This window comes from Streptomyces sp. NPDC020958, assembly GCF_055562175.1.
The window spans coordinates 146,009-202,151 of the sequence record NZ_JBVHFU010000005.1 but is presented as its reverse complement, the minus strand read 5'-3'; the positions used below and the strand labels follow the sequence as shown (position 1 = coordinate 202,151).

The 56,143-nt window shown below is 71.2% G+C and carries 49 protein-coding genes (1 of these 49 only partly in view); 30 read left to right on the top strand and 19 right to left on the bottom strand.

Features of this window, described 5'->3' with window-relative positions:
* The 3 genes in view from ACZ3KP_RS17880 to ACZ3KP_RS17870 are tightly spaced (each overlapping or abutting the next) and all read left to right on the top strand, a layout consistent with a single transcriptional unit that may run on beyond the window.
* On the top strand, window positions 1-782 hold the 3' portion of the coding sequence (locus ACZ3KP_RS17880) for a DUF5819 family protein (protein WP_467500588.1). 52 nt of this gene lie to the left of the window's left edge; only the last 782 of its 834 coding nucleotides appear in the window; its start codon lies beyond the left edge, outside the window; the stop codon is at window positions 780-782.
* Entirely contained in the window at window positions 779-1,975 is a 1,197-nt protein-coding gene (locus ACZ3KP_RS17875) for an HTTM domain-containing protein (RefSeq protein ID WP_467500586.1), read from the top strand. Before ACZ3KP_RS17880 ends, ACZ3KP_RS17875 begins: the two co-directional genes overlap by 4 nt.
* Window positions 1,972-2,706 carry a TrmH family RNA methyltransferase gene (locus ACZ3KP_RS17870; protein WP_467500584.1) on the top strand — a complete coding sequence of 245 codons (735 nt, stop codon included), beginning with the start codon at window positions 1,972-1,974 and terminating at the stop codon, window positions 2,704-2,706. Before ACZ3KP_RS17875 ends, ACZ3KP_RS17870 begins: the two co-directional genes overlap by 4 nt.
* A gap of 127 nt (window positions 2,707-2,833) precedes the next feature.
* Here the strand turns inward: ACZ3KP_RS17870 and paaN are convergent, their stop codons facing one another.
* Complete coding sequence (gene paaN, locus ACZ3KP_RS17865; protein ID WP_467500582.1) at window positions 2,834-4,525, bottom strand: phenylacetic acid degradation protein PaaN; 1,692 nt, start codon at window positions 4,523-4,525, stop codon at window positions 2,834-2,836.
* A 148-nt stretch (window positions 4,526-4,673) separates the two neighbouring features.
* Here paaN and ACZ3KP_RS17860 point away from each other — a divergent pair, with 148 nt between their 5' ends.
* Window positions 4,674-6,188: a 3-hydroxyacyl-CoA dehydrogenase gene (locus tag ACZ3KP_RS17860; RefSeq protein ID WP_467500580.1), complete on the top strand. Its 1,515-nt coding sequence runs from the start codon at window positions 4,674-4,676 to the stop codon at window positions 6,186-6,188.
* A complete protein-coding gene (locus ACZ3KP_RS17855) occupies window positions 6,185-6,772 on the top strand; it encodes a TetR/AcrR family transcriptional regulator (RefSeq protein ID WP_467500578.1) in 588 nt (195 codons plus the stop codon). Before ACZ3KP_RS17860 ends, ACZ3KP_RS17855 begins: the two co-directional genes overlap by 4 nt.
* A 22-nt stretch (window positions 6,773-6,794) precedes the next feature.
* On the opposite strand, the gene ACZ3KP_RS17850 is transcribed toward ACZ3KP_RS17855, so the two are convergent.
* Entirely contained in the window at window positions 6,795-7,298 is a 504-nt protein-coding gene (locus tag ACZ3KP_RS17850) for an Lrp/AsnC family transcriptional regulator (protein WP_467500576.1), read from the bottom strand.
* Between the two features lie 171 nt (window positions 7,299-7,469).
* Here ACZ3KP_RS17850 and pdhA (ACZ3KP_RS17845) point away from each other — a divergent pair, with 171 nt between their 5' ends.
* The 7 genes from pdhA (ACZ3KP_RS17845) (at window position 7,470) to ACZ3KP_RS17815 (ending at window position 15,521) form a co-directional block, all read left to right on the top strand.
* Complete coding sequence (gene pdhA / locus ACZ3KP_RS17845; RefSeq protein ID WP_467500574.1) at window positions 7,470-8,618, top strand: pyruvate dehydrogenase (acetyl-transferring) E1 component subunit alpha; 1,149 nt, start codon at window positions 7,470-7,472, stop codon at window positions 8,616-8,618.
* Window positions 8,615-9,619 carry an alpha-ketoacid dehydrogenase subunit beta gene (locus ACZ3KP_RS17840; protein ID WP_358971813.1) on the top strand — a complete coding sequence of 335 codons (1,005 nt, stop codon included), beginning with the start codon at window positions 8,615-8,617 and terminating at the stop codon, window positions 9,617-9,619. Before pdhA (ACZ3KP_RS17845) ends, ACZ3KP_RS17840 begins: the two co-directional genes overlap by 4 nt.
* The gene (locus ACZ3KP_RS17835; RefSeq protein ID WP_467500572.1) at window positions 9,619-10,995 is read left to right on the top strand and encodes a dihydrolipoamide acetyltransferase family protein; all 1,377 of its coding nucleotides are present in this window, start codon (window positions 9,619-9,621) and stop codon (window positions 10,993-10,995) included. Before ACZ3KP_RS17840 ends, ACZ3KP_RS17835 begins: the two co-directional genes overlap by 1 nt.
* 71 nt (window positions 10,996-11,066) lie before the next feature.
* A complete protein-coding gene (locus ACZ3KP_RS17830; protein WP_467500570.1) occupies window positions 11,067-11,990 on the top strand; it encodes an NTP transferase domain-containing protein in 924 nt (307 codons plus the stop codon).
* Window positions 11,987-13,384 carry a molybdopterin molybdotransferase MoeA gene (locus ACZ3KP_RS17825; protein ID WP_467500568.1) on the top strand — a complete coding sequence of 466 codons (1,398 nt, stop codon included), beginning with the start codon at window positions 11,987-11,989 and terminating at the stop codon, window positions 13,382-13,384. The genes ACZ3KP_RS17830 and ACZ3KP_RS17825 overlap by 4 nt, the downstream gene beginning before the upstream one ends.
* Window positions 13,381-14,478 (top strand): potassium channel family protein, encoded by a 1,098-nt coding sequence (locus ACZ3KP_RS17820; RefSeq protein WP_467500566.1) that lies wholly within the window; start codon window positions 13,381-13,383, stop codon window positions 14,476-14,478. The genes ACZ3KP_RS17825 and ACZ3KP_RS17820 overlap by 4 nt, the downstream gene beginning before the upstream one ends.
* A 62-nt stretch (window positions 14,479-14,540) precedes the next feature.
* Window positions 14,541-15,521 carry an NAD(P)H-quinone oxidoreductase gene (locus tag ACZ3KP_RS17815; protein WP_467500564.1) on the top strand — a complete coding sequence of 327 codons (981 nt, stop codon included), beginning with the start codon at window positions 14,541-14,543 and terminating at the stop codon, window positions 15,519-15,521.
* A gap of 73 nt (window positions 15,522-15,594) precedes the next feature.
* On the opposite strand, the gene ACZ3KP_RS17810 is transcribed toward ACZ3KP_RS17815, so the two are convergent.
* The gene (locus tag ACZ3KP_RS17810; RefSeq protein ID WP_467500562.1) at window positions 15,595-16,101 is read right to left on the bottom strand and encodes a hypothetical protein; all 507 of its coding nucleotides are present in this window, start codon (window positions 16,099-16,101) and stop codon (window positions 15,595-15,597) included.
* 188 nt (window positions 16,102-16,289) lie between these two features.
* Between ACZ3KP_RS17810 and ACZ3KP_RS17805 the strand changes: the two genes are divergently transcribed.
* Complete coding sequence (locus ACZ3KP_RS17805; protein ID WP_358971833.1) at window positions 16,290-16,829, top strand: bacterial proteasome activator family protein; 540 nt, start codon at window positions 16,290-16,292, stop codon at window positions 16,827-16,829.
* 74 nt (window positions 16,830-16,903) lie between these two features.
* Here the strand turns inward: ACZ3KP_RS17805 and ACZ3KP_RS17800 are convergent, their stop codons facing one another.
* The gene (locus ACZ3KP_RS17800; RefSeq protein ID WP_467500559.1) at window positions 16,904-18,541 is read right to left on the bottom strand and encodes a protein kinase domain-containing protein; all 1,638 of its coding nucleotides are present in this window, start codon (window positions 18,539-18,541) and stop codon (window positions 16,904-16,906) included.
* 318 nt (window positions 18,542-18,859) lie between these two features.
* Here ACZ3KP_RS17800 and ACZ3KP_RS17795 point away from each other — a divergent pair, with 318 nt between their 5' ends.
* The gene (locus ACZ3KP_RS17795; protein ID WP_467500557.1) at window positions 18,860-20,455 is read left to right on the top strand and encodes a protein kinase domain-containing protein; all 1,596 of its coding nucleotides are present in this window, start codon (window positions 18,860-18,862) and stop codon (window positions 20,453-20,455) included.
* Between the two features lie 118 nt (window positions 20,456-20,573).
* Here the strand turns inward: ACZ3KP_RS17795 and ACZ3KP_RS17790 are convergent, their stop codons facing one another.
* Entirely contained in the window at window positions 20,574-21,593 is a 1,020-nt protein-coding gene (locus tag ACZ3KP_RS17790; RefSeq protein WP_360561312.1) for a phosphotransferase, read from the bottom strand.
* 466 nt (window positions 21,594-22,059) lie between these two features.
* Here ACZ3KP_RS17790 and pdhA (ACZ3KP_RS17785) point away from each other — a divergent pair, with 466 nt between their 5' ends.
* The 3 genes from pdhA (ACZ3KP_RS17785) to ACZ3KP_RS17775 are packed head-to-tail and all read left to right on the top strand — an operon-like array spanning window position 22,060 to window position 25,689.
* A complete protein-coding gene (gene pdhA, locus ACZ3KP_RS17785; RefSeq protein ID WP_467500555.1) occupies window positions 22,060-23,274 on the top strand; it encodes a pyruvate dehydrogenase (acetyl-transferring) E1 component subunit alpha in 1,215 nt (404 codons plus the stop codon).
* Window positions 23,275-23,291: 17 nt separating this feature from the next.
* A complete protein-coding gene (locus tag ACZ3KP_RS17780; RefSeq protein WP_358972161.1) occupies window positions 23,292-24,257 on the top strand; it encodes an alpha-ketoacid dehydrogenase subunit beta in 966 nt (321 codons plus the stop codon).
* 10 nt (window positions 24,258-24,267) lie between these two features.
* A complete protein-coding gene (locus tag ACZ3KP_RS17775) occupies window positions 24,268-25,689 on the top strand; it encodes a dihydrolipoamide acetyltransferase family protein (RefSeq protein ID WP_467500553.1) in 1,422 nt (473 codons plus the stop codon).
* Window positions 25,690-25,749: 60 nt separating this feature from the next.
* On the opposite strand, the gene ACZ3KP_RS17770 is transcribed toward ACZ3KP_RS17775, so the two are convergent.
* A complete protein-coding gene (locus ACZ3KP_RS17770; RefSeq protein WP_467500551.1) occupies window positions 25,750-26,685 on the bottom strand; it encodes a BRO-N domain-containing protein in 936 nt (311 codons plus the stop codon).
* Window positions 26,686-26,854: 169 nt separating this feature from the next.
* A complete protein-coding gene (locus ACZ3KP_RS17765) occupies window positions 26,855-27,754 on the bottom strand; it encodes a D-alanyl-D-alanine carboxypeptidase family protein (RefSeq protein WP_467500549.1) in 900 nt (299 codons plus the stop codon).
* A gap of 192 nt (window positions 27,755-27,946) precedes the next feature.
* Here ACZ3KP_RS17765 and ACZ3KP_RS17760 point away from each other — a divergent pair, with 192 nt between their 5' ends.
* Entirely contained in the window at window positions 27,947-28,597 is a 651-nt protein-coding gene (locus ACZ3KP_RS17760; protein WP_467500547.1) for a GntR family transcriptional regulator, read from the top strand.
* The gene (locus ACZ3KP_RS17755; protein ID WP_358971855.1) at window positions 28,594-29,895 is read left to right on the top strand and encodes an MFS transporter; all 1,302 of its coding nucleotides are present in this window, start codon (window positions 28,594-28,596) and stop codon (window positions 29,893-29,895) included. The genes ACZ3KP_RS17760 and ACZ3KP_RS17755 overlap by 4 nt, the downstream gene beginning before the upstream one ends.
* A 28-nt stretch (window positions 29,896-29,923) precedes the next feature.
* Here ACZ3KP_RS17755 and ACZ3KP_RS17750 read toward each other — a convergent pair whose 3' ends face one another.
* Together ACZ3KP_RS17750 and ACZ3KP_RS17745 are read right to left on the bottom strand one after the other, a co-directional pair.
* Window positions 29,924-30,706 carry an SAM-dependent methyltransferase gene (locus ACZ3KP_RS17750; RefSeq protein WP_467500544.1) on the bottom strand — a complete coding sequence of 261 codons (783 nt, stop codon included), beginning with the start codon at window positions 30,704-30,706 and terminating at the stop codon, window positions 29,924-29,926.
* Window positions 30,707-30,802: 96 nt separating this feature from the next.
* Window positions 30,803-31,627, bottom strand: a complete 825-nt coding sequence (locus ACZ3KP_RS17745; protein ID WP_358971861.1) for a maleylpyruvate isomerase family mycothiol-dependent enzyme — start codon at window positions 31,625-31,627, stop codon at window positions 30,803-30,805.
* A 184-nt stretch (window positions 31,628-31,811) separates the two neighbouring features.
* On the opposite strand from ACZ3KP_RS17745, the gene ACZ3KP_RS17740 reads away from it, so the two are divergent.
* On the top strand, window positions 31,812-32,609 hold the full coding sequence (locus ACZ3KP_RS17740; protein WP_360561228.1) for a carbon-nitrogen family hydrolase: 798 nt from the start codon (window positions 31,812-31,814) through the stop codon (window positions 32,607-32,609).
* Between the two features lie 57 nt (window positions 32,610-32,666).
* Here ACZ3KP_RS17740 and ACZ3KP_RS17735 read toward each other — a convergent pair whose 3' ends face one another.
* The gene (locus ACZ3KP_RS17735; protein WP_467500541.1) at window positions 32,667-33,161 is read right to left on the bottom strand and encodes an LURP-one-related/scramblase family protein; all 495 of its coding nucleotides are present in this window, start codon (window positions 33,159-33,161) and stop codon (window positions 32,667-32,669) included.
* Window positions 33,158-34,159, bottom strand: a complete 1,002-nt coding sequence (locus tag ACZ3KP_RS17730) for a GlxA family transcriptional regulator (RefSeq protein ID WP_467500539.1) — start codon at window positions 34,157-34,159, stop codon at window positions 33,158-33,160. Before ACZ3KP_RS17730 ends, ACZ3KP_RS17735 begins: the two co-directional genes overlap by 4 nt.
* Before the next feature lie 53 nt (window positions 34,160-34,212).
* Here ACZ3KP_RS17730 and ACZ3KP_RS17725 point away from each other — a divergent pair, with 53 nt between their 5' ends.
* A complete protein-coding gene (locus ACZ3KP_RS17725) occupies window positions 34,213-34,605 on the top strand; it encodes a cupin domain-containing protein (RefSeq protein WP_467500537.1) in 393 nt (130 codons plus the stop codon).
* A gap of 66 nt (window positions 34,606-34,671) precedes the next feature.
* Entirely contained in the window at window positions 34,672-36,507 is a 1,836-nt protein-coding gene (locus ACZ3KP_RS17720; protein ID WP_358971876.1) for a thioredoxin-like domain-containing protein, read from the top strand.
* An 18-nt stretch (window positions 36,508-36,525) separates the two neighbouring features.
* Here ACZ3KP_RS17720 and ACZ3KP_RS17715 read toward each other — a convergent pair whose 3' ends face one another.
* From ACZ3KP_RS17715 to ACZ3KP_RS17705, 3 genes are all read right to left on the bottom strand, one after another.
* Window positions 36,526-36,777, bottom strand: a complete 252-nt coding sequence (locus ACZ3KP_RS17715; RefSeq protein ID WP_467500535.1) for a DUF6458 family protein — start codon at window positions 36,775-36,777, stop codon at window positions 36,526-36,528.
* Between the two features lie 77 nt (window positions 36,778-36,854).
* Window positions 36,855-38,141, bottom strand: a complete 1,287-nt coding sequence (locus ACZ3KP_RS17710; RefSeq protein ID WP_467500533.1) for a M18 family aminopeptidase — start codon at window positions 38,139-38,141, stop codon at window positions 36,855-36,857.
* Window positions 38,142-38,227: 86 nt separating this feature from the next.
* Window positions 38,228-40,054, bottom strand: a complete 1,827-nt coding sequence (locus ACZ3KP_RS17705; RefSeq protein ID WP_132888470.1) for an acyl-CoA dehydrogenase — start codon at window positions 40,052-40,054, stop codon at window positions 38,228-38,230.
* Window positions 40,055-40,229: 175 nt separating this feature from the next.
* On the opposite strand from ACZ3KP_RS17705, the gene ACZ3KP_RS17700 reads away from it, so the two are divergent.
* The 4 genes from ACZ3KP_RS17700 (at window position 40,230) to ACZ3KP_RS17685 (ending at window position 45,087) form a co-directional block, all read left to right on the top strand.
* A complete protein-coding gene (locus ACZ3KP_RS17700; RefSeq protein WP_132888471.1) occupies window positions 40,230-40,703 on the top strand; it encodes an SseB family protein in 474 nt (157 codons plus the stop codon).
* 211 nt (window positions 40,704-40,914) lie between these two features.
* Window positions 40,915-42,870: a YncE family protein gene (locus ACZ3KP_RS17695; protein ID WP_467500530.1), complete on the top strand. Its 1,956-nt coding sequence runs from the start codon at window positions 40,915-40,917 to the stop codon at window positions 42,868-42,870.
* A gap of 113 nt (window positions 42,871-42,983) precedes the next feature.
* Window positions 42,984-43,961 carry a pirin family protein gene (locus tag ACZ3KP_RS17690; protein ID WP_467500528.1) on the top strand — a complete coding sequence of 326 codons (978 nt, stop codon included), beginning with the start codon at window positions 42,984-42,986 and terminating at the stop codon, window positions 43,959-43,961.
* A gap of 76 nt (window positions 43,962-44,037) precedes the next feature.
* On the top strand, window positions 44,038-45,087 hold the full coding sequence (locus tag ACZ3KP_RS17685; protein ID WP_467500526.1) for an AI-2E family transporter: 1,050 nt from the start codon (window positions 44,038-44,040) through the stop codon (window positions 45,085-45,087).
* Window positions 45,088-45,095: 8 nt separating this feature from the next.
* Here ACZ3KP_RS17685 and ACZ3KP_RS17680 read toward each other — a convergent pair whose 3' ends face one another.
* On the bottom strand, window positions 45,096-47,231 hold the full coding sequence (locus ACZ3KP_RS17680; protein ID WP_467500524.1) for a SpoIIE family protein phosphatase: 2,136 nt from the start codon (window positions 47,229-47,231) through the stop codon (window positions 45,096-45,098).
* 157 nt (window positions 47,232-47,388) lie between these two features.
* Between ACZ3KP_RS17680 and aspS the strand changes: the two genes are divergently transcribed.
* Together aspS and ACZ3KP_RS17670 are read left to right on the top strand one after the other, a co-directional pair.
* Window positions 47,389-49,152, top strand: a complete 1,764-nt coding sequence (aspS, locus tag ACZ3KP_RS17675; protein WP_132888476.1) for an aspartate--tRNA ligase — start codon at window positions 47,389-47,391, stop codon at window positions 49,150-49,152.
* A 132-nt stretch (window positions 49,153-49,284) separates the two neighbouring features.
* Entirely contained in the window at window positions 49,285-50,145 is an 861-nt protein-coding gene (locus ACZ3KP_RS17670; protein ID WP_467500521.1) for an intradiol ring-cleavage dioxygenase, read from the top strand.
* Between the two features lie 36 nt (window positions 50,146-50,181).
* Here the strand turns inward: ACZ3KP_RS17670 and ACZ3KP_RS17665 are convergent, their stop codons facing one another.
* Window positions 50,182-50,658, bottom strand: a complete 477-nt coding sequence (locus tag ACZ3KP_RS17665; protein ID WP_467500519.1) for a hypothetical protein — start codon at window positions 50,656-50,658, stop codon at window positions 50,182-50,184.
* Window positions 50,659-50,868: 210 nt separating this feature from the next.
* Between ACZ3KP_RS17665 and ACZ3KP_RS17660 the strand changes: the two genes are divergently transcribed.
* The gene (locus ACZ3KP_RS17660; protein ID WP_467500976.1) at window positions 50,869-51,051 is read left to right on the top strand and encodes a hypothetical protein; all 183 of its coding nucleotides are present in this window, start codon (window positions 50,869-50,871) and stop codon (window positions 51,049-51,051) included.
* 216 nt (window positions 51,052-51,267) lie between these two features.
* Here the strand turns inward: ACZ3KP_RS17660 and ACZ3KP_RS17655 are convergent, their stop codons facing one another.
* Window positions 51,268-52,152, bottom strand: coding sequence for a helix-turn-helix domain-containing protein (locus ACZ3KP_RS17655; protein ID WP_467500517.1), 885 nt, complete (start codon window positions 52,150-52,152; stop codon window positions 51,268-51,270).
* Window positions 52,153-52,439: 287 nt separating this feature from the next.
* On the opposite strand from ACZ3KP_RS17655, the gene ACZ3KP_RS17650 reads away from it, so the two are divergent.
* On the top strand, window positions 52,440-52,781 hold the full coding sequence (locus ACZ3KP_RS17650; protein WP_467500516.1) for a DoxX family protein: 342 nt from the start codon (window positions 52,440-52,442) through the stop codon (window positions 52,779-52,781).
* Between the two features lie 65 nt (window positions 52,782-52,846).
* On the opposite strand, the gene metG is transcribed toward ACZ3KP_RS17650, so the two are convergent.
* Together metG and ACZ3KP_RS17640 are read right to left on the bottom strand one after the other, a co-directional pair.
* Window positions 52,847-54,562, bottom strand: coding sequence for a methionine--tRNA ligase (gene metG, locus ACZ3KP_RS17645; RefSeq protein WP_467500514.1), 1,716 nt, complete (start codon window positions 54,560-54,562; stop codon window positions 52,847-52,849).
* A gap of 140 nt (window positions 54,563-54,702) precedes the next feature.
* Window positions 54,703-56,143 (bottom strand): VWA domain-containing protein (locus ACZ3KP_RS17640; RefSeq protein WP_467500512.1); only part of this gene is annotated, 1,441 nt, incomplete at its 5' end.

Below are 56,143 nucleotides of genomic sequence, written 5' to 3'. Positions count from 1 at the left end.
ACGCGCCGGACGGTCCGTACGGGTCCGACGGTCCGAGCGAATCCGGCGGTCCGAGCGAATCCGGCGGTCCGGGCGGGGCCGGTCCGGTGCGGGCCCGTGTCCCGGCCGGGCCCGGCGGCCCGGCGCCCGTCCCCCGCTCCGGCGTCGCCGCCCTCTCCCCGCGCTACCAGGTCGGCGCGGCCCTCGCCGTGGCCCTGGTCGCGGTCACCGCCTGTGTGCACCTCGGGATGGTGTTCCTGAGCCTCGCGCCGGCGAACACGGTGACCAAGCAGCACGGCAAGGCGATCGAGGAATGGGTGTACCCGGAGTTCGAGCAGAACTGGAAGCTCTTCGCACCCAACCCGCTCCAGCAGAACATCGCCGTGCAGGTCCGCGCCGCCGTGCTGATGCCGAACGGCACCACGACCACCACCGGCTGGAACGACCTGTCGGTGCAGGACGGCAAGGCGATCGACGGCAGCCTGCTGCCGAGCCACACCGTGCAGAACGAACTGCGCCGCGCCTGGGACTTCTTCGTCACCACGCACGGCGCCGACAACCGCCCGATCGGCATACGCGGCTCCCTGTCCGAGCAGTACCTGCGCCGGATCGTCGTGATGCGCATGTACGAGCAGGACGCCACCAGCAAGAAGGGCACCATCCAGCGCGTGGAGGTGCGCTCCAGCACGACCAACGTGCCCCCGCCGGACTGGAGCGGGGAGAAGGTCTCGGACACCCCCGTCTACCGGGTGCTGCCCTGGTGGACGGTCACCGCCGACGAGGCGAACGGGGGTGTGCGGTGAGCCGTCTCGCCCTGTGCCTGTCCCGTGCCGTCGCCCGGGTGACCGGGTCGGCGCTCGGCCCGTACCAGACGGCCGTCGTCCGCATCGGCTTCGCCGCCACCTGGCTGCTGTTCCTGTTGCGGGAGTACCCGCACCGCCAGGAGCTCTACGGCCCCGACGGCCCCTGGAGCTTCGACCTCGCCCGGCAGCTGACCGCCGACAACCACGCCTTCACGGCGCTGCTGGCCTCCGACAGCCAGGCCTTCTTCGAGGTTTTCTACTTCCTGGCGGTCCTCTCCAGCGCCCTGCTGCTGGTGGGCTGGCGCACCCGCGCCACCTCCCTGCTGTTCATGGTGGGCGTGCTGTCCCTCCAGAACCGCAGCGTCTTCATGGGCGACGGCGGCGACAACGTGCTGCACCTGATGTCCTTCTACCTGGTGTTCACCCGCTGCGGCCAGGTGTGGTCGCTGGACGCGCGCAGGGCGGCCAGGGCATCCATGGCGTCCCGGGCAACCGACCGGGTGGGGCCCGCCCTGTGGGCGGCCTCCGGGCTCGTGCTGGTCGCGGCGGCCCTCACCGGCCGCACCGGCGGCGGCTGGCTGGTCCCGGCCGTCCTGTGGGCGACCTGGGCGGGCGCCGCCCTGTGGTGGGCGGCGGGCCGCTGGGCGCGCACCCCTGAGCCCCGGATCCTGCTGGACGTCGTGGCCAACGTCCTGCACAACGGCGCGCTCTTCGTGATCATGGCCGAGGCCTGCCTGATCTACGCCACCGCCGGCTGGTACAAGATCCAGGGCTCCCGCTGGCAGGACGGCACGGCCGTCTACTACCCGCTCCACCTGGACTACTTCTCCCCCTGGCCGGCCCTCGCCGACCTGCTGTCCGCCAACGGCACGATGGTGATGCTGGTGACGTACGGGACGGTGATCGTGCAGGTCGCCTTCCCGTTCACGCTGTTCAACCGACGGGTCAAGAACGTGCTGCTGGCCGCGATGATCACCGAGCACGCGGTGATCGCGGTCGTCCTCGGGCTGCCGTTCTTCTCCCTCGCCATGATCGCGGCGGACTCGGTCTTCCTGCCCACGGCGTTCCTGCACCGCCTGGGCGACTGGGCCGGACGCGCGCGTGAGCGTGTCCTGCGGCGCGGGGACCGGACGCTGCCCGTGCCCCGCTCCCCCGAGGCCGACGAACCGCCCCGCGTAGGCTTCGGGGCATGACCGACCCCCTCGACCACTGGGCACGGACGGCCGGCTCGGCCGTCCTGCTGGACGGCTTCCACGCCCTCAAGCACGCCCTGCGCTTCGGTGCGCAGGTGCCGGTGGCGGTCACCACGGACCGGGCGGCGACGCTGGCCCTGGCCGGCGAACTGGCGCCGGACGTGAGGGAGGCGCTGGACGCGCTGTTGACCGAGGTGAGTGCGGCGTCGTACGCCACCCTCGTCCCGCGGCCGCACCCCACGGGCGTGGCCGCCCTCGCCGTACGACCGTCCCGCGAGGCCAACCTGCGGGCGCTGGCCCACACTCCGCGCACCGCGCCGGTCGTCGTCCTCGACGAACCCCGCAACCTCGGCAACGCGGGCGCGGTGATCCGCCTGGCGGCGGGCTTCGGGGCGACGGGAGTCATCACGACGGGCACGCTCGACCCCTGGCACCCGACGGTGGTGCGGGGCGGGGCGGGGCTCCACTTCGCGACGGCGGTGGAGCGGACGGAGGTGGCGGAGCTGCCGCCCGGCCCGGTCTACGCCCTGGACCCGGAGGGCGAGGACATCCGCGGCACGAAGCTCCCGGACGACGCGATCCTCGCCTTCGGCTCCGAACGAACGGGCCTGTCACCAGAGCTGCGCGCGCGTGCCGACCATCTCCTGCGGCTGCCGATGCGTCCCCAGGTGAGCAGCTACAACCTGGCGACGAGCGTGGCGATGACGCTGTACCACTGGAGCGCTCTGTAGGGCCCTGCAAGGGGAGTGGGGCTCTGCCGGATGTGCGGCTGCCGCCGCGTGGGTGCGGCCGGCCACGGCGGCGCCGCCGATCACGACCGCCGTGGCGGTGCCCCGCCACGGCGGTCGAATCCGTCCGCTACGCCTCCCGGCGCACCTCGATCACCCGGAACCGGTTGGCCACGAACGCGCCGTCCGTCAGCGCCGCGTTCGCCGCCGCGTTGCCGCCCGACCCGTGGAAGTCGGAGAACGCCGCCGTCTGGTTGACGTACACCCCGCCGACCAGGTTCAGCGACAGCTGGGCCGCCTCCTCCAGGCAGACCTCCTCCACGGCGCTCTCCACATCGGCGTCGACGGTGTACGCGCCGACCGTCATCGCACCCTTCTCGCGCACCGTCCGCCGCAGCAGCTCCACCGCGTCGGCGGCCGAGTCGACGGCGACGGCGAAGGAGACCGGGCCGAAGCACTCGCTCATGTAGGCGGCCTCGTCGTCGGGCTTGGCCCCGTCCAGCTTGACGATCACCGGGGTGCGGACCACCGCGTCCGGGAACTCCGGGTTGGTGATCTCCCGGGAGGCGAGGGCGACTTCGCCGAGTCCGGCGGCGGCCTCCAGGCGGGCCTTGACGTCGGGGTTGACGATCGCCCCGAGCAGCGCGTTCGCACGGGCGTCGTCACCGAGCAGGCCGTCGACCGCGCGGGCGAGGTCGGCGACCACCTCGTCGTACGTCTTCGGGCCCTCGTCGGTGCGGATGCCGTCGCGGGGGATCAGCAGGTTCTGCGGGGTGGTGCACATCTGGCCGCTGTAGAGGGAGAGCGAGAAGGCCAGGTTGGACAGCATGCCCTGGTAGTTGCCGGTGGACTCCACGAGGACCGAGTTGACGCCGGCCTTCTCGGTGTACACCTGGGCCTGCCGGGCGTTGGCCTCCAGCCAGTCGCCGAAGGAGGTGGAGCCCGTGTAGTCGATGATCTTGATTTCCGGGCGGGTGGCGAGCGTCCTGGCGATGCCCTCGCCTGGGCGTTCGGCGGTCAGGGCGACGAGGTTCGGGTCGAAGCCGGCCTCGGTGAGGACCTGGCGGGCGACCTGCACGGTGAGGGCGAGGGGCAGCACCGCGCGCGGGTGCGGCTTGACCAGGACCGCGTTGCCGGTGGCGAGGGAGGCGAACAGACCGGGGTAGCCGTTCCACGTCGGGAACGTGTTGCAGCCGATGACCAGGGCGATCCCGCGGGGGACCGGCTTGAAGGTCTTCGTCAGCGCGAGCGGGTCGCGCTTGCCCTGCGGCTTGCTCCACTCCGCGGTGTCGGGGGTGCGTACCTGCTCGGCGTACGCGTACGCCACCGCCTCCAGGCCACGGTCCTGGGCGTGCGGGCCGCCCGCCTGGAACGCCATCATGAACGCCTGGCCGCTGGTGTGCATGACGGCGTGCGCGAACTCGTGCGTGCGGTCGCTGATCCGCTTCAGGATCTCCAGGCACACCACCGCACGCGCCTGCGCGCCCGCGTCGCGCCACGCGCGCTGCCCGGCCCGCATGGCCGCCAGCAGCGTGTCGACGTCGGCGTGCGGGTAGGTCACGCCCAGCTCGATGCCGTACGGGGAGACCTCGCCCCCGGTCCAGTCGTCGGTGCCGGGCTGGCCGAGGTCGATGCGGGTGCCGAGGAGGGCTTCGAAGGCGGCCTTGCCCGCCGCCGCGTCCAGGCTGCCGTGCTCCCCGTAGGCCTTGGGATGCTCGGGGTGGGGGGACCAGTACGCGCGCGTGCGGATCGCCTCCAGCGCCTGGTCGAGCGTGGGCCGGTGCTTGGCGATCAGTTCGGGCACGGTGAGTTCGGCGGTCATGCGGGACCAACTCCTCGTTCGATGAGCTCCCCTTCGAGCTCATGACCTGGGCAGAAACAGCCGGACAGGGCTAGAGTAACCGAACGATCGGTCGGGACAAGGGGGCCTGCCGCATCTGTGGAAAACCCCGTGCGGGAGGATCGCGCACATGACAGCACTCGACCTCAGCAGCACCGTGGGTGTCGTCGGCAGCGGCACCATGGGCCAGGGCATCGCCCAGGTCGCCCTCGTCGCCGGGCACCGGGTACGGCTGTACGACGCCGTCCCGGGGCGGGCCGCCGAAGCGGCCGCGGTGATCGGTGCCCGCCTGGACCGGCTCGTCGAGAGGGACCGGATGACGGCGGCCGACCGGGACGCGGCCCGCGCCCGGCTGCTGCCCGCCGAGCGGCTCACCGAGTTCGCCGACTGCGCTCTGGTCGTGGAGGCCGTGCTGGAGCGGCTGGAGGCCAAGCAGGAGCTGTTCCGGGACCTGGAGGGCATCGTCGCCGACGACTGTCTGCTCGCCACCAACACCTCCTCCCTGTCGGTGACGGCGATCGGCGGCGGCCTGCGCAGCGCCTCCCGCCTCGTCGGCCTGCACTTCTTCAACCCGGCCCCGCTGCTGCCGCTGGTCGAGGTGGTCTCCGGGTTCGCGACCGACGTCACGTCGGCCACGCGCGCGTACGAGACCGCCCGCTCCTGGGGCAAGACACCGGTCGCCTGCGCGGACACCCCGGGCTTCATCGTCAACCGGATCGCGCGGCCCTTCTACGCCGAGGCGTTCGCGGTCCACGAGGCGCAGGCCGCCGACCCGGCCACCATCGACGCGGTGCTGCGCGAGAGCGGCGGCTTCCGGATGGGCGCCTTCGAGCTGACCGACCTGATCGGCCAGGACGTCAACGAGTCCGTCACGCACTCCGTGTGGCAGGCCTTCTTCCAGGACGTCCGCTTCACCCCGTCGCTGGCCCAGCGCCGGCTCGTGGAGTCCGGCCGGCTCGGCCGCAAGACCGGACACGGCTGGTACGACTATGAGGACGGCGCGGAGCGCCCCGAACCGCACACCGCCGAACCGGCCCAGCCGCCCGCCTACGTCGTCGCCGAGGGCACCCTGGGCCCGGCCGCCGAACTGCTCGCGATGATCCGCGAGGCCGGCATCCAGGTCCGCGAGGAGGACGAGGACCACGGCACCCGACTGGTGCTGCCCAGCGGCGGCCAGCTGGCCCTCGCCGACGGCCAGACCTCGGTGGAGTTCCGGGACGTCGTCTACTTCGACCTCGCCCTCGACTACCGCCGCGCCACCCGGATCGCCCTGTCCGCCGGGCACGACACGCTGCCCCAGACGCTCACCGAGGCCGTCGGCCTCTTCCAGGCGCTCGGCAAGAAGGTCAGCGTCATCGGGGACGTCCCCGGCATGATCGTGGCCCGTACGGTGGCCCGGATCATCGACCTCGCGCACGACGCCGTCGCCAAGGGCGTCGCCACCGAGGAGGACATCGACACCGCGATGCGCCTGGGCGTCAACTATCCGCTCGGGCCCATCGAGTGGAGCCGCCGCCTCGGCCGCGACTTCGCCTACGACCTCCTCGACGACCTGCACCTGCGCGACCCGAGCGGACGCTACGCGCCCTCCCTCGCGCTCTACCGGCACGCCTACGCCACCGAGAAGCGGGAGGGCGCCTCGTGACCACCGCCAAGCGCGACACCTACACCCCCGACACCTTGCTCTCGGTGGCGGTCCAGGTCTTCAACGAGCGTGGCTACGACGGCACCTCCATGGAGCATCTCTCCAAGGCGGCCGGCATCTCCAAGTCGTCGATCTACCACCACGTCTCCGGCAAGGAGGAACTGCTGCGCCGGGCCGTCAGCCGCGCCCTGGACGGCCTCTTCGGGATCCTCGACGAGGAGCACGCGCGCGTGGGCGCCGCCGCCGACCGGCTGGAGCACGTCGTACGGCGCATGGTCGAGGTGCTGATCGCCGAACTGCCCTATGTGACGCTGCTGCTGCGGGTGCGCGGCAACACCGGCACCGAGCGGTGGGCGCTGGAGCGGCGCCGCGACTTCGACCACCGGGTGGCCGACCTGCTGAAGGCGGCCGCCGCCGAGGGCGAGGTGCGCGGCGACGTCGAGGTGCGGCTGGCCACCCGGCTGGTCTTCGGCATGGTCAACTCGATCGTGGAGTGGTACCGCCCGGACGGGCACGGCGCGAGCGGGCGTGAGGTCGCCGACGCCGTCGTGCGGCTGGCCTTCTCCGGGCTGCGCGCACACTGACGCCGGCCGTGGCCGGCCGTCGTCAGTAGGCGTCCGGATCCAGGTCCTCCTCCTCGAACACCAGCAGCGTGCGGGTGCTGAGCACCTCGGGGATGGCCTGGAGCCGGGTCAGCACCAGCTCGCGCAACGCGCGGTTGTCGGGCGTGTGCACCAGGAGCAGCACGTCGAAGTCCCCGCCCACCAGGGCGATGTGGGAGGCGCCGGGCAGCTGGCGCAGCTGCTCGCGGACCGTGCGCCAGCTGTTCTGGACGATCTTCAGCGTGATGTACGCCGAGGTGCCCTGGCCCGCCCGCTCGTGGTCCACCCGGGCACCGAAACCACGGATCACCCCGTCCTCGATGAGGCGGTTGATCCGTGCGTAGGCGTTGGCGCGCGAGACATGGACACGTTCCGCGACCGCCCGTATCGACGCCCGGCCGTCCGCCTGGAGGATCCCCAGGATGTCCTGATCGATGGCGTCCAGCGGACGTGCGGGCGGCAGCGCGGTGCGGTCCGGCGGCCCCTCGGCCATTTGTTCAGGTGCCATGTCCCCCCGCCTCCCTACCATGGACGTACTGCGTTCATTCCAGGCTGTGGAGAACCGTTTGTCCACAGCCTCGGGGGGCCTGTAGCCAAAATGTGTCGACGACCGAACAATCGGTAGGTGGGACGGGTCACAGGCGATCCGGCTCCCGTACCCCCACGAGGAGGTGCCGTCATGACGGTCATGGAGCAGCGCGACGCCTACCGTCCGTCGCCGCCGCCCGCCTGGCAGCCCCGGACGGACCCCGCGCCGCTGCTGCCCGACGAGCGACCGTACCGCGTCCTGGGAACCGAGTCGGCGGCCAAGGCCGACCCCGAGCTGCTGCGCCGCCTGTACACCCAGCTCGTACGCGGCCGCCGCTACAACGCGCAGGCCACCGCCCTCACCAAGCAGGGCCGCCTCGCCGTCTACCCCTCCAGCACCGGCCAGGAGGCCTGCGAGATCGCCGCCGCGCTCGCCCTCCAGGAGCGTGACTGGCTCTTCCCCAGCTACCGCGACACCCTCGCGGTGGTCGCCCGCGGCGTGGACCCGGTCGAGGCGCTCACCCTGCTGCGCGGCGACTGGCACACCGGCTACGACCCGCACGCCCACCGTGTGGCCCCGCTCTCCACCCCGCTCGCCACCCAGCTCCCGCATGCCGTCGGCCTCGCCCACGCGGCCCGCCTCAAGGGCGACGACGTGGTGGCGCTCGCCATGGTCGGCGACGGCGGCACCAGCGAGGGCGACTTCCACGAGGCGCTGAACTTCGCCGCCGTCTGGCAGGCCCCGGTCGTCTTCCTGGTCCAGAACAACGGCTTCGCCATCTCCGTCCCGCTCGCCAAGCAGACCGCCGCCCCTTCCCTGGCCCACAAGGCCGTCGGCTACGGCATGCCGGGCCGCCTGGTCGACGGCAACGACGCGGCCGCCGTGCACGAGGTCCTCTCCGACGCCGTACGGCACGCACGCGAGGGCGGCGGACCCACCCTGGTCGAGGCGGTCACCTACCGGATCGACGCCCACACCAACGCCGACGACGCCACCCGCTACCGCGGCGACACCGAGGTCGACGCCTGGCGCGACCACGATCCGATCCTGCTCCTGGAGCGCGAGCTGACCGCCCGCGGACTGCTCGACGAGGACACCGTCCGCGACGCGCGCGAGGACGCCGAGGCGATGGCCGCCGACCTGCGCGAGCGCATGAACCGCGATCTGGAACTCGACCCCATGGACCTCTTCGACCAGGTGTACGCCGGGACCACCACGCAACTGCGCGAGCAGCGCGCCCTGCTGCGGGCCGAGCTGGAGGCCGAGCAGGACGACCACCGTGAAGGCGGCCACCGATGACGACCGTCGCCGTGAAACCCGCCACCATGGCGCAGGCCCTCGGCCGTGCCCTGCGGGACGCCATGGCCGCCGACCCGGCCGTGCACGTCATGGGGGAGGACGTCGGCACCCTGGGCGGTGTCTTCCGGGTCACCGACGGTCTCGCCGAGGAGTTCGGAGAGACCCGCTGCACCGACACCCCGCTCGCCGAGGCCGGCATCCTCGGCACCGCGGTCGGCATGGCCATGTACGGACTGCGCCCGGTCGTGGAGATGCAGTTCGACGCCTTCGCCTACCCCGCGTTCGAGCAACTGATCAGCCATGTCTCCCGGATGCGCAACCGCACCCGGGGCCGACTGCCCCTCCCGATCACCGTCCGGATCCCCTACGGCGGCGGCATCGGCGGCGTCGAGCACCACAGCGACTCCTCCGAGGCCTACTACATGGCCACCCCCGGCCTGCACGTCGTCACCCCGGCCACCGTCGCCGACGCCTACGGACTGCTCCGGCAGGCCATCGCCTCCGACGACCCGGTGGTCTTCCTCGAACCCAAGCGGCTGTACTGGTCGAAGGACTCCTGGAACCCCGAGCACCCGGCGGACGTCGAACCCATCGGCCGTGCGGTGGTGCGCCGAACCGGGCGCAGCGCCACGCTCATCACCTACGGCCCGTCCGTACCGGTCTGCCTCGAAGCCGCCGAGGCCGCCCGGGCGGAGGGCTGGGACCTGGAAGTCGTCGACCTGCGCTCCCTGGTGCCGTTCGACGACGAGACGGTCTGCGCCTCCGTACGGCGCACCGGGCGCGCGGTCGTCGTACACGAGTCGGGCGGGTTCGGCGGGCCGGGCGGAGAGATCGCGGCACGCGTGACCGAGCGCTGCTTCCACCACCTGGAGGCACCGGTGCTGCGCGTGGCCGGGTTCGACATCCCGTATCCGCCGCCGATGCTGGAGCGTCACCACCTGCCCGGCGTGGACCGCATCCTGGACGCGGTGGCGCGTCTGCAGTGGGAGGCCGAGGGCTGATGGCACAGGTGCTGGAGTTCAAACTGCCCGACCTCGGGGAGGGGCTCACCGAGGCGGTGATCGTCACCTGGCTGGTCCAGGTCGGCGAGGTGGTCGAGATCGACCAGCCGGTCGTCGAGGTCGAGACGGCCAAGGCGATGGTCGAGGTGCCCTGCCCCTACGGCGGTGTGGTCACCGCCCGCTTCGGCGAGGAGGGCACCGAACTGCCCGTCGGAGCCCCGCTCCTGACGGTCGCGGTAGGCGAGGACACCACGCTCCCCGAGCCGGAGGGCTCCGGCAACGTCCTGGTGGGCTACGGCACGGGAGCCCCTCCGGCCCGCCGCCGACGAGTGCGCGCCACGTCTGCCGACCGCGCCGACGGCAGCACCACCGCCGACCCCGCCCGCGGGAGCACCACCGCCGACCTGGCGAACGGGAGCACCGTCTCCGACCGGACACCGTCGACCGCCGGGGCCGCGACGGCGGACGTCCACGCGCGGGTGTCCGCACCGCCGTCCCCCCGGGCCACCGAGGGACCCGTCCCGGTGATCTCCCCGCTGGTCCGCCGGCTCGCCCGGGACAACAACCTGGATCTGCGCCGGCTGTCCGGCTCGGGCCCCGACGGACTGATCCTGCGCGCCGACGTCGAGGACGCCCTGCGGGTGGACGCGGCCCGCGCCGCCGCCCGGACCGCGCCGCCGAAGCCGGCGGGCATCCGTACGCCCCTCAAGGGCATCCGGGGCGCGGTCGCCGACAAGCTCTCCCGCAGCCGCCGGGAGATCCCCGACGCGACCTGCTGGGTGGACGCCGACGCGACCGAGCTGATGCGCGCGCGGACCGCGATGAACGCGGCCGGGGGACCGAAGATCTCGCTGCTGGCACTGCTCGCCCGGATCTGCACCGCGGCCCTGGCCCGCCACCCCGAGCTGAACTCCTACGTCGACGTCGAAGCGCGCGAGATCGTCCAACTCGACCACGTCCACCTGGGGTTCGCCGCCCAGACCGGCCGGGGCCTGGTCGTCCCCGTCGTCCGGGACGCCCACGCCCGCGACGCCGAGTCCCTGACGGCGGAGTTCGCCCGCCTCACCGAGTCGGCCCACGCCGGAACCCTGACCCCGTCGGAACTCACCGGCGGCACCTTCACGTTGAACAACTACGGCGTGTTCGGCGTCGACGGCTCCACCCCGATCATCAACCACCCCGAGGCGGCGATGCTGGGCGTGGGCCGCATCACGCCCAAGCCGTGGGTGCACGACGGAGAGCTTGCGGTCCGCCAGGTGGTCCAGCTGTCCCTCACCTTCGACCACCGGGTCTGCGACGGCGGCACGGCGGGCGGCTTCCTCCGCTACGTGGCGGACTGCGTGGAGAACCCGGCGGTCCTGCTCAGGACGCTCTGAGCGCGGCGCCCCGCCGGGCGCATCACCTCCCGTCTGTTCCCTGTGATCACACGGCCCCCCATACTCGAAAGGTGACCGCCACCGACACACCCCCCTACGACGCGATCGTGCTCGCCGGTGGCGCCGCCCGGCGGCTCGGCGGAGCCGACAAGCCCGCCGTGCGGGTGGGCGGACGCCCCCTCCTGGACCGTGTCCTGGCGGCGTGCGCGGGTGCCGAGCAGACCGTCGTCGTGGCGGACCCCCGCGCCACCTCCCGGCCGGTCCGCTGGACCCGCGAGGAACCCCCGGGCGGCGGCCCGGTCGCCGCCCTCGGCGCCGGCCTGCGCCACAGCACCGCCGCCTACGCGGTCGTGCTCTCGGCCGACCTGCCGTTCCTGGAAGAGGCCACCGTGGCGCGGCTGTTGGCGGCCCTCAGCGCCTCAAGCGCCGACGCCGCGCTGCTCACCGACGCCGACGGCAGGGACCAGCCTCTGGTGGCGGCCTACCGCACGACGGCACTGAGGCACGCCCTCTCGGCCCTCGCCGGGGACGAGCAGGGCCTCACCGGCCTCCCGCTGCGGCGCCTGACCGCCGCACTGAACCTCACCCGCGTCCCGGATCCCCGCGCGTCCTTCGACTGCGACACCTGGGACGACATCGCCGACGCCAGGGCACGCATCAGGGAGCATGGGCACGTGTTGGATGAATGGATCTCCGCAGTCAAGGACGAGTTGGGTATCGACCTGGACGTCGACTTCCGCCTGCTGCTCGACGTGGCCCGGGACGCGGCGCACGGGGTGGCCAGGCCGGCCGCCCCGCTGACCACGTTCCTGGTCGGCTACGCGGCCGCGCAGGGCAAGGGCGGCCCCGAAGCGGTCGCCGAGGCCGCCCACAAGGCCGCCGCTCTGGCACTGCGCTGGGCGGAGGAGACGAACGCCCCCGGCGACCCGGCTCCGGACACCCCGGCCGGCGGCGCCCCCGGCTCCGAGCCCCCCGCCCCCGGGCCCGGCCGATGACCGCCCCCGGGGTACGGGCCGGTGCGCCCGCCAGGGACACCGACGACGATCTCGACGTCGAGGAGGCGCTCGCCCTCGTGAGAGAGCCCCGAGAACCCCGGGAGCCCGCGCGGGACGCGGTGTCCGCAGCCGCCGCCCAGGACGAGCCCCGGCAGGGACCGCCCGCCCACGGCGCCCCCTCGGCCCACCGCCACCGCGCCACCCCCTGGCCCCAGGCCCGTGAGATCGCCGCCCGCGCCGCCCGGACCGGCGCCCGCCGAGCCCCCCTCTCCGTCCCGCTGGCCGACGCCCTCGGCCTGGCCCTGGCCGCTCCGCTGGACGCCCTGACCGACCTGCCCTCCTTCGACACCTCCGCGATGGACGGCTGGGCGGTGGCGGGCCCGGGCCCCTGGGACGTACGCGACGAGGGGGTGCTGGCCGGGCACGGGCAGCCCGAGCCGCTCACCGACGGAGAGGCGGTCCGCATCGCCACCGGCGCCCGGGTCCCGGCGGACACCACCGCGGTGCTCCGCAGCGAACACGGCCGTACCGACGCCCAGGGCAGGCTGCACGCCACCCGCGACACCGTCCACGGCCAGGACATCCGCCCGCGCGGCCAGGAGTGCCGCAGCGGGGACCAGTTGCTGCCCGTCGGCACCCTGGTCACCCCCGCCGTCCTCGGCCTCGCCGCGGCGGCCGGCTACGACACCGTCACCGCCGTCCCGCGCCCCCGCGCCGACGTCCTGATCCTGGGCGACGAGTTGCTCACCGAGGGGCTGCCGAGCGAGGGACTCATCCGGGACGCGCTCGGCCCGATGCTGCCGCCCTGGCTGCGCGCCCTGGGCGCCGAGGTGACCGCCGTGCGCCGGCTCGGTGACGACGCCAGGGCCCTGCGCAAGGCGATCACCTCCTCGACGGCCGACCTGATCGTCACCACGGGCGGCACCGCCTCCGGCCCGGTCGACCACGTGCACCCCACGCTGGAACGGCTCGGGGCCGAAATCCTCGTCGACGGCGTCACGGTGCGCCCCGGCCACCCCATGCTGCTGGCCCGCGTCAAGGAGAATCAGCATCTCGTCGGCCTGCCCGGCAACCCCCTCGCCGCCGTCTCCGGTCTGCTCACCCTCGCCGAACCGCTGCTGCGCACCCTCGCCGCCCACCCGGCGCCCGAGCCGTACGCGCTGCCCCTGACGCAAACCGTGCCCGGGCACCCGTACGACACCCGGCTGATCCCGGTGGTGCTGCGCGGTGACGCCGCGGTCCCCCTGCACTACAACGGTCCGGCCATGCTGCGCGGTATCGCCGCGGCCGATGCGCTCGCGGTCGTACCGCCGGGCGGAGCCCAGCAGGGGGCGGAGACGGAACTGCTCGACCTGCCGTGGGCGGCCGCGGGGATCGGGGTGTGTTTCACGTGAAACTTCCCGGCCATGACGCCATGGCCCGCCAGGCGGACGAGCACCTGGTGACCCATCGGGTGAAACTCCCGACGAAAGTGGTGGAGCGCCCGATCCGCCAGGTCGCCAAGCGGCTGGTCATGGCCCTGCTCGTGCTGATCGCCACCGCGTTGATCGTCTACGCCGACCGCGACGGCTACAACGACACCTCGGACAGCTCGGTGGACCTGCTCGACGCCTTCTACTACGCGACCGTCACCCTCTCCACCACCGGCTACGGCGACATCACGCCCGTCAGCGACGGCGCCCGGCTCATCAACATCTTCGTCATCACGCCGCTGCGCGTGCTGTTCCTGATCATCCTGGTCGGCACCACGCTCGAAGTCCTCACCGAACGCACTCGGGAGGAATTCCGCCTGAACCGCTGGAGGTCCGCTTTGCGTGATCACACCGTCGTCGTCGGCTTCGGCACGAAGGGACGTTCGGCGATCCAGACCGTCTGCGCGACGGGGCTGAGGGCGGAACAGGTCGTGGTGGTCGACCCCAGCTCCAAGGTGATCGACGCGGCCACCGCCGAGGGCTTCGCGGGGGTCGTCGGGGACGCGACCCGCAGCGAGGTGCTCAAGCGGGCCGAGGTGCAGCGGGCCCGGCAGATCATCATCGCCACCCAGCGCGACGACACCGCCGTCCTGGTCACCCTGACCGCCCGGCAGCTCAACCGGGGCGCGAAGATCGTGGCGGCGGTCCGCGAGGAGGAGAACGCGCCGCTGCTCAAGCAGTCCGGCGCCGACGCCGTCATCACCAGCGCCAGCGCGGCCGGCCGACTGCTCGGCCTGTCCGTGCTCAGCCCCGCCGCGGGCATGGTCATGGAGGATCTCATCCAGCAGGGAAGCGGCCTCGACCTGATCGAGCGCCCGGCGGTCAGGGCCGAGGTCGGCAAGACCCCGCGCGAGACGGCCGACCTGGTGGTCAGCGTCCTGCGCGGCCACCGGGTGCTCGGCTACGACGACCCGGCCGTCGGCACCATCCAGCTCACCGACCGCCTCATCACCATCGTCCGGGCCTCCCCGGGCAGCCGGGTCGCACCGGACATACGGCCGCTGCCCCGCGCCTGACCGGGCGAGTGGCGGTACCGCCACCGTCGGGGTCCTGACGGGTGAGGAGTAGCGTCGCGGACATGCATGCGATCACGATTCCCGAACCCGGTGGACCCGAGGCGCTGGTGTGGGACGAGGTCCCCGACCCCGTGCCCGGCGAGGGCGAAGTACTGGTCGAGGTGGTGGCCAGCGCCGTCAACCGCGCCGACATCATGCAGCGACAGGGCTACTACGATCCCCCGCCTGGCGCTTCCCCCTATCCCGGCCTGGAGTGCTCCGGGCGGATCGCCGCGCTCGGCCCGAACGTCTCCGGCTGGTCCGTCGGCGACGAGGTGTGCGCACTGCTCGCGGGCGGCGGCTACGCGGAGCGGGTCGCCGTCCCGGCCGGACAGCTGCTGCCGGTGCCCGAGGGCGTGGACCTCCGGTGGGCCGCCGCGCTGCCCGAGGTGGTCAGCACGGTCTGGTCGAACGTCTTCATGATCGCCCATCTGCGCCCGGGCGAGACGCTGCTCGTGCACGGTGGCTCCAGTGGTATCGGCACCATGGCGATCCAGCTGGGCAAGGCGGTCGGCGCCAAGGTCGCGGTCACCGCGGGGACGAAGGGGAAGCTGGACTTCTGCGCCGAGCTCGGCGCCGACGTCCTCGTCAACTACCGCGAGCAGGACTTCGTCGAGGAGGTGAAGGCGGCCACCGACGGCGCGGGCGCCGACGTCATCCTCGACAACATGGGCGCCAAGTACCTGGACCGGAACGTGCAGGCCCTCGCGGTCAACGGGCGGCTTGCGATCATCGGCATGCAGGGCGGTGTCAAGGGGGAGCTGAACATCGGCGCGCTGCTCGCCAAGCGGGCCGCGATCAGCGCGACCTCGCTGCGCGCCCGGCCGCTCGCGGAGAAGGCGGCGATCGTCGCGGCGGTACGTGAGCACGTCTGGCCGCTGATCGCCCAGGGCCATGTCCGTCCGGTCGTCGACCGGGAGCTGCCGATGGCCGAGGCGGCGCAGGCGCACCGGGTGGTGGAGGCCAGCGACCACATCGGCAAGGTTCTGCTGGTCACCGGCTAGGCAATCCGCCTGCACGGGCCGGGGAGTCCCGCTGTCCCGGCCAGGAAATTCCCATCACCGGCCGGGAAATCCCCTAGCCCCGGCGCACCCGCAGTCCGATGAAGGCGAGGCCGAGTCCGAGGCCGATCAGGACCAGTCCGCTGCCCAGCGGCAGGATGTCCAGGACGGGCTCGGTTTCGCCGTCCTGGCCGGGGGCGACGGCCTGGGGGACGGGTGGCGGCTGGGGCGCGGTCGGGTTCACGGCGGCGTCCCGGGGCGGCTGCGCGGCCGTGGCGGCCTGGCTCTCGGCGCCGTTCTCCGCCGGCTCCGTCGCCGCCTCCTCGTCGGGGTCGTCGGGGTCGTCGTCGCCCATCACCGTCACCGCCGGTCCCAGGTGCCGCCCCGGCCGTGTCCGGCCCTCACCGGCCACCGTCCCGGCCAGGGACGGCCGGGGGGTGGCCGAGGCACCGGCGGAGGCGCCGGCGGAGGCGGAGGGCAGCGGTCCGGGGCCGTGAGCGACAGCCGTGCGGGACGGCAGCAGGATCGTCGCGAGGACGAGCAGCAGAAGACCGCCGAAGGCGGTTCGCAGCCTTGGAGTCACGTCGGTGACCTCCTGGAGCACGGTCGTCGTCAGGGCCGACGCCCACCAGCCTCACATTTGGTGACAATCAGGGCATTTCTGGTTCGCCCGATGGGTCTACGGCCGGTCCTGGCGCGTTCCGAAAGGTGGATCAGCCCCATAGGGGGGCACCACGCTGGTGAGGTGTACGGGTGCGAGAGAATGGCGGCATGGAGATGCCGAGGAACGAACGGTCGACCGAGAACCCGCAGATCCTGGTCGTGGGCCAGGACGGAATGGCTCTCGGCGGCGGCAACGGGGACGAGGACGCCCGCGAGATCCCGGTGACGGAGATGGTGGAACAGCCCGCCAAGGTCATGCGGATCGGCAGCATGATCAAGCAGCTTCTGGAGGAGGTGCGCGCCGCTCCCCTCGACGAGGCCAGCCGGGCCCGGCTCAAGGAGATCCACGCCAGTTCCGTGAAGGAGCTGGAGGACGGGCTCGCGCCGGAGCTGGTGGAGGAGCTGGAGCGGCTCTCGCTGCCGTTCACCGAGCACTCGACCCCCTCCGACGCGGAACTGCGGATCGCGCAGGCGCAGTTGGTGGGCTGGCTGGAGGGGCTCTTCCACGGTATTCAGACGACCCTGTTCGCCCAGCAGATGGCCGCCCGCGCCCAGCTGGAGCAGATGCGCCGCGCGTTGCCGCCGGGTGTCGGTCACGAGGGCGAGGAGCACGGCCAGGCCGGCCGCACCGGCGGACCGTACCTGTAGATCTCGTAGCAGGTCTCGTAGCAGGCGAAAGGGCCCGGCGTGCGACCGCCGGGCCCTTCTTACGTCCTCGTGCCTCAGCCGGTGGCCGGGTTGCCGGTGGACACCTTGAGCTCGATGGTCGGCATGTCCTTGGGGTCGACGTCCGTGCCGGAGGACGGGAACTGGTCCATGACCGTGCCGTCGCCGTACGTGTTCTCGTCGACGTTCGTGATCTTCATCTGCCATCCGGCGGCCTGGAAGCAGGCCTTGACCGACTTGATGTACTTGAACTTGAAGTCCGGGACCCGCACTTTCTTCGGGTCGTTGTAGGACTCCTCGGGCTCGGTGCACTCGGTCGTCTCGACGGTCTTCGAGGTGTCGGGCCCGCGGTAGCCCGAGGCGTGCGAGGCCGAGGCGCTCGCGCTGCTGCCACCGCCGCCGTTGTCGTCGCCGCCGTCGCCGTTGTTGTGCAGCGCCAGCGCGACGACCAGTCCGATCACCGCGATCAGCGAGACCGCGACCGACCCGATGACCACCGGCCGGTTGCCCTTCCCGCCGCCACCGCCGCCCGCACCGGTGGAGACCGTCGGCGGGGTCATGTTGTACGACGGCGTCGGCTGGGCGTACCCGGCCGGGGTCGGGTAGCCGGCCTGCTGCGGATAGCCGTAGGCGGGTGACGGCGTCGGTGCCGGGGTGCCGTACGGATGGGGGGCCGGCGTCGGCTGGTACGGGGTCTGCACCGGTCCGGACGCCGCCGGCGTGGCCTGGTCGACGGGCGGGAACACCGCGGAGCCGACCCCGGAGCCGCTCTGCGCCCGGGGGACGCCCGGCACGATGCTGGGCGCGGCGGGCTGGAGCGAGGCGGCCACCCGCAGGCACTCGTCGCGCATGGACTCGGAGGTCGGAAATCGTTCGTTCGGGTTCTTCCTCAGCGCGCGGGCGACCAGCGCGTCCACGGCGGGCGGAAGGGAACGATTGATCGAGGAGGGGGCGACCGGCTCCTCCTGGACATGCGCGTAGGCGATCGCGAGCGGGGAGTCCGCGTCGAACGGCAGCCGCCCGGTGACCAGCTGGAACAGCATGATGCCGACCGAGTAGAGGTCGCACCGGGCGTCCACGCCACGGCCCAGCGCCTGCTCGGGGGAGAGGTACTGGGGAGTGCCGACGACCATGCCCGTCTGGGTCATCGAGGTGACCCCGGACTGCATGGCACGGGCGATGCCGAAGTCCATCACCTTGACGACCCCGCGCTTGGTCATCATCACGTTGCCCGGTTTGATGTCGCGGTGGACCAGCCCCATCTCGTGGCTGATCTCCAGCGCGGCCAGCACGTCGGCGGTGATCCTCAGCGCCTTGTCGGCGGGCATCGCGCCGAACTGCCGTACGTCCTCGTCGAGCACCGAGCCGAGCGGGCGGCCCTCGACGTACTCCATGACGATGTACGGCATCGTGGCGCCGTCGAGCGCGTCCTCGCCGGTGTCGAACACGGAGACGATGTTGGTGTGCGTGAGCTTGGCCACTGCCTGGGCCTCGCGGCGGAAGCGCTCGCGGAAGGCCTGTTCCCGGCCGAGTTCGGTGTGCAGGGTCTTGATCGCGACCTGGCGGTCCAGGACCGTGTCGTAGGCCAGGTGCACGGAGGCCATGCCGCCCTCGCCGAGCAGGTCGCGCAGCTGGTAGCGGCCACCGGCCAGAGCCCGCCCCGTGTAACGGCCGTGTGCGCCGTCCTGGCTCATTTTCCCCGTCCCCCGTCGGCCCCTCAGGCACCCTTGTTGATCGAATGTCCCATTCCCGGCCAAGTCTGCCCCAGGGCACTGACACGTCAAGCGCGGTGCCCGTTCCGTGACCGTACGCGAAGGAAGAGTCGCGGAAGCGTTACAGCGGCCGTACGTCCGGTACACAGAATTTGCACGGCGGTGCGGGGTGCGGGTTTCATGGCCGGTCCGTCCACGGGCCGGATCCCGGACCTGCGGGTTGCCCGGAGGCTGTAGCGTGGCCGACGGAGACCGTGACAACACCGCGCGCACCGCGGGCAGAAACGACGGCGAGGACCGATGGCACAGACGCACAGCGCCCAGGGCCCGTCCGACCCCGAGGCGACTGGCGGCGGCATGTCAGACGCGCCGGAGATGTGGGGCAACCAGGGCCTGGTCGGCGACGGCCGGTACCGGCTGACCCACCGTCTCGGCCGGGGCGGCATGGCCGAGGTGTTCGCGGCCGAGGACGTACGGCTCGGCCGCACCGTGGCCGTCAAGCTGCTCCGCGCCGACCTGGCGGAGGACCCGGTCTCCAAGGCCCGATTCACCCGCGAGGCACAGTCGGTCGCCGGCCTCAACCACCATGCCATCGTGGCGGTGTACGACTCGGGAGAGGACGTCGTCGGCGGCCAGTCGGTGCCGTACATCGTGATGGAGCTGGTCGAGGGCCACACCATCCGCGACCTGCTGATCAACTCGGAGGCGCCCGGCCCCGAGCAGGCCCTGATCATCGTCTCCGGGGTGCTGGAGGCGCTGGCCTACTCGCACCAGCACGGCATCGTGCACCGCGACATCAAGCCTGCCAACGTCATCATCACCCAGACCGGTTCCGTCAAGGTGATGGACTTCGGCATCGCCCGCGCCCTGCACGGCGCGTCCACGACGATGACCCAGACCGGCATGGTCATGGGCACCCCCCAGTACCTGTCCCCGGAGCAGGCGCTCGGCAAGGCCGTCGACCACCGCTCCGACCTGTACGCCACCGGCTGTCTGCTCTACGAACTCCTCGCGCTGCGGCCGCCGTTCATCGGGGAGACCCCGCTGTCGGTGGTCTACCAGCACGTCCAGGACATCCCGGTGCCGCCGTCCCAGACCTCCGAGGGCGCGGCCCCGCCGGAGCTGGACGGCCTGGTCATGCGCTCGCTCGCCAAGGAGCCCGACGACCGTTTCCAGACCGCCGAGGAGATGCGCGGCCTGGTCCAGTACGGCCTGCAGATGCTGTACGAGCAGGGCGGCCACACCGGCACCTGGAGCACCGGCCCGGTCACCGTGCACGACGGCCGGCACACCCCGGCCTCCGGGTTCGCGGGTACGACCGTGATGCCGCACCCGACGGCCGCCTCCGGGACCACCCAGATCCCGCAGCCGATCCTGCCCTCCGGCTACGGGGGCGGCGACGACGGTGGCTTCGAGGGGCACGGCAACAAGGGCAGCGGCCGCGGCAAGCTCTGGATCCTGGCCGTCCTCGCGGTGATCGCCATCGCGGCGGGCGTCGCGCTGGCGCTGAACAACGGCGGTGGCGGCGGCGACGGCGGCGGCACCGGGCCGTCGACGTCCCCGAGCGCCTCGCAGACCACCAAGGACGAGACGCCCAGCTCCAGCCCCACCGACGAGACCAGCGCCACGTCCTCGGACACGGGGACCGGCACGAGCGGTTCGGGCAGCGGCAACCACAACGGGTACTCGAAGTCGCCGACCCCGTCGTACAGCCAGTCCCAGCAGCAGAGCAGCGAGCCGAGCAGCCAGCCGAGCGAGACGGCCAGCGCCTCGCAGCCGACCGACACGGCGAGCTCGCCGGACTCGCAGCCCTCCGACACGACGGGCACCGGCGACGCCGGCGGGACCGACCAGGGCAACACGATCTCCGGCTCCGGCCTGGGCGGCGGCGGTTGAAGGACACCCACGCCCTTCGGTAACTGAGAAGGCGCGACACGGCGCGGCAAGGCGCGACCAGGCACGGGCGAGGCGCCCTTCCGTCACCGGGAGGGCGCCTTCGTCGTACCGGCCGGTGTCACGCCACGAACGCGTCGCACACCGCCTCGTACTCCCTGGTCCACCACACGGCGAGGGCCGAGGCGGCGGGGAACTGGGAGTCCGCGCGGGTGTCGCCGCGCTCGTAGTGCCAGCGCAGCATCCAGAAGTCGTTGAGCCGCTCCCACCACACCCGGTGCACGGCCGCGGCCAGCTCCGAGGGCGTGGCCCCGGCCGCGCGCCGGTACGCTCGCGCGTACGCGCGCACCTTGCGCAGGTCGAGCGCGCCCGCCGGGCGGACGAAGAAGATCACGGCGGCGCGTACCGCCTCCTCCGCGCGCGGCTGCACCCCGAGCCGGTCCCAGTCGACGATCGCGGCGGGGGCGTCGTCGTCCTTGTACAGCAGGTTGAACGGGTGGAAGTCGCCGTGCACCCAGCCCACCGGGCCGCCGCGCGGCGGGCGCCGGCCGGCGTGCTGCTCCAGGAGTGCCCGGCGCTCCAGGAGCCGGTGGCGGGCGAGTTCGTCGAAGGCGTCGGCCGGGCGGTGGCGGCTGACCCGGGTGAGCAGGTCGTCGATGAGCGCGAAGGTGTCGGCCGGGTCGGCGCTCTCCACGGGATGGGGGCCGGCGGCCGGGCGGGTGCGCCCCTTGGGCGGCATCACGTGTTCCAGGCAGGCGTGCACGGCACCGAGCAGCGCGCCGAGCCGCGTGCACTCCCCGCGCGTGAGCTGTCCGCCGTGCCGGTGCCTGCCGTCGATCCAGGGGTGCAGCGCGTAGGCGTGCCCGCCGACGACCGCGACCGTCCGGCCGTCGCGGTGGGCCAGGGGCGGGGCGACCGGGACGCCGACGGCGGCGAGGCGCTGGGTGGCCAGATGGCGGCGCTCGATGGCGGTGGGGTCGGCGGTGTCCGGATCGAAGTGGTGCTTGAGGAAGTAGCTGCCGCGGGTGGTGCAGAGGCGGTAGCCGCGGTTGAGGAGACCTTGTTCCACGGGCTCGCAGGCGAGTGCGGAACCGGCGGCGTAGAGCCGGAGCAAGGCGCCCAGAGGGGGCGCATGGGGCACGAGGGGTGGTACGGGTGAGCGCGGCACGCGGCAGATGCTAGGGCACCGGATGAGGCCTTGAGCTGGGAGTTGTTGCAGACAGTCGCTGTTGATCGCTTTCGGTCACAGGGTGAACCGTGACGAACTCAGGTGCGAAGCATTCTTCCCGTCCCCTGGTCCCGCGAGATAACGTGCGGTTGCTCCGGCCTCTCGCAAGGCTCTGACCAGCTAGCTTCCGGCCCGCGTCGATCCGCTGGGGAACCCAAGGGGAAAGTACTTGGATTTCCAAGCAAAAACGCAGGTCAGGAGGGGTTTCACAGAAATGTGACGCACTGGGTAACGTGCATCTTGCAGGGCGCTCGCCGGGGCACCTGTCACGCCTGTTCCCGGCCGAGTGGCACCCACCCCGTGCCACGGGTGTCGGAAACAGGTGAGCCGCACTGGTTCACCCGGCAACCCCGGGGGCCGGACCGACGGAGGAGCACACGTGAGCGTGGACAGCAGTGCCGCGGGCACACCGCGACGCAGCGCCGCAGGCAAGGCCGGTACCACCGGCAGCAAGACCGGCACCAAGCGCACCACCAGCCGCACCACCCCTCGCACCACGACGAAGAAGAGTGCCGAGCCCGAACTCGTGCAGCTGCTGACCCCCGAGGGCAAGCGGGTCAAGAACGCCGAGTACGACCCCTACGTCGCCGGGATCACCCCCGACGAACTGCGCGGCCTGTACCGCGACATGGTGCTCACACGTCGTTTCGACGCCGAGGCCACCGCCTTGCAGCGGCAGGGCGAGCTGGGCCTGTGGGCCTCCCTGCTCGGCCAGGAGGCCGCCCAGATCGGCTCCGGCCGCGCCACCCGCGAGGACGACTACGTCTTCCCGACCTACCGGGAGCACGGCGTCGCCTGGTGCCGCGGGGTCGACCCGACCAACCTGCTGGGCATGTTCCGCGGCGTCAACCACGGCGGCTGGGACCCCAACACCAACAACTTCCACCTCTACACGATCGTCATCGGCTCCCAGACGCTGCACGCGACGGGCTATGCGATGGGGGTCGCCAAGGACGGCGCGGACAGCGCGGTGATCGCCTACTTCGGCGACGGCGCGTCCAGCCAGGGTGACGTCGCCGAATCGTTCACCTTCTCCGCGGTCTACAACGCTCCGGTGGTGTTCTTCTGCCAGAACAACCAGTGGGCGATCTCGGAGCCGACCGAGAAGCAGACCCGGGTGCCGCTCTACCAGCGCGCCCAGGGTTTTGGTTTCCCGGGTGTGCGGGTGGACGGCAATGACGTGCTGGCGTGTCTGGCGGTGACGAAGTGGGCGCTGGAGCGGGCCCGCAGTGGTGAGGGCCCGACGCTGGTGGAGGCGTACACGTACCGGATGGGCGCGCACACCACGTCCGACGATCCGAGCAAGTACCGGGCGGACGAGGAGCGGGAGGCGTGGGAGGCGAAGGACCCGATTTTGCGTCTGCGCCGGTATCTGGAGGCCTCGCACCACACGGACGAGGGATTTTTCGCGGAACTGGAGAGCGAGTCGGAGGCGTTGGGCAGGCGGGTGCGTGAGGCGGTGCGGGCGATGCCGGACCCGGACCACTTCGCCGTCTTCGAGCACGTGTACGCGGACGGGCATGCGCTCGTCGACGAGGAACGAGCCCAGTTCGCCGCCTATCAGGCGTCGTTCGCGGACGTAGAGGGGGTCTGACCGTGGCTGCGGAGAAGATGGCTCTGGCCAAGGCGATCAACGAGTCGCTGCGCCGCGCGCTGGACGCGGACCCCAAGGTGCTGGTGATGGGTGAGGACGTCGGCAAGCTCGGCGGTGTCTTCCGGGTCACCGACGGCCTGCAGAAGGACTTCGGTGAGAGCCGGGTCATCGACACCCCGCTGGCGGAGTCCGGGATCGTGGGGACCGCGATCGGTCTGGCGCTGCGGGGTTACCGGCCGGTGGTGGAGATCCAGTTCGACGGTTTCGTCTTCCCGGCGTACGACCAGATCGTCACGCAGCTGGCGAAGATGCATGCGCGTTCGCTGGGCAAGGTGAAGATGCCGGTGGTCGTGCGGATCCCGTACGGCGGTGGTATCGGCGCGGTCGAGCACCACTCGGAGTCGCCGGAGGCGTTGTTCGCGCATGTGGCGGGGTTGAAGATCGTCACTCCGGCGAGTTCGTCGGATGCCTACTGGATGATGCAGCAGGCCATTCAGAGTGACGATCCGGTGATTTTCTTCGAGCCGAAGCGGCGGTACTGGGACAAGGGTGAGGTCGATCCGGAGGCCATTCCCGGTCCGCTGCACAAGGCCCGTGTGGTGCGTGAGGGCACGGATCTGACCCTGGCGGCGTACGGCCCGATGGTGAAGCTCTGCCAGGAGGTCGCCGGCGCGGCCGCCGAGGAGGGCAGGTCTTTGGAGGTTCTGGACCTCCGGTCCGTCTCCCCGCTCGATTTCGATTCGATCCAGGCGTCGGTGGAGAAGACCCGGCGGCTGGTCGTGGTGCATGAGGCGCCGGTGTTCTTCGGTTCGGGTGCGGAGATCGCCGCCCGGATCACGGAGCGCTGTTTCTACCACTTGGAGGCTCCGGTGCTCCGGGTGGGCGGTTACCACGCTCCGTATCCGCCGGCGCGTCTGGAGGAGGAGTACCTGCCGGGTCTGGACCGGGTGCTCGATGCCGTCGACCGCTCGCTGGCGTTTTGAGGAGAGGGTCGTGACGACGATGACGGATGTGTCCGTGCGCGAGTTCAGGATGCCGGACGTGGGCGAGGGGCTCACCGAGGCGGAGATCCTCAAGTGGTACGTCCAGCCGGGTGACACGGTGAGCGACGGTCAGGTGGTGTGCGAGGTCGAGACGGCCAAGGCGGCCGTGGAGCTGCCCATTCCTTATGACGGGGTGGTGCGTGAGCTGCGCTTCGCGGAGGGCACCACGGTGGACGTGGGCACCGCGATCATCACGGTGGACGTGGCGGGCGGGGCCCAGCAGGCTCCGGCCGAGGAGCCCGCCGCCGTGGCGCCGGAGCCGGAGAAGAAGCCGGAGGGCCGTCAGCCGGTCCTCGTCGGCTACGGCGTGGCCGCCTCCTCCACCAAGCGCCGCCCGCGCAAGGGGCCGGAGGTGACGGTCGCCGAGGCGGCGGTCCGCTCCGCGGTCCAGGGCGAGCTGAACGGCCACGCTCACGCTCCCGCGGTGCCCGCCGACGCGCCCCAGGAGCGCCCGCGCCCGCTGGCGAAGCCGCCGGTGCGCAAGCTGGCGAAGGACCTGGGTGTGGACCTGGCCACGGTGACCCCGTCCGGCCCGGACGGCATCATCACGCGCGAGGACGTGCACGCGGCGGTGGCGGCGGCTCCCGAGGCGACGGCGGCCGCACCCGCCGCACCCGAGGCTCCCGCCGCAGCGGCTGTTCCCGCGGCCCCCGGCGCCGCGTACGACACCGCCCGTGAGACCCGCGTCCCCATCAAGGGCGTCCGCAAGGCGACGGCGGCCGCGATGGTGGGTTCCGCGTTCACGGCCCCGCACGTCACGGAGTTCGTGACGGTGGACGTGACGCGGACGATGAAGCTGGTGGAGGAGCTCAAGCAGGACAAGGACCTGCAGGGTCTGCGGGTCAACCCGCTCCTCCTCATCGCCAAGGCCCTGCTGGTCGCGATCAAGCGCAACCCGGACATCAACGCGTCCTGGGACGAGGCGAACCAGGAGATCGTGCTCAAGCACTACGTCAACCTGGGCATCGCCGCGGCCACCCCGCGCGGCCTGATCGTCCCGAACATCAAGGACGCCCACGCGAAGACGCTCCCACAGCTCGCCGAGGCGCTGGGCGAGCTGGTCGCCACGGCCCGGGACGGCAAGACGTCACCGGCCGCGATGCAGGGCGGCACGGTCACCATCACCAACGTCGGCGTCTTCGGCATCGACACGGGCACGCCGATCCTCAACCCGGGCGAGGCGGCGATCCTCGCGATCGGCGCGATCAAACTCCAGCCGTGGGTCCACAAGGGCAAGGTGAAGCCGCGTCAGGTCACCACCCTCGCCCTCAGCTTCGACCACCGCCTGGTCGACGGCGAACTCGGCTCCAAGGTCCTCGCGGACATCGCGGCGATCCTCGAACAGCCGAAACGGTTGATTACCTGGGGCTGAAACCGGATAGGTTGAGAAAGTGGGCGGCCGCAACTTCGGATTGCGACCGCCCACTGCATTTCAGAGCTGGTTCAGCACGTAGACCGGCGCCCCCTCCTCCGTCCCACCCCGCGAGTGAATGCAGGCGTGCTTGCGCAGCAGCCGGAGACACTCGTTGACGCGGTGCACCGTCAGGCCGGTGCGCGCGGCGATCGATTCGAGCGGCTCGCGCAGCTCACCCTTCTCGACGAGAACCGGGGCGATCACGACGGCCACCGTCCACACGTCCTCGGTCACGGACAACCGCCTTCGCCAGTCGGCGAGTACGGACTCGGTGGTCGGCAGCGCCACGGGCGGCCCGTAGGGCTTGCGGCGTTCGAGGACGAGTTCGTCGAGCCGGTCGGCGATCCGCTCCATGGCCCGGACCATGGCCTGCTGCACGGCGAGCGTGCTCCTCTGCAACTCGATCAGTTCGCGCTGACCGTTCGCCAGTTGCTCGTCCAGCTGAAGGTTGTGTGCCTCGAGTCGGACGATGGCCTCGGCGACCTGCTCCGGCATGGCGTACGCGATGGGCGCCCCCGGTTCGGTCGGCTGCACCTCGGCCTCTTCGAGAGTGTAAGAACCCTCTCGCTGGACTGTCTCGATGACCTCCGCGACCCACTGTTTGAAGGGGGCGCAGGTCGGCTTCGTGCAGCCGTTGACGAGGATGATCAGGCCCTGGAGATCGATGAGATTCATGTCTCGACGCCACTGCCTACCTGCGGGAATGCTGAGAGCGTGACCTCCAGTCACGGTCTCGAGAGTTTCTCGATGGGCCTCCGGGACGTGATCTGCCAGTGCCTTGCTCGGTGTGGTGTACCCGAGTTCCTTGCACACATCCACAGCCGGGAACCAGTGCGTTCCGTCCGGCGTGGTCAGCCGTCGTACTCGCGCTCCGGTCGCCGCGTACACGAAGTCGCTGACGTCGATGGCCTCGTGGCGGCCGGCGGGTTTCGCTTGCTTGTTGGGTTCGTTCATGGGAACCACCTCCGCTGCGGAACCTAGGGCGGAGGAAATCGAATATGCCAGTCACATACCTGCATGTTCACGATTGCGAGGGAAGAACGGGAGTTCTGCTGCGAAGTTCTTTTTGGGTATGGCAAAAGGCCCGCCGCATGGGGTGCGGCGGGCCCTGGTGAGGAGTGGGTCAGTTGGTCGCGAAGGCGTAGTTCAGGAGCTTCGTGGCGTCCGTGGCGCGCTGGGCGTAGCTGCTGGAGGCGAGGACGGTGCCGATGACCGTCTTGCCGTTGCGGGTCGCGGCGAAGACGAGGCAGGCGCCCGCCTCGGGGCCGGAGCCGGTCTTCACGCCGATCGTGCCGCTGTAGCTGGAGAGCAGCGTGTTGGTGTTGGTCCAGGTCCCCATGGTGCGAGTGGAACCGGTCTTGGTGATCGTCTTCGCCGTGTAGCTCTTCGTCTTGACGACCGTGCGGAACGTGGCGTTCTTCATCGCGCTGCTGGCGATCTTCGTCAGGTCGCGCGGCGTCGAGTAGTTGTTGCCGTTGCCGATGCCGTCGAAGGAGTCGAAGTGAGTGTTCTTCAGGCCCAGGTTCTTCGCGGCGGTGTTCATCTTGGCGATGAAGTTGGCGACGCGCGCCGCGCGGGTGGAGCCGGTGCCGTACGTGTCGGCGAGCGCGTAGGCGGCGTCGCAGCCGGAGGGCAGCATCAGCCCGTAGAGCAGCTGGCGGACGGTGACCTTGTCGCCGACGATCAGGTGGGCCGAGGAGGCGGTGTTGGCGACGATGTAGTCGCTGTACGCCTTCTGGATCGTGACCTTCTTGTCGAGGTTCAGGTTCGACTGTGCGAGCACGACCTTCGCGGTCATGATCTTCGTCGTCGAGCCGGTCGAACGCTTGGTGTCGGCTGCCTTCGTGTACAGCGTCTTCGCCGTCGAATTGTTCATGACGTAGCCACCCTTGGCCACGATCGAGGGTGCGGTGACGGCCTGCGCGGGTGCCGCGGTGAGGGCACCGGTCGCGAGCATCGCGCCGGACGTGACGGCGACGGCGACGGCCTTGCGGAGGCGGGTGCCCTTAATGCCGGTAATCAACTGAAATACCCCGAGTCGAGTCGTAATGCCCCTGTGATGCGGCCGAGTTGGGGGTGCCAAAGCGTGTGGGGCCGCATGTGTGTGACACGTAAGTAGCACAGATGGTTGTGCGGTTGCTGGGTGCGATGTATGTCACGTCCGGATGGTGGACGCCGTACTCCCTTGCGTACGCGTTGTATCTAAGCTGTGGGCATGAGCCTGGCCGTCAAGCAGCCCCCCGCCGCCGACCGCGTCTACTCCCATGTGAAACAAGGCGTCCTGGACCGTCACTACGAAGGCGGCACCCTCCTCACCGAGGGCGAGCTGGCCGAGGCCGTAGGGGTCTCCCGCACGCCGGTCCGCGAGGCGCTGCTGCGTCTCGAGGTCGAGGGTTTGATCAGGCTTTACCCGAAGAAGGGCGCCATGGTGCTGCCCGTCTCCGCGCAGGAGATCGCGGACGTGGTGGAGACCCGGATGCTGGTCGAGGAACACGCGGTGCGCAAGGCCGTACCCCCGTCGGCCGCGTTGGTGGCCCGCCTCCAGGAACTGCTCGACCGGCAGAAGGCCGAGGCCTCCGCCGGTGACCTGGCCGCCGCAGCCGTCACCGACCGCTGCTTCCACGCCGAGATCGTCCGCGACGGCGGCAACGGGATCCTCTCCCGGCTCTACGACCAGCTGCGCGACCGGCAGCTGCGGATGGGCGTCGCCATCATGCACGCCCACCCCGACCGGATCGCCAAGTCGCTCACCGAGCACGAGGAGATCCTGGACGCGCTGCGCGCGGGGGACGCCGATCGCGCGGTCGACCTCGTGCACCGGCACGTCGACTGGTTCTCGCACCTGGCGCGGGGTGAGGTCCGATGAGCCGCAGCGGCACGCCGTTGCCCGGTGATCCCCCGGGCGGCCGCCGGGCCGTCGCCGTGTGGGGCATAGGCGTCGCGGTCTACTTCGTCGCCGTCATCTTCCGTACCTCCCTCGGGGTGGCCGGCCTCGACGCGGCCGACCGTTTCCACGTCGGCGCCTCCGCCCTGTCCACCTTCTCGATCCTCCAGCTGCTGGTCTACGCCGGCATGCAGATACCCGTCGGCCTGCTGGTCGACCGCCTAGGCACGAAGAAGGTGCTGACCATCGGCGCGGTGCTGTTCACCGCCGGACAGCTCGGCTTCGCCTTCTCCCCCTCGTACGGCACCGCGCTCGCCTCGCGCGCGCTGCTCGGCTGCGGTGACGCGATGACGTTCATCAGCGTGCTGCGGCTCGGCACCCGCTGGTTCCCGGTCCGGCGCGGCCCGATGATCGCCCAGCTGGCCGGCCTGGTCGGCATGGCGGGCAACCTCGTCTCCACCCTGGTCCTGGCCCGGCTGCTGCACGGACTGGGCTGGACCCCGGCGTTCGCGGGCAGCGCGCTGGCCGGCGCGGTCGTCCTCGTCCTCGTGTTCCTGTTCCTGAAGGACCACCCCGAGGGATACGAGCCGGAGCCCTTCCCGCACCAGGGAGCGGCCTACGTGCGCAGGCAGATCGCCGCGTCCTGGCGGGAGCCGGGGACCCGGCTCGGTCTGTGGGTGCACTTCACCACCCAGTTCCCCGCGATGGTCTTCCTGCTGCTGTGGGGGCTGCCGTTCCTGGTGCAGGCGCAGGGGCTGTCCCGTGCCACGGCCGGGGAGCTGCTGACCCTGGTCGTCCTCTCCAACATGACGGTGGGACTGGTCTACGGCCAGATCGTCGCCCGGCACCACACGGCGCGGCTGCCGCTGGCGCTGGGCACGGTCGGGGCGACCGCGCTCGTCTGGGCGGCGACCCTGGCGTATCCCGGCGACCACGCGCCGATGTGGCTGCTGGTGGTGCTGTGCACGGTGCTGGGGGCGTGCGGACCCGCGTCGATGATCGGTTTCGACTTCGCGCGGCCCGCCAACCCGCCCGAGCGGCAGGGGACCGCGTCCGGGATCACCAACATGGGTGGTTTCGTGGCCTCGATGACGACGTTGTTCGCGGTCGGGGTGCTGCTGGACGCGACCGGCGACAACTACACGGTGGCGTTCTCGTGCGTGTTCGTGCTGCAGGCACTGGGCGTGAGCCAGATCCTGCGGTTGCGGGGGCGAGCCGTCCGGCGGGAGCGGGAGCGGCTGGTGGCGAGCCGGGTGGAGACGGTGCACGTGCCCGCGTAGTCCGTCCTCCCGCCCGTGCGCGGGTGGTTCAGGCCGTCGAGGGTGGTTCGGCCGTCGTCGGGACCAGGGTCAGGTAGGCCAGGCCCAGGACGCCTCGATAGGTCAGCCAGGCCGTGCGGTGGGCGTCCAGGCGTTCCCGGGTCCGTGCCGCCAGGGGGTGACCGGGGTGCGCCGCCAGCCACACCTCCTGGTCCGCCTGGTAGGCCGACTCGAACTCCTCCCACTCGTCCGGGCCGGCCGTCTCGATCCACTCGGGGCGGAAACCCGCGGCGACCGCCAGGTCGGCCAGCTCCGCCAGCTGGTGGTGGTCGGCCACCGAGGCACCCGGCCACATCCGGGACAGCTCGGCGTCCGTCGGGACGCGCTGCCAGAAGCCCTCGCCCAGCAGGACCCGGCCCCCCTCGGTCACCAGGCGGCGCAGTTCCCGCAGCGCCGTCACCGGCTCGTCGCCGAGCGCCTGGCTCGCGCCGAGGCACAGCACCACGTCGGCCGGGCCACGGGCGGTTCCGACGGCGGACTCCTCGGCGAACTCCACCCGGTCCGCCAGCCCCCGCGCCTCGGCGGCCCGGCGGCCCCGCTCCAGGTCCCGCGCGTTCAGATCCACCCCGACGCCCCGCGCCCCCGGTACGGCCTCCAGCAGCCGGAGCAGGAACTCGCCCCAGCCGCAGCCGATGTCCAGCACGCCGGCGGGGCGCGTGGCGGCGAGACGCCGAACCATCGCGGTCGCGCGGGCCTCCGAGAGGGGTCCGTGGAAGGTGAGGCGGGTGAGGCGGGGCGGGAGGTCGTCGTGTGGTGCGGTGGCAGCGGTCATGCCGGGCACGGTAGGCGTCCGCGGTCCACGGGAGACAGCGAATTACCGCCGTCCGCCTGCCGTCGGCGCATGACCGGCGTCCGCCCGCCGACCGTCCTACTGGGTGACCGCGAAGTGGCGCAGGATCGCCGCCGTCAGTTCCGGGTCGCCCTCCGCCTTCACCCGGTCCGCGACCGCGTCCGCGGAGGTGCGGCCGCAGGCCAGCCGGACGTACGTCTCCCAGTCGAGGGTGAAGACGGCGGCGGGGCCGAGAGCCGGGGTGGCCTCCAGGGTGCCGCGGCCCTGGATGTCGATACGGATGGTGCGCAGGAACTCGACCGGCCCGTGCACGTCGAAGATGACGGCCGAACTGCGCGGGGCGTCCGCGTCGTTGGCGACCACCCGGGGCAGCTCGGCGAGCAGCACGTCCCGGGCGACCTGCGCGCCCGGCGAGTCCAGGTTGCCGGGCCGGCCGAGAGCCGCCCGCAGGTCCTGCTCGTGCACCCACACGTCGAACGCGCGGTTGCGCATGGCCTCTTCGAGGGTGATCTCCTTGCCCATCGGCCCGCGCACGATGTGCCCCGGCTCCCGCGACTCGTTGCGCAGCTGACGGTTGCGGCGGATGATCGTGTACTCCAGCTCGGAGGTCATCTCGGGCGCCGTGTGGTGACGGCGGGCGTCGACCTGCATCTCCATGTAGCGCTGGTGCTCGTTGGTGATGTGGAAGAGGTCGCGCGGCAGGGTGTGGATGGGGCGCGGGTCGCCGAGCATCTCGCAGTCCAGGCCGATGACATGGGAGACCACGTCCCGCACCGACCAGCCCGGGCATGGCGTCCGCCGGTTCCACTCCCCCTCGACCAGAGGCGTCACCAGCTCGGATATCGCTTCGATGGAGTGGGTCCAGGCGTCGGCGTAGGGCTGGAGGGTGGGATGCAGACTCACGGAAACGGGACCCCTCGGCGGTCGGTACTCGGGCAGGTTGTGGCGGCGCTGCCAGCGGGAGGTGGGCTGCTGTCGGCGGGTGTCTTGAGACGCTAAGTTACGCTGCTGTGAGGCACCCCGGCAGTGCTTTCGTGTGACGATCGTAGGCCCGTATGGACGGCTCGAATGCCAGGACGGTGGTAGTGTGCGCGCCTCGCTCATCCAGATCGATGTAAACGAGGGCGAATCGGTCGAATCTCGTCGGCGACGCATGGCCGCATTGGTGCGCGAGCAGGCGGAAGCCGATCTCGTGGTGCTGCCCGAACTGTGGACGACGGGTGCGTTCGCCTACGAGCGGTTCGCCACCGAGGCCGAGCCGCTCGAAGGTCCGACGTACGAGGCGATGGCCAAGGCGGCGAGCGACGCGGGCGTCTGGCTGCACGCCGGCTCGATCCCGGAACGGGACCCGGACGGCCCCCTCTACAACACGGCTCTCGTCTTCTCCCCCTCCGGTGACCTGACCGCGGCCTATCGCAAGATCCACCGCTTCGGCTTCGACAAGGGCGAGGCGGTGCTGATGGGCGCCGGGCAGGAACTGGTGACGGTCCGGCTCCCCGGAACCACCCTGGGGGTGGCCACCTGCTACGACCTCCGGTTCCCCGAGCTCTTCCGCGGACTGGTCGACGCCGGCGCCGAGACGATGGTCGTCTCGGCGGGCTGGCCCGAACGGCGACGCGCGCACTGGACGCTGCTGGCCCAGGCGCGGGCGGTCGAGAACCAGGCGTTCGTGCTCGCGTGTGGAACGGCCGGGACACATGCCGGAGTTCCGCAGGCGGGTCACTCGATCGTGGTGGATCCGTGGGGCGAGGTACTGGCCGAGGCGGGCGCGGGCGAGGAGGTCCTCACCGTCGACCTCGACCCCGCCAAGGTCGCCGCGACCCGCGAACAGTTCCCGGCCCTCAAGGACCGCCTGCTGGGCCTTGAGCCCCCGCACCACCGTTAGGCCTGCCTTTCCCGTCCTGCCCGCCCGTCCCGGCCGGCCGCCAGGACGTGTTGCGCCCTAGTCCTCCTCCCGCTCCTTGTCGGCGAGGTGGATCACGCACACCGCGACCGCGATGAGCAGCGCCGGGTCCGCGTCGTCCCGTACGACGTCGACGCCGTAGGTCTCCCGCACGTGCAGCCAGCGCCGGGAGATCACGGCGAGCAGCTCACCGTCGTACTCGACGGCGAACTCGCGGTCCAGGATCCGGCCGCTGACGTCCAGCTCGGTGCCCTCGGCCAGGCGCACCCGGTAGTGGTTGCGCAGCAGCGAGAGCCGCTTGCGCCTGATGGTGGCCAGCGGTTCGCCCTCGCGTTCGATCACCATCGTGTCGCGCAGGGCGAACATCTTCTGGTGGAAGTCGACGAGCACCCGTCCGTGCCGGTCCTTCAGCTCGAACGTGTCCCGCAGCCGCATGGCCTTGCCGTCGACGAGGAACACCTTGTCGCCGTGCTCGTCCTCGATCCAGTAGTCCTCGCCGAAGCCGAGGAGCCGGTCCCGCACCTGGAATCTCATGTCTGTACCCCTTCCCGGCCGACCGGCCCGAAACGCCGGCGGTAGTCCGACGGGCTGAGTCCGGTCTCGCGCCGCAGCCGGGCGCGCAGGGTGGCGGCGGTACCGAGACCGCTGCGCGCCGCCACCACCTCCAGCCGCTCCTCCCCGCGCTCGATGAGACGGCAGGCGAGAGCCACCCGTTCGCCGGTCAGCCAGGCCAGCGGGGTGGTGCCCAGCTGGGCGCGGAACCGGCGGTGCAGGGTGGCGGGGGAGACGGCCGCCCGCGCGGCCAGGTCCGCCACACCGAGGGGCTCGCCCAGCCGCTCCTGCGCCCAGGCGAGCAGCGGGCCGAGCGAATCGTCCGGCACGTCGGGCACCGGACGCTCCACGAACTGCCGCTGGCCGCCGTCCCGGTGCGAGGCGAACACCAGCCGCCGGGAGACCGCGTTGGCCATCTCGGCGCCGTGGTCCCGGCGCCAGATGTGCAGCCCCAGGTCGAGCGCTGCCGCGCTGCCGGAGGCGGTGAGCAGGTCGCCGTCGTCGACGAAGAGCACGTCGGGCCGGAGCAGCACCCGGGGGTGCAGGTCCCGGAAGGTGTCCGCCCAGCGCCAGTGCGTGGTGGCCGGCCGCCCGTCCAGCAGCCCGGCCTCGGCGAGCGCGAAGGTCCCGGTGCAGAAACTCACCACCCGGGTGCCCCGCGCGTGCGCGCGCCGGACGGCGTCGAGGACGTCGGCACCGCGCGGTACGACGTTGTCGGGCCGTCCGGGTACGACCAGCGTGTCCGCCTCGTCCACGGCCGTCAGCCCCGCCACCCCGCTGAGCGTGAAGAAGCCGTGGTTCATGCGCACCTCGGGCGTGGGCGCGCAGAGCGTCACCTCGTAGGGCGGCACGGGCAGGCCCAGCTCGGGCCGCGGCAGCCCGAACAGTTCGGTGGCGACCCCCACCTCGAACGGATTGGTCCCCGAGTCGACGATCACGGCGACCCGGTGGGGCCGGGACTGAGAGGATCCTTGCGGCATGTGCGATTTCTAGCACTCACGCGAATGCCGGACCACCGCCCAGGATGATCGCCATGACCAGCGAACCCCTCTCCCTCGCCCACGCCCTCGCGTCCTTCGGCGCCCTGTGGAGTCCGCGGATCGTCACCGCCGTCAACGACTACGACGTCCGCGTCGCCAAGGTCGAGGGCGAACACATCTGGCACGTCCACGACCGCACCGACGAGTTCTTCCTGGTCCTGGAGGGCGAACTGCGCATCGCCCTGCGGGAGCCGGCCGGGGAGCGCACGGTCGTCCTGCCCAGGGGCTCGGTCTTCACCGTCCCCCGCGGCACCGAGCACAAGCCGAGCGCCCCGGCCGGAGCGTCGATCCTCCTCTTCGAACCGACCGGCACCCTCACGGTCGGCGACCACCACGACGCCGTCCCATCCCACGTGGACGCGACGACGGGCCACGCACTGCGCTGACCAGGGGCGTCTCTGGTTGTCCACAGGCGCGATCGCACGGCTTGCGGGAAGTGGCACTCTTGATCCATGAGCGAGACATCCCCGGCCCCCACCCCGCGCCGTGCCCGCGTCCGCGCCCCCGAGCTGATCGGCAAGGGCGGCTGGCTGAACACAGGTGACAAGCAGTACACCCTCGCGGACCTGCGCGGACGCATCGTCGTCCTGGACTTCTGGACGTTCTGCTGCATCAACTGCCTGCACGTCCTGGACGAGCTGCGTGAGCTGGAGGAGCAGCACCGGGACACCGTGGTGGTCATCGGGGTGCACTCGCCCAAGTTCGTGCACGAGGCCGAGCACCGGGCGGTCGTCGACGCCGTGGAGCGGTACGGCGTCGAGCACCCGGTGCTCGACGACCCGGAGCTCGCCACCTGGAAGCAGTACGCGGTCCGTGCCTGGCCGACGCTGGTGGTGATCGATCCCGAGGGGTACGTCGTCGCCCAGCACGCCGGTGAGGGGCACGCGCACGCGATCGCCCGGCTGGTCGAGGAGCTGGAGGCGGAGCACGAGGCGAAGGGCACCCTGCGGCGCGGTGACGGCCCGTACGTGCCGCCGGAGCCCGAGCCGACCGCCCTGCGCTTCCCCGGCAAGGTCCTGCTGCTGCCCTCGGGGAACTTCCTGGTCAGCGACACCACCCGGCACCAGCTGGTGGAGCTGGCCGAGGACGCGGAGACGGTCGTACGGCGGATCGGCTCCGGTGCGCGCGGTCTCGCGGACGGTACGGCCGCCGAGGCCTCCTTCAGCGAGCCGCAGGGGCTGGCGCTCCTCGACGACGGCTCGGTGGTCGTCGCCGACACCGTGAACCACGCCCTGCGCCGCCTGGACCTCCGCACCGGCGAGGTGACCACCCTCGCCGGCACCGGGCGCCAGTGGTGGCAGGGTTCCCCGACCTCGGGCCCGGCCCGCGAGATCGACCTGTCCTCACCCTGGGACGTGGCCGTCTTCGGCGGCAGGGTGTGGATCGCCATGGCCGGCGTGCACCAGTTGTGGGCCTACGACCCGGAGGCGGGGACCGTGGCGGTCGCCGCGGGCACCACCAACGAGGGGCTGGTGGACGGCCCGGCCGCCGAGGCCTGGTTCGCCCAGCCGTCCGGTCTCGCGGCCACCGCGGACCGCCTGTGGCTCGCCGACTCCGAGACCAGCGCCCTGCGCTGGGTCGACCCGGACGGGCGGGTCCACACGGCCGTCGGCACCGGTCTCTTCGACTTCGGACACCGCGACGGCGCCGCCGGGCAGGCCCTGTTCCAGCATCCGCTGGGGGTGACCGCGCTCCCCGACGGGTCCGTCGCCGTCGCCGACACCTACAACCACGCGCTGCGCCGCTACGACCCCGCGACCGGCGAGGTCACCACGCTGGCCACGGACCTGCGGGAGCCGAGCGACGCGGTGCTGGTCGGCGAGGACATCGTGGTGGTGGAGTCGGCCCGGCACCGGCTGACCCGCCTGCGCCTGCCCGAGGAGGCGGTCCGGGTGGCGTCGGTCGCGCACCGGACCCGGCGGGCGGCGACCGAGGTGGCCCCCGGCCGTCTCCGCCTCGACGTGATCTTCCAGGCCCCGGCGGGCCAGAAACTGGACACCCGGTACGGCCCGTCGACCCGCCTGCTGGTCTCCTCGACCCCGCCGGAGCTGCTCCTCAAGGGCGAGGGGGCGGACACCGACCTGACGAGAGAGGTGGACCTCAACCCGGCCGTCACCGAGGGCGTCCTGCACGTCTCGGCGATGGCCGCGAGCTGTGACGACGACCCGGCGAACGCGTATCCCGCCTGCCATGTGCATCAGCAGGACTGGGGGGTGCCGGTGCGGATCACGGAGGGCGGGGCGAGCCGTCTGCCTCTGGTCCTGGCCGGAATGGACCAGGACGCCTGAGGCAGCGCCGCACCCGCCCTAGACGCCGTACCCGTCGGTGTATCCGTCACGGTGGTGATGGTGCCGTTCCTCCTCGACGACCGTCGAAGTCGGCGGCACCATGACCCGCCGACGGCGGGCGATGCTGCTGAAGGTGGCGACACCGATGATGCCGACGACCATCAGGATCAGGCCGACGACGTCGAGGTTGACGCCCTGCATGTGCCAGTCGGTCGCGAACGTGAGGATGGCCCCCACGGCGATGAGGATGATGCACCCGCCGAGCCCCATGAGCGGTTCCTCCCCTTCAGGTTCGGTGGTGGTTCCGGTCCACACCGAGTACCCGGGAGCGGGCGGGACATGTGCAACTAGCCCTCCAGGAACGCCACCAGCGCGTTCGCCAGGAGGAACGGGTCGTCGGCGCCGCAGAGTTCGCGGGCGCTGTGCATCGACAGGATCGCCGCGCCGATGTCGACGGTCTGGATGCCGTGGCGGGCCGCGGTGATCGGGCCGATCGTGGTGCCGCACGGCATGGAGTTGTTGGAGACGAAGGTCTGGAAGGGGACGCCGGCCCGTTCGCAGGCGGCGGCGAAGACCGCACGGCCCGTACCGTCCGTCGCGTAGCGGTTGTTGACGTTGACCTTGAGGATCGGGCCGCTGTTGACGCGGGGGTGGTGCGTCGGGTCGTGTCGCTCCGCGTAGTTGGGGTGGACGGCGTGACCGGTGTCGGAGGAGAGGCAGACGGTGCCCGCGAGGGCCCGTGCCCGGTCCTCGTACGACCCGCCGCGCGCCAGTACCGAGCGCTCCAGGACGGTGCCGAGCAGCGGTCCGTCCGCGCCGGTGTCCGACTGGGAGCCGGTCTCCTCGTGGTCGAAGGCGGCGAGCACGGGGACGTGCGCCAGTTCCGCGCCGCCCGTCGCCGCGGCCGCCAGGGCGGCCGTACCGGCGTGCACGGAGAGCAGGTTGTCCATCCGGGGGCCGGCCAGCAGCTCCTCGGAGCGGCCCAGGTAGGCCGGCGGTTCGACGGCGTAGGTCATCAGGTCCCAGCCGGTGACCGAGCCGGGCGACAGGCCGGCCTCCTGCTCCAGGAAGGCGATGAGGTCGCCGTCGCGGATGTCGTCGCCCAGGCCCCAGATCGGCTGGAGATGGCGCTGCTTGTCCAGCTTGAGCCCGTCGCTGCTGACCGCCCGGTCCAGGTGGATGGCGAGCTGCGGCACCCGCAGCAGCGGCCGGTGCACGTCGACGAGGCGGGTGGAGCCGTCCCGCAGGCTGAGCCGGCCGGCCAGCCCCAGGTCCCGGTCGAGCCACGAGTTCATCAGCGGACCGCCGTAGATCTCCACGGCGACCTGGCGGAAGCCGTGCCCGCCGGTGTCCGGGCGGGGCTTGACCCGCAGGTTCGGGGAGTCGGTGTGCGCGCCGACGATCCGGAACGGCGTGTGCGGCGCGGCGCCCTCGGGGACGTACCAGGCGATGAGCGCCCCGCCGCGCAGGACGTACCGGCCGCCGCTCGTCCCGTCCCACGCATCCGTCTCGGCGACCTGCCGGAAACCGGCCTTCTCCAGCCGGCCGGCGGCGTTCGCCACCGCGTGGTACGGCGTCGGACTGGCCGCGAGGAAGGACATCAGGTCGTCGGTGTGGCCGCGATCGAAACTCATGTGCTTCACCTTAACGACGCCCGGAGGCCCGCTCCCTCCAGGACATCACAGGGGGAAACGGGCCTCCGGGGAACGGACCGGGTGGCTCAGAAAGCGGCCTCGTCCAGCTCCATCAGGTCGAGGTCGACGTCGGCCGCGATCTTGCGGGCCAGGGTGACGCCCGGCAGCACGTTGGCCGCGAAGAACTTCGCCGCCGCGATCTTGCCGGTGTAGAACGGCTTGTCCTTGGAGGACGCCGTCTCCAGCTTCTCGGCGGCGATCGCGGCGCCCTTGAGCAGCAGGTAGCCGACGATCACGTCACCGGAGGCGAGCAGCAGGCGGGAGGTGTTCAGGCCCACCTTGTAGATGTTCTTGACGTCCTGCTCGGTGGCCGCGAGGTCGGTCAGCATCAGGCCGACGATCGCCTCCAGCTCGACGGCCGCCTTCGCGAGGTGCTCGCGGGCGCCCGCCAGCTCCTCGCCGCCGGTGCCGAGCGCCAGGAACTTCTTGATGTCCTCGGCGAGCGAGTTCAGCGCCGCGCCCTGGTTGCGGACGATCTTCCGGAAGAAGAAGTCCTGGCCCTGGATGGCGGTGGTGCCCTCGTACAGGGTGTCGATCTTGGCGTCGCGGATGTACTGCTCGATCGGGTACTCCTGCAGGAAGCCGGAGCCGCCGAAGGTCTGCAGCGACTGGGCCAGCTGCTCGTAGCCCTTCTCGGAGCCGTAGCCCTTGACGATCGGCAGGAGCAGGTCGTTCAGCGCGTGCTCGGCCTTGGCGTCCTCGCCGTTCGCCTCCTTGACGGCGATGGCGTCCTGGATGGAGGCGGTGTAGAGGACCAGGGCGCGCATGCCCTCGGCGTACGCCTTCTGCGTGATCAGCGAGCGGCGGACGTCGGGGTGGTGGGTGATGGTGACCTTGGGCGCGGTCTTGTCCATGAAGTTCGCGAGGTCCGGACCCTGGACGCGCTCCTTGGCGTACTCGAGGGCGTTCAGGTAGCCGGTGGACAGCGTCGAGATGGCCTTCGTGCCGACCATCATGCGGGCGAACTCGATGATCCGGAACATCTGGCGGATGCCGTCGTGCTTGTCGCCGATCAGCCAGCCCTTGGCCGGGTGGCGGTCGCCGAAGGTCATCTCACAGGTGTTGGAGGCCTTCAGGCCCATCTTGTGCTCGACGTTCGTGGCGTAGACGCCGTTGCGCTCGCCCAGCTCGCCGGTCTCGAAGTCGAAGAGGTACTTCGGGACGAGGAAGAGGGACAGGCCCTTGGTGCCGGGACCGGCGCCCTCGGGACGGGCCAGCACGTAGTGGAGAATGTTCTCCTCCATGTCGTGCTCACCGGAGGTGATGAAGCGCTTCACGCCCTCGATGTGCCAGGAGCCGTCCTCCTGCTGGACCGCCTTGGTACGGCCGGCGCCGACGTCCGAACCGGCGTCGGGCTCGGTGAGCACCATGGTCGAACCCCAGGTGCGGTCCACGGCGAGCTGCGCCCACTTCTTCTGCTCCTCGGTGCCCTCCTCGAAGAGGATGCGGGCGAACGCCGGGCCGGAGGAGTACATCCACACGGCCGGGTTCGCGCCGAGGACCAGCTCCGCGTACGCCCAGATCAGCGACGGGGGAGCGGTGGTGCCGCCGATCTCCTCGGGCAGGCCGAGGCGCCAGTACTCGGAGTCCATGAAGGCCTTGTAGCTCTTCTTGAAGGACGCCGGGACCGGGGCGGTGTTGGTCTCCGGGTCGAAGACCGGCGGGTTGCGGTCGGCGTCGGCGAAGGACTCCGCCAGCTCGTTCTCGGCGAGTCGGGTCAGCTCCTCCAGGACGCTCTTCGCGGTGTCGGTGTCCATCTCGCCGAACGGGCCGGTGCCGTACAGCTTGTCGCGACCGAGCACTTCGAAGAGGTTGAACTCGATGTCGCGGAGGTTGGACTTGTAGTGCCCCATGGTGACGGCTCCGTATCCGGATCGGCGAGGCACTGAATCCTCGCGCAAGCTTTCACATACCAACGAGTAGCTCCGATGATGCTACCCGCCGGTAATAAGACGCAACCCCCACGGGTGAAGTGTGAGAAGGGTCTACCTTCTCCTGTGCACCGCGTGTCTCGGTAGGCTTGCGCGCATGTATGGATACGGCCAGCCCATGGACGGTGGGGCCGCTCAGCAGCAGTACGCCCAGCCCCAGCAGCAGATGCCGGGCGGCTACGGCCAGCAGGCGCCGCTCTACCCCGAGCCGTCCCCGCCGTCCCTCGCGGACGCGGTCCGTGCCTTCACCACCGGTCAGGTCACCGCCGAGGACTTCCAGCAGGTCTTCGCCACGTCCAAGGTCTACTGCCCGCGCGGCGACAACCCCGGGTTCCTCGCGCTGCACAACACCCAGCAGCCGGTGATCCCGATGTTCACCTCGCTGAAGGAGCTGCGCCGGTACGCGGGCAAGGAGTCCAAGTACTTCGTCATCACCGGCGCCGAGGTGATCGACCTGCTCCCGACCGGCTACGGCTTCGTCCTCGACATGGAGGGCGAGCACCGGATGGTCTTCGACGCCAAGGCGGTCGAGCAGATGGTGGAGTTCGCGATGCGGCGGATGTACGGGTGACGGTCGCGCTGTTCCTCGCGCCCCTGACGGGGCGCCGCGGAGAGCGCCTCTGAAAACTCACCCCATCTTTGTCACAGCCATGCCATAGGCTTCCCCTGGCAGCCGCGCCCCGGGCGTCACCGCTATTCCTGCGGTCGTCTCCGGGCGCCGCGCGGCGCTCTCATCCACCCGGCGAACCCGGGTTCTCTCTGGGGGTTTCAGCACTGTGCGCATGCGCAGCACTTCGGTCGCGACGGCGCTCGCGGTCGTCTTCAGCTCGGCGGCGCTGAGCGTCGTGGCGGCGGGGACCGCCTCGGCGGCCGCCACCACCGTCACCAACATCGGGGGGTTCGTCGTGGACGGCACCCTCCAGCGGGTGTTCGTCGGCGACGCGGCGAACGGCCGGATCGTCGCCTCCGACTACAACGGCACCCTCGTCGACTCGGCCACCGGCCTCGGCAGCGTCAGCGACCTGGCGCTGTCGGACGACGGCAGCACCCTGTACGCGGCCGTGCCCAACACCCATCGGATCCTCGCCCTCGACCCGGCCACGCTGGATGTGAGGACGACGTACAGCATCCCGACCGACACCGGCCCCCGCCACCTGGCCTTCACCGGCGGCAAGGCGTGGTTCTCGTACGGCGACCAGTGGGACGGCGACATCGGCTCCATCGACCCGTCGGTGGACCCGGCGGGCGGGACCGACCCGGTGGTGATGGCGCAGTTCCCCACCGAGGGCACCTCGGTCGGTGTCTGGGGTCAGGCGCTGCTGGACACCGACCCGAACCGGCCGGGCGTGCTGGCCGTCGGCGAGACCGGCATCTCCACCGACTCCATGGCCGTTGTCGACGTCTCCGGCGCCACCACCAAGGCCACCGCCTGGTACTCCGGCGACTACACCCTGAACAACGGCATCGCGGACATCGACCTCGTCCCCGGCGCCGACCAGGTGCTGGTCAACGGCACCGACCGGGACGCGTGGGCGGACGGCAAGTTCAGCAAGGCCGGCTCCTACCCCGGCGCGTGGAGCGCCGACATCGCGCCGAACGGGCTGGTGGCCCAGTTCAACGCCGGCAAGGTCGCCGTCTACCGGCCCGACGCCACCAAGCCGCTGCGCACCTACACCCTCGGCACCTCGACCGACTACGCCACCGGCAACCTGCGCTGGGCGCCGGACTCCTCGCGGATCTTCGCGCTGGCGTCGAACGGCGGCTCCTACACCCTCAAGGTCCTGACCCAGCCGACGCTCAACGTGCCGACGCTCACGGTCAACGCCCCGAGCTCGGCGCCCCGCGCCAAGAGGCTCACCGTCACCGGCAAGCTCTCGGCGACGGTCCCGCTGCCCGCCGGGGCCAGGCTCTCCGTCACCCGTACCGACGTCGAGAGCCCCAGCGGCAAGGCGCTCGCCGCCGTCACCGTCAAGGCGGACGGCACCTACTCCTTCACCGACACCCCGCCGGCCGGCGGCACGGTCACCTACAAGGTGACCTACGCGGGCGACGCCGGCCACACCGCGGCCACCGCGTCCGACAAGGTCTCGGTCTCCCGCGCGGGCACGAGCCTGAGCCTGAACAACAACGGCAAGCTCTACAACTACGGCGCCGACGTGAAGTTCACCGCGCACCTCGGGACGACGTACAAGAACCGCTCGGTCAAGATCTACGCGGACCCCTTCGGCAGCGACAAGGGCAAGAAGCTGATCAAGACCGGCACGGTGGACTCCCACGGGAACATCGCCGCCTGGGTGGACATGACCCGCGACACGGCCGTCACCGCGGTCTTCGACGGGGACGGCCGCTACGCGCCGAAGACCGCGAAGGTCACCGCGTACGCGCGGGTCAAGATCTCCACCTCGCTCTCCAAGTACTACAAGACGGCGAAGATCGGTTCGACGTCGTACCGCTGGTTCCACAAGAACACCGGCCCGGTGTTCAACACGACCATGACCTACTACCCGGGCCGTGAGCACCGCCTGGACCTTGAGGTCTACTACCAGGGCCGGTGGTACTCGACGGACTCCGAGTACTTCAGGCTCGGCACGAACGGCAAGTCGTACGTGCAGTTCGACGCTCCCGGCGAGTCCGGCCTCCGGGCGCGGATGCGTTCGGTGTACGTCAACGGGTCGTCCGGCGACACCGTGAACTCCACTACCTACGGTGCGTGGAACTACCTCTACTTCAGCAACTGATCCACCGAACGGGGGACGAACGGGCCCGGAGGGAATGCCCTCCGGGCCTTCGTCGTTAGGGGTGGCAGAAAGTTCAACGCTCAACTAAACTGGGCGCACAAGGAGGAGCCAACATGCCTGCAGTGACTGTCGAGAACCCGCTCACCCTCCCTCGGGTGGCCGCACCGGCTGACGCCGTGGCCCGTCCCGTGCTCGCCGTCACGACCGCGCCGAGCGGTTACGAGGGTGAGGGCTTCCCGGTGCGCCGGGCGTTCGCCGGGATCAACTACCGCCACCTCGACCCGTTCATCATGATGGACCAGATGGGTGAGGTGGAGTACGCGCCGGGCGAGCCCAAGGGCACCCCCTGGCACCCGCACCGTGGCTTCGAGACCGTCACCTACATCATCGACGGCATCTTCGACCACCAGGACAGCCAGGGCGGTGGCGGCACCATCACCAACGGCGACACCCAGTGGATGACGGCCGGCTCCGGCCTGCTCCACATCGAGGCGCCGCCGGAGTCCCTCGTCGTCTCGGGCGGCCTCTTCCACGGCCTCCAGCTGTGGGTGAACCTTCCCGCCAAGGACAAGATGATGGCCCCGAGGTACCAGGACATCCGCGGCGGCAGCGTCCAGCTGCTGTCCACGCCCGACGGCGGCGCGCTGCTGCGCGTCATCGCCGGTGAGCTGGACGGGCACGCCGGTCCCGGCATCACGCACACGCCGATCACGATGATCCACGCGACGGTGGCGCCGGGCGCGGAGGTCACCCTGCCGTGGCGGGAGGACTTCAACGGGCTGGCGTACGTGCTGGCGGGCAAGGGCTCGGTGGGTGCCGAGCGCCGTCCGATCCACCTGGGTCAGACGGCCGTCTTCGGCGCCGGCGGTTCGCTGACCGTCCGCGCGGACGAGCGGCAGGACGCGCACACGCCGGACCTGGAGGTCGTCCTCCTCGGCGGACAGCCGATCCGGGAGCCGATGGCTCACTACGGCCCGTTCGTCATGAACACCCGTGAGGAACTCCAGCAGGCGTTCGAGGACTTCCAGAAGGGGCGGCTGGGGACCGTCCCGGCGGTGCACGGAATGTCCGAGGGCGGCCCGCAGGCCTGAGGGCCGACGGCCGGCTCTCACCCGGGAGGGGGTGCAGCACAGGGCGTCGGACGGGCTCGCGTGGTCCGCTGGACGGGTGTCCCTGTTGCCCGAGGCCGTGCGCCGGTTCGCCGCCTGGTGTGCGGTGATCCTGCTGGCGGCCGGCGTCGGTTACGTCGGCATCCGGCTCTGCTCGGAGTTCCGCACCGCGGTCACCCCCGTGCTGCTCGCCCTCCTCGGCACCGCGCTGCTCGGCCCCCTGTACCGGCGCCTGGTCCAGGTCGGCGTCCAGCGGTCCCTCGCCGCCGGGCTCACCTGCGTCGCCGTCGTCGCGGTCGTCGGCGGCGCCGTCTACATCGTCGTCGCCGCGCTCGTCGACACCGGCGACCAGATCATCGCCTCCCTGAAGTCCGCGGCGAGATCGCTCGCCCGGCACTTCGGGGCCGCCGGTACCTCGATCGGCGACCTGGCGGGCAACGCGAGGAAACTGCTCGGCGAGTTCGGCGGGACCGCCGCCTCCAACGTCATCAGCGGGGTCAGCCTGGTCGGCGAGAGCATCGCCCTGGCCGTACTGGCCCTGCTGCTCGTCTTCTTCTTCCTGCGCGACTCCGACCGGGTGGTCGACACCGTCCGCGCGCTCGCGCCCGGCTCCAGCGCCGACATGGTGGAGGCCATGGCCCGCCGGGCCTACGAGGCCATCGAGGGGTTCATGCGCGGCACCACCCTCATCGCCCTCATCGACGCCGTCTGCATCACCGTCGGCCTGCTGATCCTGCGGGTACCGGGCGCCGTGGGCCTGGGCGCGCTCGTCTTCGTCGGCGCCTACATCCCCTACCTCGGCGCGTTCCTCTCGGGTGCGGTGGCGGTCCTGGTCGCCCTCGCCGACCGCGGCTTCGTGATCGCGCTGTGGGTCCTGGGGGTCGTACTCGCCGTGCAGGTGCTGGAGGGGCACGTGCTCCAGCCGGCCATTCAGAGCAGGACCGTGCAGATGCATCCGGCGGTGGTCATGCTGGCCATCACGGCGGGCGCCTCCGTCGCCGGGATCCTGGGCATGCTGCTGGCGGTACCCCTCACCGCGGCCGCCTTCGGCGTCGTCCACGAACTGCACGCCCGGTACGCCACCACCCCCGGCCGGCCGTCGCCCTGACCTCGGCCCTATCCCAGCTCCTGGCCCCGGTCCTCGGACAACTCGAACCAGATGGTCTTGCCCTCGCCGCGCGGGTCGACCCCCCAGGCGTCGGCCAGGAGCTCGGTCAGGAGCAGGCCGCGGCCCGAGGAGGCGAGTTCGCCGGGGCGGCGCTTGTGCGGGAGGTCGTCCCCGGCGTCGGTCACCTCGACCCGCAGGCGCCGTCCGGGTGCCTGGCCGGAGACCTCGGCGAGCAGCAGCGCGTCCGCGTCGGTGTGCACCAGGACGTTGGTGAGCATCTCGGAGACCAGCAGGACCGCCGAGTCGACCTGGTCGGACGAGTCCCAGTCGTGCAGCAGCTCGCGCAGTTGCTGACGCGCCTCGGCGATCCGCTCGGGCTCGTCCTGGGCCACCGACAGCAGGGTGCGGCGCGTCCGCGGCCGTACCGCGAGGGGCCCGGCGCCGGTGCGGGACAGCAGCAGGACCGCGATGTCGTCCTCACGGCGGTCGGCCAGCGGTCCGGTGGTGTGGTGCGAGGACGGCCCGTGCACGGCCTGCACCAGGGCGTCGGCCAGCTTCTCCAGGTCGCCGTCGTCCTCCTCCAGGATCGCCCGGATCCGCTGCCAGCCGCTCTCGATGTCGTGGCCGCCGGTCTCGATCAACCCGTCGGTGCAGATCATCATGGTCTCGCCGGGTTCGAGGGTGAACCGCGTGGTCGGGTAGTCGGCGTCCGGGTCGATGCCGAGCGGCAGCCCGCCCGCCGTGGGCCGCCGCAGCACCGTGCCGTCGGCCATCCGGATCGTCGGGTCGAGATGTCCCGCGCGGGCGATCTCCAGCACCCCGGTCGCCGGGTCCGCCTCGACGTACAGGCAGGTCGCGAAGCGCGGGTCGGCGAGTGCCTCGTCGGAGGTGATCCCGTGCAGGAAGCGGGAGGCCCGGGAGAGCACCGCGTCCGGACGGTGCCCCTCGGAGGCATAGGCGCGCAGCGCGATCCGCAGCTGTCCCATCAGGCCCGCCGCGCGGACGTCGTGCCCCTGGACGTCGCCGATGACCAGGGCGTACCGGCCACCGCGGCCGGACCTGGCCCGGGAGGTGCCGCCGGGCAGCGGGATGATGTCGTACCAGTCGCCGCCGACCTGGAGCCCGCCGCCGGTCGGTATGTAGCGGGCCGCCGCGTCCATGCCGGGCATCTCGGGGCCCAGCGTCGGCAGCATCGAGCGCTGGAGGCCGTCCGTCAGCTCCCGCTCCGAGTCGGCGATCCCGGCCCGGGACAGGGCCTGCGCCAGCATCCGGGCCACCGTGGTGAGCACGGAACGTTCGTCGGGGGTGAACGACACCGGGTAGGCGAACCCCGCCATCCAGGCGCCCAGGGTCCGCCCCGCCACCGTCAGCGGCAGGAAGGCCCAGGACCTACGGCCGAAGCGCTCGGCGAGCGGCCAGGTCACGGGGTAGCGGGACTTGTACTGCTCCGGGGAGGAGAGATAGACGGCCCGGCCGGTCCGGACCACCTCCGCCGCCGGGTAGTCGGTCTCCAGCGGCATGCTGCTGAAGGGGCTGTCCTCGTCGATCTGCTGGCCGTGGTGGCCGATGATGGTGAGCCGGTCGCCCTTGGCGCCGAAGACGGCCAGCCCGTCCGGGGAGAACCCGGGCATGGACAGGCCCCCCGCCACCCGCAGCACCTCCTCGGTGGACCGCGCCTCCGCCAGCGCGCGGCCCGCGTCCAGCAGGAAGGCCTCCCGGGAGCGCCGCCAGTCCCCCGTGACCGGATGCCGGGCGGCGGTGCCGGGAGCCGGTTCGGTGACCTCCTGGAGGGTGCCGGTCACCCGGTAGACGCGCGCGTCGGAGTCGTACTCCGGTCTGAAACGGCTGCGTACGGTCCGTATCAGCCGGCCCCGCTCGTCCATGACCCGCAGCCGGACCTCCGCGAGGGTGCCCTCGATGGCCGCCAGCCGGGTGATGCTGGTGTTCTCGTTCCAGTCGACGGGGTGGAAGCGCGACCTGACCAGCGCCTCGGACAGCACGGAGGCCTCGGCGGGCAGCCCGATCAGCCGTGCTGTCTCCGCATCCGTGGTGACCAGCCCGGTGGCGGTGTCCCAGTGCCACAGCCCGGTCGCAAGGGCGGCGAGGACGTCCTCCACGGCGGGCAGGGGCTCGCCAGTTCGCATTGCCCCACTTTAAGAACAGCCGATCGGAAAACGCTACCGATCACCGACTCCTTAATCGGGGGAGTGGGCCTTGGGGCGCCCGGTACGCTGGGTGGTGTTTCACGTGAAACGTCAGGCTGGCAACACACCCCGATCCGCGAAGGCTGGATGAACCACGATGCATCGGTACAGGTCCCACACCTGCGGCGAGCTCCGCTCCTCTGACGTCGGCACCGACGTCCGGCTGAGTGGCTGGCTGCACAATCGGCGCGACCTGGGCGGCATCCTCTTCATCGATCTGCGCGATCACTACGGCATCACCCAGCTCGTGGCCCGTCCGGGGACGCCCGCCTACGAGGCCCTGGACAAGCTCAGCAAGGAGTCGACCGTACGGGTCGACGGCAAGGTCGTCTCCCGCGGCGCCGAGAACATCAACGCCGACCTGCCCACCGGCGAGGTCGAGGTCGAGGTCGGCGAGGTCGAGCTGCTCGGCGCGGCCGCCCCGCTGCCGTTCACGATCAACGCCGAGGACGGGGTCAACGAGGAGCGGCGCCTGGAGTACCGCTTCCTGGACCTGCGCCGCGAGCGCATGCACCGCAACATCATGCTGCGCACGGCCGTGATCTCGGCCATCCGTCACAAGATGGTCGCCCTCGGCTTCAACGAGATGGCCACCCCGATCCTCACCGCGACCTCCCCCGAGGGCGCCCGTGACTTCGTGGTGCCCTCCCGTCTGCACCCGGGCAAGTTCTACGCGCTGCCGCAGGCCCCGCAGCAGTTCAAGCAGCTGCTGATGATCTCCGGGTTCGACCGCTACTTCCAGATCGCGCCCTGCTTCCGCGACGAGGACGCCCGCGCCGACCGCTCGCCGGGCGAGTTCTACCAGCTCGACGTCGAGATGAGCTTCGTCGAGCAGGAGGACGTCTTCCAGCCCATCGAGCGGCTGATGACCGAGCTGTTCACGGAGTTCGGCGGCGGCCGTGAGGTCACCTCGCCGTTCCCGCGGATCCCGTTCCGCGAGTCGATGCTGAAGTACGGCTCCGACAAGCCGGACCTCCGCGCCCAGCTGGAACTCGTCGACATCACCGACATCTTCGAGGGCTCCGAGTTCAAGGCGTTCGCCGGAAAGCACGTGCGGGCCCTTCCGGTGCCGGACGTCTCCGCGCAGCCCCGCAAGTTCTTCGACCAGCTCGGCGACTTCGCCGTCTCGCAGGGCGCCAAGGGCCTGGCCTGGGTCCGCGTCGCGGAGGACGGTTCGCTGTCCGGTCCGATCGCCAAGTTCCTCACCGAGGAGAACGTGGCCGAGCTGACCAAGCGGCTCCAGCTGGCCGCCGGTCACGCCGTGTTCTTCGGCGCGGGCGAGTTCGACGAGGTCTCCAAGATCATGGGCGCGGTGCGCGTCGAGGCCGCCCGGCGCGCCGGGCACTTCGAGGAGAACGTCTTCCGGTTCTGCTGGATCGTCGACTTCCCGATGTTCGAGAAGGACGAGGAGACCGGGAGGATCGACTTCTCCCACAACCCGTTCTCGATGCCCCAGGGCGGCATGGAGGCCCTGGAGACCCAGGACCCGCTGGACATCCTGGCCTGGCAGTACGACATCGTCTGCAACGGCGTGGAGCTGTCCTCCGGCGCCATCCGGAACCACGAGCCGGACATCATGCTCAAGGCCTTCGGCATCGCGGGCTACGAGGCGGAGACCGTCGAGCGCGAGTTCGCCGGCATGCTGCGCGCGCTGCGCTTCGGCGCCCCGCCGCACGGTGGCATCGCCCCGGGTGTGGACCGCATCGTGATGCTCCTCGCCGACGAGCCCAACATCCGCGAGACCATCGCCTTCCCGCTCAACGGCAACGCCCAGGACCTGATGATGGGCGCGCCGACCGAGCTGGAGGAGAGCCGCCTGCGCGAGCTGCACCTGTCGATCCGCAAGCCGCAGCCGAAGTAACCCCAGGAACACCCCCACTCGTCACGAAGGGCTCGAAACCGGCGTCGGTTTCGAGCCCTTCGTGCTGTGCTCCTCGATTCACAGCTCTCTCCGATGTTCCTGCCAGCTGACCCCCGCCTACGGTCGCTGGCCATGACAGACACGCAATCACCGGAAGACAGAAGCGGGTTGGCCCGTCGCGCGGTGCTGGCGGCCGGGGGCGCGGCCGTGGCCGCCGTCGGTGTGGGCGGCGCCTTCATGACCGACGCGCAGGCCTCCGACCGGCCCGGCCAGGAGGGCGCCTGCTACACGCTCACCTCCGAACTGGTCGAGGGGCCCTACTACATCGACGCCGACAAGCTCCGCCAGGACGTCACCGAGGACCAGGAGGGCATCCCGCTGGCCCTCACCCTCAAGGTGATCGACGCGGAGACCTGCAAGCCGCTCAGGAACGCGGCCGTGGACATCTGGCACTGCAACGCGTCCGGCATCTACTCGGGGTACGAGGAGATGGGCAGCGGCGGCGGAGGCGGCACCCCGCCGAGCGGTCCCCCGCCCACCGACACCCCCACCGGCCCCCCGCCCGGCGGTGGCGGCGGCCACCAGGAGCCGACCGACGACACGCGCTACCTGCGCGGCACCTGGCACACGGACCGGCACGGCCAGGTGACCTTCAGGACCGTCTTCCCCGGCTGGTACCAGGGCCGCTGCGTCCACATCCACGTCAAGGTGCACGTGGACGGCGAGTGGACCGACGCCGGCTACGAAGGCGGCCACACCTGCCACACCGGCCAGCTCTTCTTCGACGAGACGTCGGTACTGCTGTCCGCGCAGGTGGAGCCCTACGCGAGCAACACCACCACCCGCACCACCCTCGACGAGGACACCATCTACCCGGGCAACGGCCACGAGGGCGGCCTGCTCTACCTCACGTACGACCGCCACCACATCGCCCGCGGTGTCCGCGGCCGTCTGACCCTCGCCGTCGAACCGGACGAGACGAACAACGGCTGACCGTACTCCCCCGAGGCGGCCGGCACGGCCGGTGCGTCAGGTGTCGTACCGGCCGTCCCAGGGCTCGGCGAAGCCCAGGTGGTCCGGGTAGAGCTCGGCCCAGGCGCCGTCCTCGTCCTCCCTCGTCACCAGCCCGAACAGCACCCCGTCGACGGTCAGCCGGAACGGGCGGATCGCGATGTCCGTGTACGTCCGTCGCGGCAGGCTGCGCAGCATGGTCGCGAGGTGGGCGCGGGCCCGGGACAGTACCGAGCCGGCGCCCTCCGGGTCGCGCTGCTGCTCGGCCCAGCTGCCCGCGCACCAGATCTGGGAGTCGCTGTAGCGGCCTTCGGTGTCGAAGAGGTGCAGCACCGCGTACAGCCGTTTCTGCTCCTCCCAGCCCTCGTCGAGCCGGAACCCCTCGGGGAACGCGTAGGTGACCGAGGCCAGGAACTGGCCGCCGGTGTAGTGACCGATGGCCTCGGTACGGCCGTGCGGCTCGTAGGCGATCGGGATGAGCTCAGGGGTTGCCATGGCGAAACCATACGGACGTGTTGTGAACATGCGGATGTCGGGGCGTCGGGGGAACGGCTGCCCGCGTCAACTTTGGCCGCTCTCTTCCGGGATGGGCACCACACCGCGGAAAAATTCACGGCAACCTGTTCGATCTCCACAACCGCAGAGGGTGAAGCCCGCCCCGGCGGGCCCGTCCCCGGCTCTTCGGAAGTACGTAAGGACGCCTCCGTGGCCTCTGTCTCTCACCGCCGGTCTCTTCGCAAGCGCCGCATCCTCGTCGTCTCGGCCGCCGTCGTGGCCGCCGGCGTCGGTGCCGGTGTGCTCCTGCTCACTGCCAACGCCGCGTCGGCTGTCGACCTCTACCACCCGACGCTCGCCGCAAACAACGGCTGGGGGGGCTGGTCTCGGTGAGGTCGGTGGGCAGCACGGTGACCGAGGTGGGTGGGGGGAAATCGATGCCGAGTGCCTCGGAGACCCCGGCGAAGAGGCCCGGATACTGCTGGAAGATGCGGTGCATCGCCTCGTGGGGCGAGTTGACCATACGGATTCCTGTGGGGGTCGGGGTTGGTAAGGGGTGCAGGCAGCTGCGAGCCGATCTCCAGTGGGCGCCGGGTCCTGGTCGACCCGTCAGGCCGCCGCAGGCGTCGGTTGTCGGCGTCGGCAGCAGTCCTGGCAGTTGAGTGGGTCGGGGCCCCGGTAGCCGCGGTCGCAGGTGTCGCAGTTGCGGAGGGGGTGACGGACGGGCGGGGCCGATGCGGCCGGCGGCCGGAACGGGGGCGGGGGCGGAAGCTGTGCGGCCAGGCGGTGGGCCAGGAAGGCGGCCGGGCGGATCAGGGGTTCGTTCGGCAGGTTCTCGGTGAGCGCGTGGCGTACGGCGGTGGGGGCGATGTCGCGCTCCAGCCAGGCGGCGACGCCCGGGGCAAGGTGCTCGGCGTCGGTGGCGGAGAGGAGGAGACGGGGGTCGCGGCGGCGGAGGCCGGCGAGGATGTCGAGGGCTGTGCCGAGGAGCGCGGGGGAGGTGTTGGAGGGTTGCGGTACGGCGGGGAGGCGCTTGCGGGGAGGTGGTTTGTCCGTGGCGGCGGTCGTCGTGCGTCGGGCGGGCCTGTCGGGGGTGTCGGCCGGGGCGGTCCGGTGTCCTGGCTTGTTGCAGGAGACCGTGCGGGTGACGATCCTGCCGGTGGGGGTGCGTTCCCGGGTACGGCGCAGGTAGCCGTGCTCTTCGAGTTCGCGCAGGGCGGCGGCGATACGGGTGGGGCCTTCGGGGAAGCGGTCGGCGAGGGTCTTGATGTCGACGGCGGTGCCCTGGCGCACCGACTGGATGTAGGTCCCGAGCCCGATGGCGAGGAGCGACAGCTCCTGGTGCTGGGTGAGGTGGTTGCCGATCACCGTGACGTTCTCGATGTGGCGGACGTTGTCGTGGACTACGCCGGACTGAGGCCGCGCGTGGGGGTGGTTTTTGCCCGCGATACGGGACTGGGCGCGCGAGGGCGCGCTAGGGTTTTCGGTGTCCATCGGGAAGGTCCGATCTTCCTCGGTGGTCAGGCCCTCGCACTGGGATTGCAGTCCCGGCGAGGGCCGTCGCATGTCTGGGGTTGTGTCTTGCTGGGCTGAGCGTAAGGCAGGCAACCGGTCCCGAATCCAGCCGAGTTGGGCATATTCACTCGCGGGGGTGAGTTTGCCCGGCGGGAGGGAGGGGTGGGGTTTGGTGGGGTGCTTTCTCCCTGGTGGGTGGTTCGTGGGGAGCGCAGGTGGGACCGGAGCGTGGGGGGATGGGTGCCGGTGATTGGGGTGTGGCGAAGATGAGTTCGGCCCGGACCGTTTTGCGGGCCGCCGTGCTGGCCGGGTTCTCCGGGACCGTGCTGCTGATGCGGGCCGAGTGGATCGTCAAGGCGCTCACCGACTACCGGGTGCCACGGGCCTGGCGGACGCCGCTCGGGCTGGCCAAGGCCGCCGGGGCGGTCGGGCTGCTGGTCGGGTTGGCTGTGCCGGTGGTCGGGGTGCTGGCGGGGGTGGGGCTGCTGCTCTACTTCACCGGCGCCGCGGTCACCGTCGCGCGGGCGAGGTGGTACTCGCACATCCCGTTCCCGCTGGTGTACGCGGCGCCGGTGGCGGGGGCGCTGGTGCTGGGGCTGCTGAGCTGATGTGCGGCGGCCCCTTGACGCCGGTGAACGGGGTCAAGGGGCCGGGAGGGTGGCGGGGCGGGCGGTCAGGACTCCGTGCCGCCGAAGCGCTCCTTGTACGTCTCCAGGTCCTCGTCCGTGAGCTTGGCGAACAGCACCGGGGGGACCGTGAAGGGGGTGCCGGCCGGGACCGCGGCCAGCGCCTTCGCCTCGTCGGCGGTGACCCAGGTCGCGGTGTCGGCGGAGAGGGCGAAGGCCTCGCGCATCGTCTTCGCCGTCGACGGGATGAAGGGTTCCGACACCACCGAGTAGAGGTGGATCAGGTTCATCGCCGTGCGCAGGGTCAGGGCCGCGCCGTCCTTGTCCGTCTTGATCTCCAGCCAGGGGGCCTTCTCCTCCAGGTAGGAGTTGCCGGCCGACCACAGGGCGCGCAGGGCGGCGGCCGCCTTGCGGAACTGGAGGGTCTCCATGTGGGACTCGTACTCGGCGAGGAGCTCGGCGATCACCGCGCCCAGCTTCGTCTCCGCCTCGCCGGGCTCGCCGCCCGCCGGGACGTCGTCGCCGAAGCGCTTGCGGGAGAAGGAGAGCACGCGGTTGACGAAGTTGCCGAGGGTGTCGGCCAGGTCCTTGTTCACCGTCGCCGTGAAGTGCTCCCAGGTGAACGACGAGTCGTCCGACTCCGGCGCGTTGGCGATCAGGAAGTAGCGCCAGTAGTCCGCCGGGAGGATGTCCAGGGCCTGGTCGGTGAAGACGCCGCGCTTCTGCGAGGTGGAGAACTTCCCGCCGTAGTACGTCAGCCAGTTGAAGGCCTTGACGTAGTCGACCTTCTTCCACGGCTCGCGCACGCCGAGTTCGGTGGCCGGGAACATCACCGTGTGGAACGGGACGTTGTCCTTCGCCATGAACTCCGTGTAGCGGACGTCGGTGTCGACGTCGTACCACCAGGACTTCCAGTCGCGGTTGTCCGGGTCCTGGTCCGCCCACTCCTTCGTCGCGCCGATGTACTCGATCGGGGCGTCGAACCAGACGTAGAAGACCTTGCCCTCCGCGGCCAGCTCCGGCCAGGTGTCGGCCGGGACCGGGACGCCCCAGTCGAGGTCACGGGTGATCGCGCGGTCGTGCAGGCCCTCCGTCAGCCACTTGTGGGCGATGGAGGACGCCAGCTGCGGCCAGTCCTTGTCGTGCTGCGCGACCCACTCGCGGACCTCGTTCTCCAGCTTGGACTGGAGCAGGAAGAGGTGCTTGGTCTCGCGGATCTCCAGGTCGGTGGAGCCGGAGATCGCGGAACGGGGGTTGATCAGGTCGGTCGGGTCCAGGACGCGCGTGCAGTTCTCGCACTGGTCGCCGCGGGCCTTGTCGTAGCCGCAGTGCGGGCAGGTGCCCTCGACGTAGCGGTCCGGGAGGAAGCGGCCGTCCACCGGGCTGTACACCTGGCGGATCGAACGCTCCTCGATGAAGCCGTTCTCGTTCAGGCGGCGGGCGAAGTGCTGGGTGATCTCGCGGTTCTCGGGGCTGGAGCTGCGGCCGAAGTAGTCGAACGCGAGTGCGAAGCCGTCGTAGACCGCCTTCTGCGCGTCGTGCGCCTGGGCGCAGAACTCGTCGACCGGGAGGCCCTGCTCCTTCGCCGCGAGCTCGGCGGGGGTGCCGTGCTCGTCCGTGGCGCAGATGTACAGGACGTCGTGGCCGCGCTGGCGGAGGTACCGCGCGTACACGTCCGCCGGGAGCATGGACCCCACCATGTTGCCCAGGTGCTTGATCCCGTTGATGTACGGAAGGGCGCTGGTGATGAGGTGTCGAGCCATCGGGGGCTGCTCCCAGGTCGGTGTGTTGCTCTTCTTGCGAACCTTGAAATCGTAGCCGACATGTGTATGCCGCCCGCGTCCCGTTTTATTGGGTGAGAAGCGGGCGGCATGGGGTGTGCGGGTGGGGTTGCGGGTGGGGCTTACGGGCGCCAGTCGATCAGGAGGCCGTCGTACAGCTCCGCGTCCGTGAGTTCCAGGGGGGTCGGGCCCGCGTGGAAGAAGGCCGTGTTGGGGGTCTTCAGCTTGCGGAGGTAGTCGAAGGCCTTGTTCTCGTGCTCGCCGAACGCGACGAAGGAGAAGAAGACCGAGGGGTGGGACTTCGCGGCGTCCGTGAGGGACTGGGTGGCCGGGGTCTTCGCGTCCGGGGCGCCGTCGGTCTGGAAGACGACCAGGGCGGGGGTGCCGGGGGTGGCGTTCGCGTCGTAATGGGCGAGTACGGCCTCCACGGCCGCGTGGTAGCTGGTGCGGCCCATCCGGCCGAGGCCCGCGTGCGCCTCGTCGATCGCGTTCTCGGGGGAGGCAGGGGTGAGGTCGGTGGTGCCGTCGACCTCGGTGGAGAAGAAGACGACGTGCACGGAGGGGGTGTCGCCGGGCGGGGTGAGGTGGGTGGCGAGGGCGAGGGTCTGGTCGGCGAGGGCCTGCGCGGAGCCGTCCTTGTAGTACGACCGCATGCTCGCGGAGCGGTCGAGGACGAGGTAGGTGGTGGCGCGGGCGGCGGAGAGGCCGGCCTTGGCGAGGGCGACGCGGGCGGCGTCGCCGCCGACGGTGGCCTCGGCTGCGCCTTCGGCGGAGTGGCTCCCACCCGCACCACCCGTGACGGGTTCGTCGTCGGGTGCGGGTGGCCCCTGCGGGGCGGCTTCGCCGTCGGCGGCTGCGGGCTCGACCGTTTCCGGGGCGACCTCGACCTCGGCCTCCGGCTGTGCTTCGGCGACGGCCACGGGTTCGACGGTCAGCCGGATCACCGGCTCGGCCTCGGCCGCCGCCAGGGGCTCCGCCTCAGGCTCGCCCGTCACCTCGACCGCCGGCGCGGCTGCCGCTTCCGCGGTCACCTCAGCCTCGGTCACCGGCTCAGTCGCGACCTCAGGCTCGGTCTCCGCCTCCGCCTTCGGCTGGGCCGCGGGATCCGCTTCGGACTGGTCTGCGGGTTCTGCCGCGTCTCCGGGTTCGGCCTTGGTCTCCGCCTCCGCCGCAGGGTCTGCGGTCGTCGGCTCCGCCTCGGCGTCCGCCTTCGGCTTGGCTTCTGCCTTCGGCTCCGCCTCCGCCTTCGCCTCCGGTTCGGCTGCAGGCTTGGCTTCGGCCTGGGCTGCAGGCTCTGCTGCGTCTTCCACCACGGGCTCAGTAGTGCCTTCGGCCGTCGACTGAGCCTGGGCTTCGACCTCGGCGTCCGCCTTCGGCTTGGCTTCTGCCTTCGGCTCAGCCCCGGCCTCCGCCTCCGGCTTCGGTCCAGCGTCGGCCTCGATCTTGGCCTCCGCCTTCGGCTCGGCTTCCGCCTTCGCCTCCGGTTCGGCTGCAGGCTTGGCTTCGGCCTGGGCTGCAGGCTCTGCTGCGTCTTCCACCACGGGCTCAGTAGTGCCTTCGGCC

Bases quoted from the DNA above. Each gene is read 5' to 3' on its own strand.
- ACZ3KP_RS17870 (WP_467500584.1), top strand. From the start codon at position 1,972: ATGACCGACCCCCTCGACCACTGGGCACGGACGGCCGGCTCGGCCGTC.
- paaN (WP_467500582.1), bottom strand. From the start codon at position 4,525: ATGACCGCCGAACTCACCGTGCCCGAACTGATCGCCAAGCACCGGCCC.
- ACZ3KP_RS17860 (WP_467500580.1), top strand. From the start codon at position 4,674: ATGACAGCACTCGACCTCAGCAGCACCGTGGGTGTCGTCGGCAGCGGC.
- ACZ3KP_RS17850 (WP_467500576.1), bottom strand. From the start codon at position 7,298: ATGGCACCTGAACAAATGGCCGAGGGGCCGCCGGACCGCACCGCGCTG.
- pdhA (WP_467500574.1), top strand. From the start codon at position 7,470: ATGACGGTCATGGAGCAGCGCGACGCCTACCGTCCGTCGCCGCCGCCC.
- ACZ3KP_RS17840 (WP_358971813.1), top strand. From the start codon at position 8,615: ATGACGACCGTCGCCGTGAAACCCGCCACCATGGCGCAGGCCCTCGGC.
- ACZ3KP_RS17835 (WP_467500572.1), top strand. From the start codon at position 9,619: ATGGCACAGGTGCTGGAGTTCAAACTGCCCGACCTCGGGGAGGGGCTC.
- ACZ3KP_RS17825 (WP_467500568.1), top strand. From the start codon at position 11,987: ATGACCGCCCCCGGGGTACGGGCCGGTGCGCCCGCCAGGGACACCGAC.
- ACZ3KP_RS17815 (WP_467500564.1), top strand. From the start codon at position 14,541: ATGCATGCGATCACGATTCCCGAACCCGGTGGACCCGAGGCGCTGGTG.
- ACZ3KP_RS17805 (WP_358971833.1), top strand. From the start codon at position 16,290: ATGGAGATGCCGAGGAACGAACGGTCGACCGAGAACCCGCAGATCCTG.
- ACZ3KP_RS17800 (WP_467500559.1), bottom strand. From the start codon at position 18,541: ATGAGCCAGGACGGCGCACACGGCCGTTACACGGGGCGGGCTCTGGCC.
- ACZ3KP_RS17795 (WP_467500557.1), top strand. From the start codon at position 18,860: ATGGCACAGACGCACAGCGCCCAGGGCCCGTCCGACCCCGAGGCGACT.
- ACZ3KP_RS17780 (WP_358972161.1), top strand. From the start codon at position 23,292: ATGGCTCTGGCCAAGGCGATCAACGAGTCGCTGCGCCGCGCGCTGGAC.
- ACZ3KP_RS17770 (WP_467500551.1), bottom strand. From the start codon at position 26,685: ATGAACGAACCCAACAAGCAAGCGAAACCCGCCGGCCGCCACGAGGCC.
- ACZ3KP_RS17760 (WP_467500547.1), top strand. From the start codon at position 27,947: ATGAGCCTGGCCGTCAAGCAGCCCCCCGCCGCCGACCGCGTCTACTCC.
- ACZ3KP_RS17755 (WP_358971855.1), top strand. From the start codon at position 28,594: ATGAGCCGCAGCGGCACGCCGTTGCCCGGTGATCCCCCGGGCGGCCGC.
- ACZ3KP_RS17750 (WP_467500544.1), bottom strand. From the start codon at position 30,706: ATGACCGCTGCCACCGCACCACACGACGACCTCCCGCCCCGCCTCACC.
- ACZ3KP_RS17735 (WP_467500541.1), bottom strand. From the start codon at position 33,161: ATGAGATTCCAGGTGCGGGACCGGCTCCTCGGCTTCGGCGAGGACTAC.
- ACZ3KP_RS17730 (WP_467500539.1), bottom strand. From the start codon at position 34,159: ATGCCGCAAGGATCCTCTCAGTCCCGGCCCCACCGGGTCGCCGTGATC.
- ACZ3KP_RS17725 (WP_467500537.1), top strand. From the start codon at position 34,213: ATGACCAGCGAACCCCTCTCCCTCGCCCACGCCCTCGCGTCCTTCGGC.
- ACZ3KP_RS17720 (WP_358971876.1), top strand. From the start codon at position 34,672: ATGAGCGAGACATCCCCGGCCCCCACCCCGCGCCGTGCCCGCGTCCGC.
- ACZ3KP_RS17715 (WP_467500535.1), bottom strand. From the start codon at position 36,777: ATGGGGCTCGGCGGGTGCATCATCCTCATCGCCGTGGGGGCCATCCTC.
- ACZ3KP_RS17710 (WP_467500533.1), bottom strand. From the start codon at position 38,141: ATGAGTTTCGATCGCGGCCACACCGACGACCTGATGTCCTTCCTCGCG.
- ACZ3KP_RS17705 (WP_132888470.1), bottom strand. From the start codon at position 40,054: ATGGGGCACTACAAGTCCAACCTCCGCGACATCGAGTTCAACCTCTTC.
- ACZ3KP_RS17700 (WP_132888471.1), top strand. From the start codon at position 40,230: ATGTATGGATACGGCCAGCCCATGGACGGTGGGGCCGCTCAGCAGCAG.
- ACZ3KP_RS17695 (WP_467500530.1), top strand. From the start codon at position 40,915: ATGCGCAGCACTTCGGTCGCGACGGCGCTCGCGGTCGTCTTCAGCTCG.
- ACZ3KP_RS17690 (WP_467500528.1), top strand. From the start codon at position 42,984: ATGCCTGCAGTGACTGTCGAGAACCCGCTCACCCTCCCTCGGGTGGCC.
- ACZ3KP_RS17680 (WP_467500524.1), bottom strand. From the start codon at position 47,231: ATGCGAACTGGCGAGCCCCTGCCCGCCGTGGAGGACGTCCTCGCCGCC.
- aspS (WP_132888476.1), top strand. From the start codon at position 47,389: ATGCATCGGTACAGGTCCCACACCTGCGGCGAGCTCCGCTCCTCTGAC.
- ACZ3KP_RS17670 (WP_467500521.1), top strand. From the start codon at position 49,285: ATGACAGACACGCAATCACCGGAAGACAGAAGCGGGTTGGCCCGTCGC.
- ACZ3KP_RS17665 (WP_467500519.1), bottom strand. From the start codon at position 50,658: ATGGCAACCCCTGAGCTCATCCCGATCGCCTACGAGCCGCACGGCCGT.
- ACZ3KP_RS17655 (WP_467500517.1), bottom strand. From the start codon at position 52,152: ATGGACACCGAAAACCCTAGCGCGCCCTCGCGCGCCCAGTCCCGTATC.
- ACZ3KP_RS17650 (WP_467500516.1), top strand. From the start codon at position 52,440: ATGAGTTCGGCCCGGACCGTTTTGCGGGCCGCCGTGCTGGCCGGGTTC.
- metG (WP_467500514.1), bottom strand. From the start codon at position 54,562: ATGGCTCGACACCTCATCACCAGCGCCCTTCCGTACATCAACGGGATC.